The following is a 57,671-nucleotide window of genomic DNA, read 5'->3' on the forward strand; positions in this document are numbered from 1 at the left end:
CGCTCGGCGCGGCCATATCGTTCGGTGCCGTCGCGGGATGGCTCGCCTATGGCGAAGCGATCTTCATGAACGCCGTCGCCGAGGGCTGGGCGCTCTGCTTCTAACCCCGGCCGTGATGGATCGAAAGAATCTCGTACAAGGGACGTCATGAAGGCATTTCGAATTGCGCTTTGGGTCGCCGCCGCTCTGCTCGCCGGCGCGACGCTCGCCGTGTTCTGGTCGATGCAGGGGGCAAACCAGAATGCGATTGCCAACGAGCCGTACGGCTCACCCTTCCAGCTGGTCGACCAGAACGGCGATCCGGTGACGGAACAGGCTCTGCGCGGCCGGCCGTCCGCGGTCTTCTTCGGATTCACCCACTGTCCGGAAGTCTGCCCGACCACGCTCTACGAACTCTCCGGCTTCCAGAAGGAGATCGCCGCTGAGGGTGCCGAGCCGTTTCAGATCGTCTTCGTCACCGTCGACCCCGAGCGCGACAGGCCGGAGACGCTGAAGAGCTACGTCGAATCCGTAAGCGACGATGTCCTCGCCATCACCGGCGAACCGCAAGCTGTGGCCGAGATGCTCAAGGGCTGGGGCGTGATAGCCGAAAGAGACGGCGAAGGCGAGAACTACAACGTGAACCACACCGCGACGACCTTCCTGATCGACGAGGAAGGCCGGCTCGACGGCACGATCGGATACGGTGAAGATCCGGAGATGGCGCGCGGAAAACTGGAACGCTTGTCCGGCGTCTGAACCCTTTTCGCATAAAGGGCGGCAGCCGTCGGTCCGGCGGTCCCGCGGCGCCCATGGGCCGGTTGCGTCTTGCCGCCATATGAGGCAGGGCTGCGCCTTCGCCTGGCCGGCTCGGTCTTTTCCGCGCCGCAACACGGACTATTCTAAAGTCCTCGTCACCTCACGGATCGGACCTGAATGAGCGATCTCGCCTTCCAACTTGCGCTGATCGGCCTGGCCGGCATCGCCGCCCAATGGGTTGCCTGGAAGGTTCAACTCCCGGCGATCGTGCTGCTCCTCGCCGTCGGCCTTCTCTTCGGTCCGCTGCTGAACGTGATGAACCCGGCTGTCGATTTCGGCGAGCTCTATACGCCCCTCGTCTCGACGGCTGTGGCGATCATCCTTTTCGAGGGCGGCCTGACCCTGAACTTTCGGGAGATCAAGGAGACGTCGAGGGCGGTCAGGCGTATCGTCTTCTTCTCCGGCCCACTTGTCTGGATGCTGACGGCGCTTGCCGCCCATTATGTCGGCGGCCTTTCCTGGACGACCTCGATGGTGCTCGGCGCGCTCCTCGTCGTCACCGGACCGACCGTCATCATGCCGCTCCTCAGGAACGCAAAGCTGAAGAGCCGGCCGGCCTCGATCCTCAGATGGGAAGCGATCGTCAACGATCCTCTCGGCGCGCTCTTCGCGGTCATTGCCTTCGAGGGTTATCTCGTCCTGCACGGCAGCCACGAGGCGGAGGGGCTCGCCTTTTCGCTCGTGATGGCGCTTCTCCTTGCGATCGGCGGCGGCATTGCCGCCGGCCGGGCGCTCGGCTGGCTGTTCGCGCGCGGCCAGTCGCCGGAATATCTGAAAGCCCCGATCCTTTTTGCCGCCGTCGTCGGCATGAACGCGGTGACGAATCTCGTTCTGGAAGAGGCCGGACTTCTGACGGTCACCGTCATGGGCATCACCATGGCCAACGCGAAGATTTCGTCTCTTGGGGAACTGCGCCGCTTCAAGGAGACGATCACCATCCTTCTCGTCTCCGGTCTCTTCATCGCGCTCACCGCCTCGCTTCGCATGGAGACGCTCTATAGCCTCAGCTGGCAGGCACTGGGCTTTATCTTTCTGGTTCTCTTCGTCATCCGGCCGATCGCCATCGGCCTGTCGACCATCGGCGTCGGGCTGGACTGGAAGGAACGGCTCTTCGTCGGCTGGATCGCGCCGCGCGGTATCGTCGCCGTCGCGGTGGCGGGCCTCTTCGGTCAGACCCTCACCCAGATGGGCGTCGCCGACGGCCAGGACATGATTGCCTACACCTTCGCGGTTGTGGCCGTGACCATCTTGCTGCACGGCTTCACGCTTGGGCCGCTGTCGAAGCTGCTCAATCTGAAGGCGGCGGTCCGCCCCGGCATTCTGCTTGTCGGTGCTTCGCCCTTCACGATCGCTTTCGCCAAGCGCCTCAAGACGGACGAAGTGCCGGTGCTGATCGCCGACGACAACTGGACGCATATTTCGGATGCCCGCTATGCCGAGATCGAGACCTGGTACGGCGAGATCCTGTCGGAAGCCGCCCACCACAACCTCAATCTCGCGCGGTTCGACCACATGATCGCGGCGACCGACAACGATGCCTACAATGCGTTGATCACCACGGACTTCGCGCCCGAGATCGGCCGCTCCGACGTCTTTCAGATCGGCCGCAACGGCAATTCGGAGCGGCGATCGATGAACTTCACCATCGGCGGGCTGCCGCTGTTCCAGCCAGGCAAGACCTATAACGAACTCAACGAGATGATCGAAAAAGGTTGGGTCTTCCAGTCGACACGACTCACCGAAGAGTTCGACTATGCCGACTTCCGCGACGCGCGTCCGCCTGAAACCCAGATGATCCTCTGGATCAAGCCGTCCGGTGCGATCGTGTTCTCGACGCTCGAAGGCATCAGCGACCCGGTGAGCGGCGACCGGATCATCTCCTTCGTGCCGCCCCGGCTCGCCCGCGAGAAGGAGAAGATCGAGAAGGCGAGCACCGAGCGGGAGAAGCGTCAGGAGCGCGCCCGCCAGACCATCGAAATCGTGACAAACAAGGCCTGAGCGAGACCGAAGTGCAGATCCGTTATTTTGCGCAGGGGCCCAAATCCGAGGCAGAACGGTGGTATTCGGCGCTGGAACAGGCCTTCGAAGACGAGGGCGCGCCGCTCGCGATCACCGAAATCGACGAGGCGAGGCAGATCTTCGAGGCGGCGGCCTATCTCGACGTCGAAGAGGGCGAAGACCGAGCGGATGAGTTTGCGGCCGCCACCGGGATTCCTTCAAGCAAGGTCGGACGCGAGGAACTTCCCGACAAGGACTGGATGGCCGAAGTGCTGGCGGGGCTCAAGCCGGTCCGCGCGGGGCGCTTTCTTGTGCATGGACGGCACGACCGCGCGAAGGTACAGCCGAACGACATCGCCATCGAGATCGAGGCCGGCATGGCCTTCGGAACAGGCCATCACGGCACGACGGCGGGATGCCTCCAGCTGATCGGCGAGGAGATTCGCCGCAAGCGGCCGAAGGCGGTGCTCGATCTCGGCACTGGCAGTGCCGTGCTCGCCATCGGCGCCGCGAAGCTCGGGCGTTTGCCGGTGCTCGCGACCGATATCGACCCGGTCGCCGTCGACGTCGCGCGGCAGAATGCGGGCGCGAACGGTGTTTCACGTCTCGTCGATGTCGCGATCGCGACGGGCTTCCGCTCGCCGAAGATCCGCGAGCGCGGGCCCTTCGATCTCATCGTGGCGAACGTGCTGGCGGGACCGCTGAAGGCGATGTCCCCCGATTTCGCCCGCCATCTGGCCCCGAGGGGCCGGATCATCCTCTCCGGAATCCTCACCCACCAACGCCGCTCGGTCCTGGCGGCTTTCAGCAACCAAGGCCTCTACCACCGCCGCACGGTGACGATGGGAGAATGGGTGACGTTGCTGCTGGGCCGCTGAATGGCTGGAATGGGTGGTTTGCGGTCATTCACAAGACCGCTCACCAATGGCAGCTTTTCGTGACGAAGCACCAGCTTGGTGTTGTTGCTTTGCTATGTAAAACGATCGTTTTATATATGGGTCTATGATTGAACCGAAAGGCCTATCATGGACACGACCAACAAGCTCATTGCGGCAGCCGAGCGGCTCTTCGATCGCCACGGTTTCGTGGCGACCGGAATGGACAGACTGACCGAAGCCGCAGGCATGTCGAGCCGGACGCTCTACAAGCATGCCGGCAGCAAGACACAACTGATGGCGTGCATACTCGGCGAACGCGACCGAAGGTTCATGGCAAGACTTGACGTTGGAACGGTGGAGGCGCTCTTCAAAGTCCTCGATGACTGGATTCGCATCGAGGGAACACGCGGATGCCTGTTTCTGAGATCGAATGCGGAAACCGGCGGCGACACGCCGGAAATCGCCGAGGCCGTCAGGATGCATAAGACGGCGTTTCAGAACCAGGTCGCCCGGATCGTTGCAACGGACCTCGGTCATGAAGATCCGGAGATTGCCGAACAGATTCTCGTCCTCTTCGAGGGTGCGACCCATGCGGCGATCTATCGAGGCGAGGGAGCGGTGCGCGCTGCACAGTCCGCCGCAGCGACCCTCATCGAACGGGCAAGGTCATGAGCCCCGCCCTTCGCATCGGTGCCGTCGGCTTCGCTCTCATCGCCGTCTGCTACGGCTTCGCCCGCTTCGCCTTCGGATTGTTCCTGCCGCAGATCGACGGCGATCTCACCCTCGGCCCCTCGCTCGCCGGTATCATTTCCGGCGGCTCTTTTGCCGGCTATTGCATCGCCATCATCGTTTCGGCGATTTTGACCGAGCGGATCGGGGCACGTGCGGTCGCAACGGCCGCGGCGATCGTAGCCGCGATAGGAATGGCGGTGATCGCGCTCGCATCGACACCCTTCTTTCTCGCCGTCGCCGTTCTCGTCGCCGGATCGAGCACCGGGCTCGCGTCTCCGCCTATGGCCGCGGCGGTCGCCGTTGCGGTGCGCGAGCGCCGGCAGGATGTGACCAACACCGTCATCAATGCCGGAACGAGTGCGGGCGTCGCTCTAACAGGGCCGGTCGCCCTTCTCATGGCCGGACAGTGGCGCCTCGCCTTTGCAGCGTTCGCTGCGGTCGCGGTCGTTCTTGCCCTCGCCGCCGCCTTTGCACTGCCGAACGCAGGAAGCAACAAGAACTTGAGCGGCTTTCCTCCGATGAACGGTCCGGTCCTTCGGCTCGTGGCCGCTTCGTTCCTGATGGGTGCTGCGAGCACCGCTCTCTGGTCCTTTGGAGGGCAGATCGTCTCGGAACGTCTCGGCTGGGGGCCGACAGGGACCGGCATGATCTGGAGCGCGATCGGCGCAGGCGGCATTGCCGGGGCATGGGCGGGGAGCCTTGTCAAACGCTTCGGCCTCGACACCGTCCATTGGACATTCCTGGGATTGATGTCGACAGGCATCCTTGCGGTCGGCCTTGGCCCGGCGATATCCGCAATCGTGTTGGCAGGCGGCGCATTCTTCGGAGCCGCCTATGTCATACTGACGGGGGTCTATCTGATCTGGGGTGTCCGCGCCTTGTCGGAGCGTCCTGCGACGGGGCTCATGATCGGATTTCTCACCATCGCCATCGGTCAGACGGCTGGTTCGCCGGTGTTCGGGCTCGTTTTAGAGAAAGCGGATCTCAAAGCGGCAGTCACTGGCTTTGCCATCATTGCGCTTATTGCCGGCGTTTTCCGCGCCCGGCCCGCAACGGCGGTCGCTTCCGTATAGCCCCTGTCGAGGTTCAGGCCACAATTTCCCGAAGCGGACATTCGCTGCGCGATCGTCGCATGTCTTCTTCGGGTCGGAAGCCGCCGCTTGAATTCGACATCGTAACGAGAAAGCCCGCGCTGTTCCCAGCACGGGCTTTCGTTTGTCGTATCTGGCTTAAATTATCCGCAAATCCTCAGCGCCGTGGGCTCGCGGGATCGTGCGGAGCGCTGCGGCTCATTTCGTCGATGTCGCGGCCGTAGAGCGCGAGGTTATTGCGGACATAGGCGCGAGCCTGACGCTCGCGTGCTTCGATCATGCGGTCGAGCGCAGTGCGAAAAACGCCTTTGGACGGCGATGCCTTGCGCATGGACAGATCCGTGTAGCTGTTCGTTGCCATGCTAGTCTTCCCCTTCTTGGTGTAGCGTTGGCTGTCTGTCTCCCTGCCATGCAATATGGAGAATGCCGACGCGGTCGGGCAGGCGCCGGGATGCATAGCTCCTTCGCACTTGTTGCAATGCGAAAAGAACCAGCATCAAGCTTTCGGTAAGCCTCTTCTGATCCGCGGAGAGCAGGCTCCCTTGCCGCGTTGTTCTCGCGCAGACTGTTCGGGCGCGATAAGAGCGAGCTCATAACGGCGGGAAACGTGGAAGGGGAAGGCGAGGATGTTTCAGAGTTTTGACGAGGTGAGTGAGTGCTCGCACAGTGCGGAGCGTGTGGCGCGTCTGCGTGAGCGCCTTGAAACGCTCGGTGTCGACGGGTTCGTCGTTCCGCGTGCCGACCGCCATCAAAACGAATATATTCCCGAGCGCGACGCGCGTTTGAAATGGCTGACCGGCTTTACCGGTTCGGCCGGCACCGCCGTGGTGCTGGCGGATCGAGCTGCCGTCTTGTCCGACGGTCGTTACACGATCCAGCTGCGCGAGCAGATCGACCTGGAGGTTTTCGATCCAGTCAACTCCGTTGAGACTTCGCTCGACGACTATCTGAAAACGAATGCCAAGGGTCTTGCCATCGGGATCGATCCCTGGCTGACGACGATCGCAGGCGCCGAACGCCTGAAAGGCGTGATGGAAGCCGATGGCGGCCGTCTGGTGACCCTTGACGCGAACCCGATAGACGAACTTTGGAGCTACAAGCCCGCTGCATCACAGGCGCCGGTCGTACTCCATCCGATCGAATTCGCGGGCAAGTCGGCTGCCGACAAGATTTCCGAGGTCGCCGAGGCCGTGTGCAAGGCAGACTGCGATCTGACGGTGCTGACCGACCCGGCTTCGGTCTCCTGGCTCTTCAATATCCGCGGCAAGGATGTTGAGCACACTCCACTCGTGCTCTCCTTTGCAACGGTCTCGAAAGAAGGCCATGCGGTCCTCTTCGTCGATCCAGGCAAGCTCGACGACGGGACTCGTAGGGTTCTCGAAACAGTTGCCGCGATCGAGGCCTATGACGATTTTTCCAATCGATTGCGAGCCCTCTCGGCCGGGGCGAAGATCGGTCTGGACCGAGGCCTTGCGGCCGCCGCCATCGGCGAGATCGTCGGTGTGGCGGGAGGTACGGTCGTCAAGCTCGAAGATCCTGTCAAGGCGCTGAGGTCGCGCAAGAACGAAGCGGAGATCGCCGGCACGCGCGCCGCGCATCGGCGGGACGGGGCGGCGATGGCGGCCTTCCTCGCCTGGCTCGACCGGCAGGCACCGGGCTCCGTTACCGAGATCGAGGCCGCGAAAGCGCTGGAGGACAGCCGCCGGCGTTTCGGCGAAGAGGACGGGCAGCCGCTTCAGGATATTTCGTTCGACACGATCTCCGGTTCCGGTCCCCACGGCGCGATCGTTCACTACCGTGTCACCACGGGGAGCGACCGCTCGCTTCAGGCCGGCGAACTCTTCCTGGTCGATTCGGGCGGCCAGTATCGCGACGGGACGACCGACATCACCCGCACGATCCCGATCGGCGGGCCGAGCGGCGAGATGCGCCGCATGTTTACGCTGGTCCTGAAGGGCATGATCGGCATCTCGCTTGCGCGTTTTCCCAAGGGCTCGCGCGGCGTCGATATCGACGTTCTCGCCCGGGCCGCGCTCTGGAAAGCCGGTGCCGACTATGCGCACGGCACGGGCCACGGCGTCGGCGCCTTCCTGGCGGTCCACGAGGGACCGCAGTCGATCTCGCGGCGCGGCATGGTGGCGTTGGAGCCTGGCATGATAGTCTCCAACGAGCCGGGCTACTATAAGGAAGGCGCATACGGTATCCGCATCGAGAACCTCGTGCTGGTGACGCCCGAAGCGGAGATTGCCGGCGGCGACAAGCCGATGCTCGGCTTCGAGACCCTGACGCTCTGCCCGATCGATCGCCGGCTGATCGATCCCTCTCTGCTGGTGCCGGAGGAACGGGCCTGGCTCGACGCCTATCACGCGCGGGTGCGGGAAGAGATCGCGCCGTTCCTCGACCCGGACGATGCCGCCTGGCTTGCCGAAGCGACAGCCCGGCTCATATCAGAAAGTGACTGACCCTTAGGACGACGAGGCTGCGCATCGCATCGAAACGGCTGGAGGAGTACAGCGAAGATGGACATTCAACGCGGCGAAGACCGGTCGATTCACCCGGCACCCACCGAACATTTTACCGGAGACGTTCAGATCGAGTGGCTGTTCGCAGCGCCTGATCCGGCTCGCGTCAACGGCGTTCGTGTCACCTTCCAGCCGGGCGCGCGCACGGCGTGGCATACCCATCCGCTCGGCCAGACCCTCTACATCACTGAAGGGAAAGGCCGCGTCCAGCGCGATTGCGGCGCGGTCGAAGAGGTCGGTGTCGGCGACGTCGTGATGTTCGCACCGGGCGAAAAGCACTGGCACGGCGCAACGAGCGACAGCACGATGACCCATATCGCAGTTCAGGAGCGACTCGACGGCAGCCATATCGACTGGCTCGACAAGGTGACCGACGCCGAATACGAGGGCGAGGCTTAAGCCTCGGTTTGCCGCCTTCGGACGAACGGACGGCTTTACCGGCATTTCCCGCGTGACTATCTCTCGGGAAACGATGGAACGGATCTCTCGAGGCAATTGACCATGAAGCTCAGTTATTTCGCCTGGGTGCGCGAGCGTATCGGGGTCGCGGACGAAGAGGTCGCCCTGCCGGCGGGCGTCGCGACGGTCGCCGATCTTCTCGGCTGGCTGAAGGGCCGCGGCGAGAACTACGAGTTCGCGCTTCAGGCGCCCGAGATCATCCGCGTTGCGATCGACCAGGAACATGTCGATCATTCCGAACCGCTGGCTGGCGCCAAGGAAGTCGCTCTCTTCCCGCCCATGACCGGCGGCTGAACGATGGGCGCCGACGACAAGACCCCGCGCGACATTCATCGCGACATGGCCACCACCATGTACGACCGTAGTGAAGGTGCCGCGACCGTTCGGCCTGAAGGGCTGGCGCCTGCCGAGGCGCGACAGTCAGGGCCTCAGGCGACGATCGCGCCGAAGGTGACCGTCTCGGCCGAGCGTATCGACATCGCGGCGGAAACAATGGCGCTGTCCGGCGAGCCGGGCGCCGGCGCGCTCGTGACCTTCTCGGGCTTCTGCCGCGACGAGGACGGCCGGCTTTCGGCGCTCGAACTCGAACACTATCCCGGTATGGCCGAACAGGAGATCGGTAAGATCGCCGAAGAGGCGGCCCAGCGCTGGCCGCTGATCGCAGTGCGCGCGGCCCATCGCTACGGCAAGATCGCGCCAGGCGAAGAGATCGTCTTCGTCGCCTGCTCCTCGAGACACCGCGGCGCGGCCTTCGAGGCAGCGTCCTTCATCATGGACTTCATGAAGACCAAGGCGCCCTTCTGGAAGCGCGAGCATCTGAAGGACGGGTCGGTCGGTGGCTGGGTAGAATCGAAGGCGACGGACGAGGCCGCTGAGGACCGCTGGCACAGGATATAAGGAAGCAGGAGGCTTTCAGCCCCCGACGAAGTCGTCTGCCTTGTAGCCCTGCATGTAGAGAAGCGCGGTGAGATCGCCGAAGTCGATCCGGTGTTCGGCGCTCGCGGCCACCGAGGGCTTTGCGTGCAGCGCAACGCCCGCGCCCGCGAGGCGGATCATGCCGAGATCGTTCGCGCCATCACCGACCGCCACCGCGTCCCGGACGTCGACGCCACGCATCTGCGCGATCTCGATGAGCGCGGCGACTTTAGCGTCCGATCCGAGGATGGGCTCGGCCACCGTGCCGGTGAGCGTGCCGTTTTCTTCCAGCAGCGTGTTGGCGCGGGTCTCGTCGAAGCCGAGCTTTGCCGCGATGACTTCTGTAAAGGCGGTGAAGCCGCCTGAGACGAGGGCCGTGTAGCCGTTGTTCGCCCGCATGGTCGCGACCAACGTCTCGCCGCCGGGGGCGAGCGTGATGCGCTCTTCAATCACTTTGGCGATGACGCTGGTCCGCAGGCCTTTCAGCAACGCCACACGCTCGCGGAGGGCGGATTCGAATTCGATTTCGCCGTTCATCGCCCGCGCGGTGATCTCAGAGACCGCTTCCTTCGCGCCGATCTCAGCGGCGAGCTCGTCGATGCATTCCTCACCAATCATGGTGGAGTCCATGTCGGCGATCAAAATCGACTTGCGTCGCTCCGCGCTCGGCTGGAGCACTGCATCGATCCGCTGGCTTGCCGCGAGACGCCTTGCGGCGTCCCATGCGCCGGGCAACGGCTCGCGGTCGAGGTTAAGGTCGGATGTGTGGGTCGGGTGCAGCTTGTCTTCGCTCGTGACATAACCGAGGACGTCGCCGATCTTCGCTATCAGCTCCCTCTCCAGGCCAGTCGAGCGGGGTGGGGCGATCAGCGTTGCGACGAACATGAAGAGGCGAAGATCCTGACCAAAAAGGTTCCAGAAGCCGTTCTGATAGCCGGGCCAACTGCGAGCGGCAAGTCGCGGTTGGCGATGGAGATCGCTCAGGCGACCGGCGGGTGGATCGTCAACACCGACGCGCTTCAGGTCTATCGCGATCTGCCGATCCTGACGGCGCGGCCGACCGCAAAGGACGAAGCGACAGTGTCGCACCGGCTCTACGGTATTCTCGCGGCAGACGACCCCATGTCGGCGGGGCGCTACATCCGTGCGGTGTCCGAGATCATGGATGAGTGTCGCCGACAAGGGCGCTTGCCGATCTTCTGCGGCGGGACGGGCCTGTATTTCAAGGCATTGCTCGGCTTGCTCGATGCGATGCCGCAGGTGCCGGATACGGTACGGCAAAAGTGGCGGTTGCGCCTCGCCGAGTCCGGCCCGAAGACGCTTCATTGCGAACTTCAGGCCGTCGATCCGGTCGCGGCCGGGCGCATCGAGCCCCAGGACGGCCAGCGGATCGTCCGCGCGCTCGAAATTCAGGAGGCGACCGGAACGCCGCTCAGCCGGCTTCAGGCCCGCAAGGGCGAGGGCATTCTCGATGAAGACGAAACGCTGAAGATCGTGCTGACCCCCGATCGTGCGGTTCTGCGCGAGCGGATCGCCAAGCGTTTCGACCGGATGCTCGAGGCCGGCGCGATGGACGAAGTGCGGGAGTACCTCTCTCGGCGGCCTGACGCGGGACGTTTCGTGGAAAAAGCAATCGGTTTCACCGAACTTTCTCAAGTTCTTGCCGGCCAAGCGGCGGCGGCGGAAGCGAAAGAGCGGGCGATCACGCGGACCCGGCAATACGCCAAGCGGCAGGAGACCTGGTTCCGCCACCAGTTCGACGAGAGCTGGCTGCGCTGCGCGGATGTCGAGGATGCACGCGCGCGCGTCCTGCCAGTTCTAGAGGGGCGTGAGCTCTAACCGTCGAACAGGCTGCCTTGCGCCCTTTCGGCCTCCGGGGGCGTCGCCTTCTTTCGCTTTCGCGGTGCGGCTGGGCGCGTGCTGCCCGGTGCCGCCTCTCCGCTGGCGAGTGCGCCGATCCTATTGTTGCCGGCGAATTCGACGGCGAAAGCCGTTCCGGGCGGAAGGAGCGCCGGATCGGTGATCGGCACATCGCCCTCTCCGCGAATGATCGTGTAGCCCCGCTCCAGAACCCGCTTTGGGCCGAGACCGGAGGCGACGCGCCAGGTCTGGCGGAGCCGTTCGCGTCGATCCTCCGTCAACCGCGTGCGGGCGCGATCGAAGCGTTCGCTCACCGTGTCGAGCTTCAGACGCGCCGCCTCGCTTCGCGCCTTGAGGCCGATCGGCTGGAGGTTCGCGGTAATCCGCTGAAAAAGCTGGCGCTGGCGCGATAGGCGGCCAGCCATCGCCTGTTCCGCTTCGAGGGCGGCATGCCGCAGGCTGCCCCGCTTCTCGCGGATCGCGCCTTCGAGGGTGGAGAGCGAGAGCCGCGCCGCAACGCCGCCAAATGTCTGTCGGCTTTCGGAAACCACGAGCAGAAACTGCGAGCCGAGCCCAGAGGCGGCGTCGTCCAGTCGTCTGCGAGGAAGCGCCAGCAGCATGTCCGGCGAAGGAAGCGCCCGTGCGGTCTGGACGACCTGCCGACGATCGTGGTCGAGTCGGCGGGAAATTGCGTTGCCCTGCCTTGCATGAAAGGCTGCGACGTCGGCGAGCAACTCCGCGCGCACCGGAACTGCGATCTCCGCAGCGCCCGTCGGGGTGGGTGCCCGGCGGTCGGCGACATGATCGATCAGCGTCCAGTCGGTCTCGTGGCCGACGGCTGAGATCAACGGGATATCGGAATCAGCCGCGGCCCGGACGACTGCCTCGTCGTTGAAGCCCCAAAGGTCTTCGAGACTCCCGCCGCCACGCGCGACGATGAGGACGTCCGGACGTGGGATCGGTCCATCAGGCTCGAATGCGTTGAAGCCCGTGATCGCCCGCGCCACCGCATCGCCCGACCCCTCGCCCTGCACCTTCACCGGCCAGACGAGCACATGGACCGGGAACCGGTCGGTAATGCGGTGCCGGATGTCGCGGATGACGGCGCCGGTCGGCGAGGTCACGACGCCGATGACGCGCGGCAGGAAAGGAAGGCGCTTCTTTCGCTCCGGCGCGAACAGGCCCTCGGCTTCCAGCTTGCGCCGGCGCTCATCCAGAAGCGCCATCAGGGCGCCGGCACCCGCCGGCTTAATGTCTTCGATGACGATCTGGTATTTCGACGAGCCGGGATAGGTCGTCAGCCGACCGGTCGCAATGATCTCGAGCCCCTCCTGAGGTTTGAATGCGAGGTTCGAGAAGCTACCGCGCCAGATCACGGCATCGATCCGCGCCTTGTCGTCCTTCAACGCAAAATAGGCATGGCCTGAGGAATGGGGCCCGCGATAGCCGGACACCTCCCCGCGCACGCGGACATGGCCGAAGGCATCCTCGACAGTGCGTTTCAGCGAGATCGAGATCTCTGAAACGGTAAACTCTGCGACGTTGGATGGGGGATCGTTGTCGAGGAGGCTCATGAAACGAACCGAGCCATTTCCACGAAGAACAGTCAAGCGCACTGCGCGCCGCGGCAAGGATCACCCATGGTGTTCCTAGAGCGCGCAGCCCGCAGAAAATCGGCGCCGGTCTCCGACATTCCCGCGTCGATAAGGGAGGATATCGGATGAAGCCTTCGACGCTTGCAATCATCGCTCTTGCCGTTTCGGGCATGGTCTTCACCGTGCCATCCGCTCTCTCGCAAGGAATGATGAGCGGCCTTGACCTCACCTCCGACCGGATGACCAAGGCGGCCATGACCCGCGAAGAGGTGATGGCACTCTTGTCGGCGTCGAGTTCCGAAAAGCCTGCGAACTTGCGGTCTGCCGAGCTCAATGGCCTCGACCTTTCGGGTCTCGAGTTCAAAGGCGCGGACATGACCAGCGCGTACCTCAACGACGCCAATCTTTCGGGCGCGAAACTTGCTGGCGCCAAGCTCGATCAGGCCTGGGCGATGCGAGCGGATTTCTCGGGCGCCGATCTGTCCGGTGCGAATCTGTTCCAGGCACAGCTGCGAGATACGAATTTCACCGGCGCGAACCTTAAAGACTCCCGTCTTGCCGCCGACCTTACCAATGCGACCCTAGTCGATGCCGATCTCTCCGGTGCCAATCTCTCGGCCGACATGGAGAATCAGTCCATGGGCATGATGCGCGGCGTCATGAACTCCGCCGACCTTACCAATGCGCGTCTCGTCGGCACGGACCTTTCGCGCGCGGCGGCCGAATTCGCAAATTTTGAGAATGCCGACCTGACGGGCGCCAATTTGCTGCGCGCCGAGATTGCCGGCGCGAAGTTCACCGGTAGCAATCTCGAAGGTGCTGACTTCGAGAAAGCGGACCTGCGCTCGACGAAGTTCGTCGACGTGAAGGGGAAGGCGAAGAATCTGGATCGGTGACCTGCGAAAGGCTCTTCTCGCGCATCAGGACGCGGCTACGAGTTGGACTTCGATGCCCCAGGGATCGGTGGCGGCGGCGCCCATTTCGCTCTCTTGCACTTCGAAACCAGCTTGCAAGCATCGTTCGACGGCAGACGACAGTCCCTCTTCGTCGGCATAGGTCACCGTGTAGGACCTAAGCCCCGCCGAGCCCTCCGGCGCGGGTGCGCCGCTGCGCGAGGCCCAGATATTTGCGCCCACATGATGGTGATAGCCGCCAGAGCCGAAGAAGCCGGCGCCGGGATAATCGACCTGCTTGGCAAAGCCGAGGACCCCACTGATATAGCTTTCCGCGGCGGCGAGGTCCGCAACCTTCAGATGAATGTGACCGAGCCGCGTGCCAGCCGGCAGTCGAGCTTCGCCTTCCGGCGGCATCGCGATCATTAGCGATTCGAGATCAAGCGGATCAGTCGCCATACGGATATCGCCTGCGAGGCCAAGCGGCCAGTCCTTTCGCGGCCTGTCCCAGTAGACCTCGATGCCGTTGCCGTCCGGATCGTCGAGATAGATCGCCTCGGTGACGAGGTGATCCGAGGCACCAGTCAGTTGCACGCCGATTGTCTGGGCATGGCCGAGAAAGGCGGCGAGATCGGCCCGGCGCGGCAGGACGTAGGCATTATGAAAGAGACCTGTCGCCGAGCGCGGCGCCGACTTGGCGTCCGGGTCATGAACGAGGCTGAGGAGCGCGGTGCCCCCGAGACCCAGCACGGTCCGCGAGCTAGTTTCGTCGATCACTTCGAAGCCGAGCGTCCTGCCGTACCAGTCGGACAGACGCTTCAAATCAGACGTTGCGAGTTCACTGGACGCGACATGGATCGGCATGTCGGAGGGATGTTCGCTGGCGGCCATGTCCGTGCTCCGCTGTTACCATCCGGCAGCGACGGAGCCCGGCTTGCCGCGCTGCGCGCGGATGATCCGGGTTTCCGGAAGATGGTGGATCTGTGCAATCGGCTGGGCCGCTGGCGCATTGGCCGGCACGAGGTTCGCGAGACTGTCGCGGATATGGTCGACCAATGCTGTGACGATAGCCCCGGAAGCATTGGCTGAGCGTAGCACGCCGATCGCCGTATGATTGAGCTTGGGAAAGCCGTCGCGCTCGCCGAGAATGCGCATACCGGGCCGGAGCGCACATTCCGGCAGCACGCCGATCGCAAGCCCGGCGAGGACGGCGGAGATCAGCACCTGCGCCGACCAAGAGCTGAAGAGGACGTTGTATCGCCGTCCCGCCCGCTCCAGCGCCTCGATGCCCTCGCGGCGCCATTTGCAGTCCGCACGACCGACCGCGAGCGGCACGATGTCCTTCAGATGCGCCTCGTGCGCGCTCGAAGCCACGAAATGCAGTGGCTCGTGGCGCACGATGTCGAGTTTCGCGCCGTCCGTACCGCAATCGGAGACGAGCGCAACGTCCAGCCGGCCCTTGGCAATCGCGTCGGCGAGATTGGAGGACGGCTCGCAGGCGATGGACAGTTCGACCAGCGGGTTCGAGCGCGAGAAGCGCGCCAAGATTTCAGGCAAAAAACGTTCTGCGTAATCGTCCGGCAGGCCGATGCGGACCGCGCCTTGCATGGCATTCTCGTCGAAAGCCGAGAGCGTTTCCTGGCTGAGCGTCAGCATCCGCCGCGCATAGGAAAGAAGCCGCTGGCCGCTGTCGGTCACCTCGATCGCCCGGCCATTGCGCTCGAAGAGTCTGGTTCCGAGCCGTTCCTCCAGCCGTCGAATCTGCATGGAGACCGCCGACTGGGTCTTGAAGACGTCCTCCGCTGCCTTGGTGAAGCTTCCTGCATCGACGATGGCCACGAAGGTGCGAAGCTGTTCAAGATCGACAGGGGATGTCATGGGAATGCTCCATCAGCAAAATCGATGTTAGAGATTACAAACATTCGTTGGATCGATCAATAGCCGATGGTTATCTGTCGTTTCGTCAGGAAGAAACTTTGAAGCGTTCGCAGCCATTCCGGCTCGGCGCTTCTCTTTTTCCTCACGCCCGACGGCTTTCGAGAAAGGATACAAAGCCATGGCGATCTTCCAGAAGACCACGACCGGCGATTTCACCCATTCGATCGGCGAAGGCATCCGCCTCGCAGGCGCCGCCCTACGCGCCATCGCCACAACTATGGTCAATCGCCGCGCAGCCCGCCAACTCTCCGATCTGCCGGACTATCTTCTGAGCGATGTCGGTTTGAAACGCGATGACGTCTACGAGGCACTCAACCGCGACTGGCGTTGCGACCCGACCTACCTCCTGTCGATGAAGGCCGCCGAGAACACGACGAGAGTTCGCCAGCATTGAGCGGGTCTGGCGCATGCCATGCCGTTGACTTGATATGAAAGGGCCGGGAGTGTTGATGTCCCGGCCCAATCCATAATGGCCACAGGGCCCGTCCGAGGTCAGGCGCCGGATGTCTGGGCGGGACCGGTCACTTCGAAATTACCCGGGGCGGCCGCTTTCTCGGTGAACAACAGTTTGTCGATACGCTGGCCGTCGAGGTCCACCACCTCGACCCGAAAGTTCTCCCATTCGAAGATTTCGCCTACGCCCGGGATATGGCCGATCTGTTCCAGCACGAAACCGGCGACGGTCTCGTAGTCGCGATCTTCTGGAAATTCGATGGTCTTCAGCTTGTAGGCGAAAGCGTCTACCGGCATGGCACCGTCGACCAGCCAGGAGCCGTCTTGGCGACGGAAAGCGGACACGTCCTCTTCAGCACCCTCGGGGAGCGAGCCGGCAATGGCCGTGAGGATGTCCTGCGGCGTCGCAATACCTTCGAATGAGCCGTATTCGTCGAGCACCACGGCGATGTGCAGGTTGGCCTTCCGGAACGCTTCGAGCAGTTTCAGGATCGGCATTGCCTCGTTGACGTAGAGCGGTTTGCGCATTGCCGTCTTGAGGTCCATCCGACCCTCACGTCGCTGCAGTTCGAAGAGATCCTTCGTCTGTACGATGCCGACGATAGCGTCCTCCTCCGTATCCAGCACGGGGAAGCGTGAATGGCCCGCCCTGATGATCTCCTCGAAGTTCTCGTCTTCACTATCGTGCACGCTGAGCCAGTCGACGTCCGGCCGCGGCACCATGATCGAGCGGACGTTTCGGTCGGCGATGCGGATGACGCCTTCCAGCATCTCCCGCTCCTTTTCCTTGAAGACTCCGAGTTGCGTCCCCTCCTTGATCATCGAGCGCACGTCTTCTTCCGTAACCTCCTCCTCCTTGTCGTCTTCGCTGACGAATGGTTTCGTCACGACCTTCGTCGAGAATTCCAGAAGCCAGACGATCGGCGCACCGATCCGCGCCATCATCCGCATGGTCGGCGCGACGAAGGAGGCGACGGCTTCGGACCGCGAAAGCGCAAGGCGCTTCGGAGCGAGCTCGCCGAAGATCAGCGAAAGATAGGTGATGACCACGACGACCGAGACGAAGGCGAGATCGTAGGCTACCGCCTCGAGACCAGGCAACTCCCGCAGCACCTGCGCCAGAGGTTCGGCGAAGACCGAACCGCCATAGGCGCCGGCGAAGATGCCGACAAGCGTAATCCCGATCTGCACCGTCGAGAGAAAAGTCGTCGGATTTTCCGATAGCTTCAGCGCCGCGTTAGCGCCGCGTTTTCGCTGCTTCGCCCGCTGTTCGAGCCGAGACCGCTTGGCCGAGACAACGGCGAGCTCGGACATGGCGAAGAAGCCGTTGAGAAGGATCAGTCCGAAGACGATCAAAGCATTGAAGATGAGCACGGCGCGGCGACCTAAGGGCTGACGGAGCGGTTCTGCGGTCTCCCGCGGCGACTGGGATCAACGCGGAGAACGATCGAGCGTTGCGATCGAAATATTTGGGACCGCCGAGCTCACTAGCAGCCTCAGCCCTTCTTTGTCTCTCCATCCTTGAGGGGATTGGCCTCGAAGAGCTCGGTCATGCGCTTCAGATAATCGGCCTGCATTTCCGCGCTCGCATCCATCAGGCGGCCGAAGCCGGCTGGGTCCGGCACAAGTGGCGGGGGTTCGGTGGTCTTGGTCACCTCCTCCGGGAGGGACCGTTCCCGATCGTCATCGTCCTCGGTCGCCTCATTTGCAGGGGTTGCGGAAGTCTTCGCCGAGAGTCCTTTGGAGAACCCTTCGAAGATGGCGAAGAATGGCAAGGTTGGTGGCTCTCCACCGCCTGTCTCCGAAGATCGGGTACGCTCCTCCTCCTTCGGCGCGATGGCGTTCTTGGCGGCCATGAAGGGCATGGGCGGGAGCCACGGAAGCGGGCCTTGGAAGGCATCCGCGAATACGTTGCTCAATCCCTCAGAGCCCGTGCGGCGTGAGCCGGCCTCGCCTGGTGTTCGCGCGAAGGCTTCGATCGCATTGGCGCTACGGCGCATCAGGTCGGCGACGTTGGCCGGAACGTCGGTCGGATCAAATTCACCGTTTTGCGGTCCGCGCAAGAAGGTGGTTCCGACCATCTGCATCATCGTCTGCATCGCCATCAACGTCAGATTGCGCATGAGGGGACGAACCGTGTCGGGCGCGGTTCCGGTGACCGACGAGACTTGCCGCGACACCGCATCGACGAGCGTGTTCGAGCCGAACAGGCTGTCGGTCAGGGACTTCACCTCCGGCATGCTCGCGGCTTTGCGGGAGGTCGGATCCATCGAACCGAAGAAGGGCGCGAACTGCTGTGAGATATTGGCCGCTGTGACCGGGTTCGACATCGCGCGCATCATGGCGAGCGAGAAGGCCGGCGCAAGGGCCTGCGCGGTGTCCTGCAGCTCGCTTGGACTGAGATTGTAGGCGCTGGCGAGACGATCTGCAGCCAGCCCTGAGTCGGACGCAGTGAGCCAGTCGAAAAAATCGGTCATCGTTACGCCTCCCGCGCGGTCACGTCTTTTCGCCTATCCCGTCATAGGAAATTGGTTCTGTCAAAGAAGCTGCAAGGTCGTTTCGAGCAATAATCCTGGCAGAGCGATCGTTGAGGCGGTTTCATCAGACGAGCGACGTTGAATGGACTCGCCCGACGCCCTCAAATCCAGGGCACCCAGCATTGTCCGCCCTCGATCCTTTGCTCAGATCGAAAACTCAGTAGGCAAGGTTCTTGAAGACCTGCTGCATCGACCGCTCCCATTGGTCTTCGTATAGTCGGACCAGTTCTTCCGCCGAGGTGGTGCCGCGGGCGACGACTTCCTCGAGCGGAGCAAGGAAAAAGCTCTCGTCATTGCCTTCGTCATTCTTGTTGGCCCTGTCGATCAGGCCTTCCCGAGCGATGCGGACGCACTCGCGCGCGACATCGAGCACGGTCCCGTCGCGGAACGGGGTTCGGAAGCCCTCCTTCGGCACCCGTCGGCGAAGCTCGGAGATCTCTTCGAAGGTGAAGTCGGCCGTCATCTCCTCGACCTTGTCGAGTGCGCCCGGCGCGTAAAGGAGGCCCACCCAAAAGGCCGGGAGTGCGCAGATGCGCCGCCATGGACCGCCGTCAGCCCCGCGCATTTCGATGAACCGCTTCAGGCGCACATCAGGGAATAGGGTGGAGAGATGGTTGGTCCAGTCGCCCATATTGGGCTCGGCGTCGGCGAACCGTCCATTCAGCGCGCCGTCGAGGAATTGGCGGAATGTGACATCGGTCGCGCGGTTATAGTGGCCGCCGCGTGAGACGAAGTACATCGGCACGTCGAGCGCCCATTCGACATAGTCTCGATAGGTAAAACCGTCCTCGAAAACGAAGGGCAGGAGGCCGGAGCGATCGTTGTCGACATCGTGCCAGACTTCCGAGCGCCAGGAGACAAGTCCGTTAGGCTTGCCCTCCGTAAAGGGCGAATTGGCGAAGAGGGCGGAGGCGACCGGCTGGAGCTTCATCCCTATCTGCATCTTCCGACGCATGTCGGCTTCGTCGGAAAAGTCGAGATTGACCTGGATCGTCGTCGTGCGCAGCATCATGTCGAGGCCGCGCGTGCCGACTTCCGGCATATAGGCGCGCATGATGTCGTAGCGCGATTTCGGCATGATTGGGGTTTCGTCGAGCGTCCATGTCGGCGAGGAACCGATGCCGAGAAAGCCGATGCCGAGTTCCTTGGCGATCGAGCGCACCTCGGCGAGATGCTTGTTCGATTCCCGGCAGGTCTCGTGAATCGTCTTCAACGGGGCGCCGGACAGCTCGAACTGGCCGCCCGGTTCCAGCGAAATCGCGCCACCTTCCTCGTCGTTGAAGAGGCCGATGATCCGGCCGTCGTCCTCGATCGCCTCCCAGCCCGAAAGTGCCTTGAGGCCTTCGAGAATCTTGGCGATACCCCGATCCCCCTCGTAGGGAACCGGCGAAAGGTCGTCGAGATAGAAAGCGAACTTCTCGTGCTCTGTGCCGATTCGGAAGTCGCTGGCAGGCTTTTCGCCACTTTTGAGGTAAGCAGTCAGATCGTCGATCGAGCCGATCGGCGTCGCGTTGCTCGTGTCGCGGGCCATGGGAGTCCTCTCCAGTCTGAGGCGGGCGTCGGTGTTCTCCCGATTTTGCCCGGTACCGTTCTTGCGCCCGTCAGGCTGCGCGGCAAGACGCTGTTCGATGCGACACGCCGTTCATAGCTCTAGGAAATCACGTGGCAGGTTTCCAGTCGCCGCACACTGCCTGTACCATCGTCAGTGCCGCGACGGCTGCGGTATCCGCGCGCAGGATGCGTGGCCCTAGGGAGATCGCGGTGGTGAATTCGGCCCCGAGAAGGCTCACACGTTCGTCCTGCGAAAAACCCCCCTCCGGACCGATGATAAGGCCCTTGCGGCCGTCACCAAGTTCCCGAAGGGCGTCGATTGGGCTCGCCGCATCCATTTTTTCGTCGCAGAAGACGAGGGGAATGGAGGAAGACCAATTGCTAAGCAAGTCGTCGAACTTCACCGGTTCGCGGCATTCGGGGATAGCGAGTATGCCGCACTGCTCGGCCGCCTCGATCGCGTTTGCTCTTATTTTATCGGTTCGGACGCGATGATTCTGCGTGCGGTGGGTGAGAACGGGCTGGAGGATCCCGGCGCCCATCTCGACCGCCTTCTGGACCATATAGTCAAGTCGACCGACCTTAAGCGGAGCGAAACAATAGATGAGATCGTAAGGTGGCTGCTGCACACGAACCTTTGCGACCGGAAAGAGATCAAGCTTCTTCTTGCTAGCCTTCCGAAGCTCCGCGCGCCATTCGCCGTCCTGCCCATTGAACAGGAGGACGCTGTCGCCTTCGTCCTTGCGCAGCACATTGAGAAGGTAGTTCGCCTGAGGCGATGTCGCCGCGATCGGCGTATCGGCAGTGATGCGTTCCTCGACGAAGAGACGTGGGCTTTTGAAATCGTAGTCGGGCATGATTTGACGCAGTGTTCGGAGCCTCTTGCGGCGCAACTTAAGCCGGCAGGCGCCGTTGTCACCGCAATCTGATCGACGGATATCGCACAGGACGAAGGCAATCATGGACTTGAAAATTCGCGACCGCGTCGCGCTCATCACCGGCGCGACCGGTGGCATCGGCTACGAGACGGCGAAGATCCTCGCCGATGAGGGCGTAAAGCTTGTGCTTTCGGATCTTCAGATCGAGGACCTGGAGAAGGAAGCGAAGAGCCTCCCGACCGAAACGATCTGTCTGAAGGCCGACTGTACGGACCAGGGCAGCATCGATGCCATGGTCGAACTGGCCTATCAGAAGTTCGGCACGATCGACATCGTCGTCCATACCGCCGGCATCACCGGCGCCAAGGGCCATCCGCTTGAGATGAAGGACGCGGACTACCGCGAGGCTTGGGACATCGACTTTCTCTCGGCCGTCCAGATCGCGCGCGCCACCTTCCCGAAGATGCGCGAGAACGGCTGGGGCCGCTATGTGACGATCACTTCTGAAAACGCGGTCCAGCCCTACTGGGACGAGGCGACCTATAACACCGCGAAGGCAGCGCTCGCGGCATTCATGAAGAACCTCTCTTATCAGGAGGCAGCGCACGGCATTCTCTGCAATTCGGTTGCACCAGCCTTCATCGAGACGGCGATGACCGACGGCATGATGGAGAAGCGGGCAAAGGAGATGGGCGTTTCATTCGATAAGGCCGTCGAATCCTTCCTCGACGAAGAGCGCCCCGGTATCGTTCAGAAGCGGCGCGGCCGGCCCGAAGAGGTCGCGGCGGCCATCGCGCTTCTGGTTTCAGAGCGCGGCTCTTTCATCAATGGATCAAACCTCCGAGTCGACGGTGGTGCGGTTCAGTCGGTCCAGAACTGACGGCTGCATTTTCTGACCCTACTAATCGAAGAAAAAGAAGCGGCACCGGCTCGGTTGCCGCTTCTTGATTGTCCGTGTTGTATCGGCTCTTCCTAATTTCGCGGACCGTCGATCCGGCTTGGCGCGATCGGATCGGAAGCGGGGAAAGTCTCATCGAGAGCCTCGTCGATCTCGCTTTCACTGTAGTCTTTACCGCGCTTTCGGGCGGCGCGCTTATCTTCGGCCTTCCCGAATTTCCTCTCGCGCGGGGGCGGGTTCATGGCGTCGTCGAATGCGGAGTCATCTTTGGCTCGCATCGGAAACCTCCTTTCGAGCTCGAAACACTTGCGCCCTCGCTGTCGGCGAAGGCAGCCGAACGAGGCGCAAGTGTATGACCGTTTTGCGAAAAATCCCGCAGGCTGTGTTCGGTTCCGGCTTGGCGGCGCGCAGTTATATGTGCGGATCGCGGTGATCCCGGCGTTGAACCCGCGATATCGCGCGTTTAGGCTCAAGCGAGCCGAAAGAAGTCCGAGCCGCTATCGGAGTCTCACCTTGCCGACACGCCGCATCGTCCTCTCCGCAGCCTTCGCTTTCTGCGCCATGGTAATGATCGCGAAAGAGGCAACGGCGCAGGGAGTGACCGGCGACAGTTTCGTCGCCTCCGAAAGCTGCCCCGCCTTCCAGTCGATCCGCAAGGGCACCAATCCAGGCGAGGTCTCGACGGTGCAGGGCATTCAATACGAGATAATCGACGTCAACGGAAACGATCCGACCCACTACCGCATTCGCATGCCAGAAGCTCGACCGCAGGAGCGATGGGTCGCGATGGAATGCGGCAGTCTGGCCAGTGCCTCTTCGGTTCAATTAAGCGAAAGTCCCTATGGTGATCCGCGTGGTGCAAATGCGCTCGCGGAAGCGCTTGGTGGTCCGTCTGGCAAAGCGGCGGCTACCGCACCAAGCGAAGCCACCGATCAGCAATCGCCTTCCGGCACCTATGTGCTTGCGGCCAACTGGCACCCTGCTTTCTGCGAACTGCGCCCGCGTAGCCGCGATTGCCGCTCCGGCGGCATGGAGGACGGGTTCAAGCTGCACGGCCTCTGGCCGCAGCCAAGGAACAATGAATATTGCGACGTTTCACGACGCGACATCGCCGCTGATCAGCGGGGCCAGTGGCGCGATCTTCCTGAACCCCAGATCACGATGGCGACGGAGCAGGCGCTCGCCAAAGCGATGCCGGGCATGGTCGCTGACCTTCATAAGCATGAATGGATCAAGCACGGCACCTGCTACGAGGCGGATGCGGAAGAGTATTTTACGGATTCGCTCGCCCTCGTCGAGAAGCTCAACGCCTCGCCGGTCGGCAAGCTCTTCCGCAGCAATCGCGGGCGCGAGTTGACCAGTGAAGAGGTCCGCGCCGTATTCGACGATGCGTTCGGACGAGGCGCCGGCAAGCGCGTGCTGGTTGATTGTAACGATGATGACGGACGCAGCATCATCAACGAACTACAGGTTAATCTGGAGGGCGAAATTACGCCCGAAAGCGATCTTGGCGACCTCATCTTGAACGCCTCGACATCGCCACCGGGCTGCCGTTCAGGCATCGTCGATCGCAGCGGCAGTCAGTAGGTAGGGCCGGCATCACTGGTTTGGTGAGAATTGTTTCAAGCTGCAAATTTAACGTGACAATCCGCATCGGAAGCTATATGGACGACGCTCACTGACCGACGGCTGTTTCAAAAAATGCCGGCCAAGCGACGGCACGAAAAAAAGCCGGGTACAAGACCCGGCCTGAAAAAGTAGGGTTCGCTGAACCCTTGGGAGGAAACAGTCGGTCCGATCGGATTGGGAGGAGGTAATCGTTTCGTCCCGACTGAACGGAAACTAGACATTGCTGCACTGCAGCGCCATCCTCAATCTTGAAAAGCAGCCATGCGTCTTTTGCATAGCTCAATGCGATGATAGGGCTTTTCTATCGTGCGGGCGTCGCGCACGGCATCAATGTGCAAACTGATACTCTGATTCTTTAAAATTGCAGCTGCTCGTCGACGGATCGATACTTGCTAACCCTAATTGTCGGAACCATGCGCGATAAGGCATCGCGCGTTGTTTCAGTCCATGCGAAGGTCTTAATCTTCGGTTACGGCTTGTCGGGATCCCGATGTCTCTCGGCAAGAGAGGACAGACGGAGTCGAAGAAAGTTGTAGCGCGCGCGATATCAGGGCGCGCCGCAAGTGGTCCAGACATCGCTTCCTGCGGTGGTCGGTACAAGGATGTTGCCAGCGTATGAGCGTATCGCAGTCCTACACACTTCGCGGGCAGCAGACGCGCCTCGACACAACCACCAAGATCACGCTGGCCGTTCTGGCTCTTGCCTCCGGCGTCTACACCTATCTCGGTGTGCGCGAATTGCTCGACGGCAGCGCGACGGCGGTCTTTCTCGGCGCCATCGTCTATTCCTCGGCAGTCTCCGTCGCGATCTATGCCTTCTGGTCCTATCTCATGCGGTTCATGCCGCATGTGCGCCAGCCCGGCAGCCGGCGCATGCTCTATCTCGCCATGGCGATCGGCTCCATGATGATCATTGCCATGTCGTCCTGGCTCAACGCGTCCGCACTGGCGGGCTCGGCAGCCTTGGAACAGCATCTTTCGGTGACCACCGAGGAATATCAGCTAAAGCTCAACGAGGCGCACGAGAACGCCCTCGCGGCGCAATCCCTGCTTCCCGATATCCAGCTTGCGGCCCAACGTTTTGATACGCTCGCCGGGCAGGAAGCTCGCTCCGGCTCGCTTACGGGCACCTCCGGCTCGGGCACCGTCGTCCAGCTCCTCCGGCAAATGTCGAACCAGCTCACCGGCCTCCAGAGCGAGATCCAGGCGAGCCGCACCCAGGTCGCGACGATATTCGACGAGGGCGGGGCGCGGCTCGCGGCCATGCGCCAGCTGGTGTCGAGCCAGGGGCCGGTCGCCGATCGTGCGAACGCCTTCGCCGAGGAGGCGGTCCAGCTTTCCGGGATCATCACCGGCCTCCAACAGAATTCCGTCGCACCGGCGGTCAAGCGCGCCGCCGAAGATCTTGGCCGCTCCTTCATCGCGCCGGTTGCTGATGGGGGCGACGAAGGTCTGCGCGCCCGCCAGAGCCAGGTGGTGAGCCGGGTCGAGGACGCTGTCAGAGCCCAAAGCGCACTGCTCGTCGCGGCGTCCGAGGAGATCCTCGCGCGGCCGGACGTCGAGCCATTCCGGTTCACGCCGCTGTCGGCGCCGGAGGCCGTCATTCGCTACGCCGTCGATTTTCTCCCATCTTGGGCGGGTGCGATCTCTATAGATCTCCTCCCGGCGGTTCTCATTTTCATCCTCTGCATCGTGCAGGACGTCATACGGCGCGAGGACGGTGAGGAGATGGAGACCGGAGACATGTCGGCCGCCGATCTGATGCGCGCGATCCGCATCCAGAAACGTATTCGTACGGCAGAAGACGACTGGCAGCAGGACGCCGAGATAGAGCGGCCGCGCGAGCCCGAGCGAGCCTCCGAGCCGCGTTCCGACATGCCCGAGCCGAGAGTCGCCGGCGAAAATCGCGAAATCGTGCAGCGTAACGACCCGGCCGGGCCGACCCCTTTCCCGAAGACCGCGTCACGCTGAAAGGAAGCGCGAAGAAGCAACGATGATCGGCGAGGAATCCAGCCCCGGACGGCTCGAACGACTTATTCAGAAGATCCCGGAGGGCGCGGTCCTCAGATCGGTCTTCGTAACGCTGCTCGCCGTCAGCTGCGGCATCGTCTATCTAGACTGGCAGGAATTTTCCGAGGCCGAACTCGATAATGCCCGCATCGAGCGCACCGAGCCAATGCCGGTCAGACGGCCCGAGCCGGGCGATCAGGTGCGACCCTATCTTCCGAAGACCATCCCAGTTGGCCCCGATCGCGGCCAGCCGGTTCTGCCGGGCTATGACGGCCCGGTTGATTCCGAGGCCATGACGCGACCGATGACGTTCTTCGATGCCGGTGAGGGCATCGTCTCCGGCGTCGGGCGGATCGAGATCGGCACGGCCAGCGACTTGCGCGAATTCCTTGCCGAAAGGGACCGGGTCGGGGGCGAGGTTCGCCGCCTCTTCCTCCATTCGCCCGGCGGATCGGTAGAGGACGCCCTGCAGATGGCACGTGATCTCCGGGCGGACGGCATCTCGACAGAAGTGCCCGCCGACGGATATTGCGCCTCGGCCTGTCCGCTCGTCTTCGCGGGCGGCCTGACGCGCCTTGCAGGAGCATCCTCGTGGGTAGGTCTCCATCAGGTCTATGCTGCCGAAATCCCAGGCATGCCGAACGCTCGTGACCTCGACCGCTCGATCTCGGACATTCAGCAGACGATCGCGCGCGCCCAGCAGCTTCTCGCCGATATGGGAGTCGATCCGGCGATCTGGATCAACGCGATGGAGACGCCGCCGGCGGACCTCTACGTGCTGACGGAAGAGGAATTGATCACTTCGCGCTATGTCCGGCCATTCCCGGACGGGCCGGAATTCGTCGGCCCGCGCAGGCCGGCTGATTTCGTCCTCGAGGGCGACCAGATTGCCTCGACCGAAGACGAGGAGACCGCAGTCCCGGACGGAAATCCGGCGCATGAGACCGCGGTCACTCCACCTTCTTCAACAGGCGAAGGATGATGAGCGTGAGGATGACCGCGATGAGTGCGAGGCCGTATTCGCCGAGCCCGCAGGCGAGGCCGAGCGCCCCGACGATCCAAAGTGAGGCGCCCGTCGTCAACCCCTTCACCTGACCCCGTGCCTGAATGATTGCGCCCGCGGCGAGAAAGGCGATCGCCGACGTGATGGCCTCGACGATACGGATCGGATCGGAGCGGACACCCTCCCCAAGGTCGTCGAAGCGGTCGACCAGCGAAATCATGAGGATCGTGAAAAGGCAGGCTCCGATGCCCACCATCATGTGGGTACGCAGACCGGCTTCCCGGTCGCGGCGCTCCCGTTCGAAACCGACGGCGCCGGCAAAAAGCGCGGCGACCAGCATCTGTCCCGATCGTTCGATGAAGGTCCAGTCGGGAATAAGGCCCTCGATCATATCCATTATCGCCGCCTTGCCGCTGCGTTCGTCCCGTTGACGGATAAGCGACGAGCCCGCATCGCGTTCCGGTCGGGCGACGTACGCTTTTCTGCTTGGTGACGGTCAGGACACTTAAGGGGCCGCAACCTCTTCGACCAGCACGAAGACCGAACGCGCCTTCACCACGAGACCTTCGCCGGCTTTCAGTATGCGCGGCTCCAGATCCGGCCAGTCCGACTGGAGAGCAAGCCTCAACAGATGGCCTGGACGCGGCGAGGGAAGGGTTGTTTCGACATCATCCGTGGAGGCGTTGAGATAGACAATCGCCCGCTCGCTCTCGTGACCGTCCGCCGCCTTGGGTTCGTAGACGCTCATGCCGAGGAACCGGCGGGACGGATCGCTCCAGTCCTGGTCGTACATGCGCTGACCGTCCTCGCGCAGCCAGATGACGTCCTCCATCTGTCCGCCGGCGTTCTCGCCGGTGAGGAATGAATCGACGCAAAGTGCCGGGTGCTCGCGGCGCAGCTGTGCGAGCTGGCCAGTAAGTGCGATCAGGTTCTTGTCGGCCTTCGACCAGTCGAGCCAGGTGATCTCGTTGTCTTGGCAATAGGCATTGTTGTTGCCCCGTTGGGTCCGGCCGAACTCGTCACCGGCGACGATCATCGGTGTGCCACGGGACACGAAGAGTGTCGTCAGCAACGCGCGCAGATCGCGCCTGCGTGCAGAAAGGATCGCTTCGTCCTCGGTCTCGCCCTCGACGCCGCTGTTCCAGGAGAAATTATCGCCATGCCCGTCGCGATTGTGTTCGCCGTTTGCCTGGTTGTGCTTGAGCTTGTAGGCGGTGAGATCGGCGAGAGCGTAGCCGTCATGGGCGGCGACGAAGTTGACGCTGGACGACGGCCTGCGGCCGAACTGGTTGAAAATATCGGCCGAACCGGCAAGCCGCGTCGCAAGATCGGCGACCGCGCCGGCATCGCCCCGCCAGAACCGGCGGACGCCGTCGCGGAACCTGTCCTGCCACTCGAACCAGTGCGATGGAAATTGCCCCACCTGGTAGCCGCCGGGGCCAATATCCCAGCTTTCCGCCACGTGAATGCGGTCCTTCAGCACCGGATCGATGGCGACCTCCTGGAGGAAGGGCGCGTTGACGTCGAATCCGGTCGGCAAGCGGCCGAGGACGGGCGCGAGATCGTAGCGAAAGCCGTCGATGCCGGCAGCCTCAACGAAGGTGCGAAGCGTGTCGATGCTGAGCTTCATCACCGGATCGCGCCAGACGGCGAACATGTTGCCGCAGCCCGTATGATTGACGAGCTTCCCCGGGTCGTCGGTTTCGTGGGCGTAATACAGCTTGTTGTCGAGCCCGCGATAGGAAAGCGTCGGTCCGTTCTCGTCGCCTTCGCCGGAATGGTTGAGGACAACGTCGAGAATGACGCGGATGCCTCGCCGGTGTAGCGCGTCGACGACTCGGCGAAGCTCCGGAAATCCGCCCGGAACGATGCGCGGGTCAAGCGCCATATGGGTGATCGGGTTGTAACCCCACGCATTGGTGAGGCCGAGCCGGACGAGGTGCTCTTCATCGATCCAGGCTGCGAGGGGCATCAGTTCGACTGTTTCGATGCCAATCCGCTCCAGGTGGTCCAGCAACGGCTTTTCGGCGAGTGCAGAGACGGTACCGCGAAACTGATCCGGAATCTCCGGATGGAGTTGCGAGAAGGCGCGGACTAGAATTTCGTAGGTAAAACCAGGCGCCCTGAAGGCCATCGGCTCGCCGTCGCGGAAAAGATCCGTGACGATCGCTTTCGGCATCAGCGGTGCGGTGTCATAGCGATGAGCGGGCGGCGCCTTCAGAACCGGATGGAACTGGAACGGTCGATCAAGCTGGACGGCATACGGGTCGACCAAGAGCTTCGAGGGATCGAAGCGGTGGCCTTCGTGGGGGGCGTAGGGCCCGTGGGCGCGAAACCCGTAGCGAGTGCCCGCATTAAGGCCTCGCACGAAGCCGTAGCGCACGATGCCCTCGGCGCCCGGAAGCGTCAGGCGCGCAACTTCCCGTGTGCCGAATTCGTCGAACAACGAGAGCTCGATCGCATCGGCGTTTTCCGAGACAACGGCAAAATGAGTCCCATCGCCAGTCGGTGTCGCGCCGAGGCGCTCGGGACACCCGTATTCTGCGGTGATCTTAATCATGAACCGGGATTTATCGTGCCCGTTTTAGGAAATCCAATCCCCATCGCGCGAAGTCGCCCGGTCCCAAGGTTAGGAGATCGCCTTGCCTGGCCGCAGGCTGGAGGTCGGGCAATCAAGAAAATGCACACCATTCAGGCTCGCGGTGTGACGCTGGTCACTGAGCGCGGGCCTCGCACCCAATAGCCTTCTCTCATCGGCGCAAGAAACGAGCCGCTGCAACCAAGAGAAGGAATAGACCAATGATCCGCAAAGCAGTCTTCACCCTCGCCGCTCTCACGACTCTCGGCATGGCACCCGCCTCGGCCTCCGACTACGGCCAGCCGGTCGAACCGGTCCAGCAGTCCAGGGGTTATACTGCAGGCTACCACGCCTGGGTCGTCAACGTTGCAAGCACCGATGTTCTCAATGTTCGCGCCTGGCCGGCCGCTCATTCCCGCAAGGTCGGCCATCTCGGACCTTATGACGAGAATATCTATGTCGAGCGCTGCATCGCGCGGCCCGGCATTGCCGACTGGTGCAAGGTCTACCGCGGCGAATTGAGCGGCTGGGTCAACGCGAACTACATTCAGCGCATGTTTTGAAGCGCGAACTTGAGGGAAAGAGAAGCGCCCGACGCCAGCATACCGGGCGCTTCTGATGTACAAGCACGAGGGGTGGTCGTCGTCCTATGACGCTCCGGCCTGCCATTCACGCACCGCATCAAGCGGGTAGAGCAGCATCAGGACGTTGAGCGTGAGATTGTCACGGATCACGACGGCGGTGAGGATCTCAAAACTGACGGCGAGAAACACTGTCACGGCGACGGGCAGCCGCGCAGCGAGGAGGAAGCCGACGATCATAAAGCCGGCATCGGACATCGAGTTGAGGACGCTGTCGCCGAAGTAGTCGAGCGAGATCGTCGCCTCTCGGTAGCGCTGGATGACCGTTTCCGTGTTCTCGGCAACCTCCCAGGTGCATTCGAGGACCGTCGAAAGGATGAGCCGAAAGCCGAGGGACCGCTTCCGCGCGATCCAATGAAAGAGCGCGTAGAACAGGAAGCCGTGGATGACGTGCGAAGGAGTGTACCAGTCCGACAGGTGCTGGGAATTGCCCGGCCCATAGGCGTTCCCGTACCAGAGCGAGACGTAACCGCATTCGCAGATGGGTACGCGACCCATGACGAGAAGCGTGGCGGCGGTGGCTGCGAGGATCGCGAAGACCACGAGCCATGACCGCAGTTCGACGCCGAAGAGCCGCCCATCGCTCAAGCCCGTCATGTCAGGGTCGGTTCTGCAGCGTCTCTCAGGTGATCACATCCGGCTCGCTGCGGCCCGTTCGCTTCTTGATCTCACCGACCGAATCCGCGATCGAGATGAGCTCGGCCAGCGCCTCGCCGGGGTCCTGTGTGTGCTTGGCCGGATCGCTTTCGTAGCGCTCGATATAGACGCGGAGCGTCGCGCCTGCGGTGCCTGTGCCAGAGAGGCGGTAGACGATGCGGGCACCGCCGGAAAAGACGATGCGGACGCCCTGACCGGTTGCGACCGAACCGTCGACCGGATCCTTGTAGGAGAAGTCGTCCGCTTCGGAGACGACGAGCGAGCCGAAGCGTTGGCCGGCCATGGAGGCGAGACGGTCGCGGAGGGATTCCATCAGCCCCTCGGCCTTGTCCGTGTCGATCTCCTCGAAATCGTGGCGCTGGTAGAAGGTGCGGCCGAATTCCGACCAGTGGCTTTCGATGATCGCCTTTACGCTCTCGTGGCGCTCGGCGAGGATGTTGAGCCAAAGGAGAACGGCCCAGACGCCGTCCTTCTCGCGCACGTGGTCCGAGCCGGTGCCAGCTGATTCCTCGCCGCAGATCGTCACCTTGCCTGCGTCAAGAAGATTGCCGAAATACTTCCAGCCCGTCGGGGTCTCGTAGGCACCGATGCCGAGTTTCTTCGCGACCCGGTCGACCGCCTGGCTCGTCGGCATCGACCGCGCGACTCCCGCGATGCCCTTCTTGTAGGCCGGCGCGAGATGGGCATTGGCCGCGAGGACTGCGAGTGAGTCCGACGGCGTCACGACGATGCCGCGCCCGACGATGAGATTGCGGTCTCCGTCCCCGTCGGATGCGGCGCCGAAATCCGGACCGTCGTCCCGCATCAGTTCTTCGATGAGATCGGCGGCATAGACCGCGTTCGGGTCCGGATGCCCACCGCCGAAATCCTCCTTCGGCTCGCCGTTGACGACGCTGCCCTCCGCCGCGCCGAGGCGGTTCTCCAGAATTTCGGTCGCGTAAGGGCCCGTGACCGCGTGCATGGCGTCGAACCGGACCTTGAAGCCCGAAGCGATCAGGTCGCGGATCTTGCCGAAGTCGAACAGCTCTTCCATCAGGTCGGCATAGTCGGCGACGGGATCGATCACCTCGACCGTCATGTCGCCGAGGGAGCGTTCGCCGACCGTCAGAAACTCCGGGGCCGGCGCGGAATAGATGCGATACTCCCCGATCGCCTTGGTCTTCTTGTAGATCGCCGAGGTGATGCGCTCGGGGGCGGGACCGCCGTTCTCGATATTGTACTTGATCCCGAAATCACCCTTCGGCCCACCCGGATTGTGGCTCGCCGACAGAACGATGCCGCCGGCCGCTCCGCGCTTGCGAATGAGATTCGAAGCCGCCGGTGTCGACAGGATTCCGCCCTGGCCGACGATCACCCGCCCGTAGCCGTTCGCCGCCGCCATGCGGATCGCGATCGCCACGACGTCCCGGTTGAAGAAACGACCGTCGCCGCCGATCACCAGCGTTTCGCGCTCGCCCTTGCCGACGGTGTCGAAGATCGCCTGCAGGAAGTTCTGGACGTAATTTTCCTGCTTGAAATGCGGGACCTTCTTGCGGAGGCCCGACGTGCCCGGCTTCTGGTCGTCATAGGGTTTTGTGGCGATCCTCTCGATCATCGGCCCTCATCCTTCATCACATCACGGTAGAGATCGGCATAGAGCTTCGCACTCGTCGTCCACGACACGTCGTTCGCCATCGCCGCCTCCTGCATCCTCCGCCATTCCTTCGGGTTCCGATAGATCTCGATCAGCCGGTCGACGGCTGTCAGGATGGAGTCAGGCTCCGCATCCTCGAAGATCACCCCGTTGGCGCAGCCTGCATGACGTGCGGCATAATTGGCGTCGATCACCGTATCGGCGAGGCCGCCGACCCGCGAAACCATCGGGATGCAGCCGTATCTCAGGCCATAGAGCTGGGTCAGGCCGCAGGGCTCGAAACGCGAGGGGATGAGGATCGCGTCAGCGCCGGCCTGCACACGGTGGGAGAGGCCCTCGTCGTAAGCGATGCGGACCCCGATTTTCTTGCGGTGGTCCACCGAAAGCTTCTGGAAGGCGCCCTCGATCTGGGCATCGCCCGTGCCGACGACAACAAGGCTCGCGCCCTTCTCGACGATCGCCTCGGCGACTTCGGCAACGACATCGAGGCCCTTCTGCCACGTAAGACGACTGACGATCGCGATCATCGGGTCGTCGGTCGGTGCAAGGCCCATCTCCTTCAGCAATGCGTCGCGATTGGTTGCACGTCGGTCAATGGTCGAACGGTCGTAAGTCCTCGCCAGCATGGCGTCGTGCTCGGGATCCCACGCTTTCGTATCGATGCCGTTGACGATGCCGCAGACGGCATCGCCCCGCTGGCGCAACAGGCCGCCGAGCCCCATCCCACCCTCTTCAGTCAGGATCTCGCGGGCGTAAGTCGGGCTGACCGTCGTTACGCGGTCGCTTGCGAAGATTCCGCCCTTCAAGAAGCCCACATTCCCAAAGAACTCGACGCCATCGATCGAGAAGGCTTTCGCCGGCAGGCCGAGTTTTTCGAAGATCGTCGGTGGAAAATTGCCCTGAAAAGCGAGGTTATGAATGGTCAAAACGGTGCGGACCGTTTTCTTGCGCGAGAAGGCGAGATAGACCGGCGCGAGCGCCGCCTGCCAATCATGGGCATGGAGTATGTCCGGCCTGTAGCCCTTGATTGCCCCTTGCGCGATCTTCGCGCCGGCGAGCGAAAGGGCGGCGAAGCGCAGCCAGTTGTCGGCGTAGTCGTAGCCGTATGACGTGAGATAAGGACCTCCGTCGCGGTCGTACAGCGAAGGCGCACAAAGGACGAGCAGTTCCAGACCATCGACCTCGACCGCGCGTACGTCCGCCTCGACCCCCAGAAGATCGCGAAAGCTGCAGACGATCTCGCCCTCGCCGACAGTCTTCATGACGCCCGGATAGCCTGGCATGAGCGTCTTCATCGAGACGTCTGCCGATTTCAGCGCTCCGGGTAGGGCGCCCGCCACGTCGGCGAGTCCGCCTGTCTTGACGATCGGATAGACCTCGGAGGCCACCGACAGGACTTGTAGGCTCATGGCCATTGGCTTTCGGGTTTGTCCGGCCGGGTGGCGGCGGAGAGAGAGAGCCCCGGCTCACCCCTCCGATGCGCCGGCACGCCTTTGTTCCAACCAAGCGTCTACTGTTCAAGTCTAAGTTTATCGATCATCGGCCTGGTGACGAGGCAAATGCCCTGATCGGTCCGCCGGAAGCGCTTGGCGTCGAGCAGCGGATCCTCGCCGATGACGAGACCGTCCGGGATCTCGACGCCGCGATCGAGGATCGCGTTCTTGATTCGCGCGTGACGACCGATCCGGCATTTAGGCAGAACAACCGCGTGGTCGAGCTGCGAATAGGAACGCTGGCGCACGCCCGTGAAGAGGAGGGAACGGTTGAGCGAGCCGCCGGAAATGATGCAGTCGCCCGAGACCAGCGAGGACGTGGCGACGCCGCGTCGGCCGTCGACATCATGAACGAACTTTGCCGGCGGCACGATCTCCGCATAGGTCCAGATCGGCCAGTTCCGGTCGTAGATGTCGAGCGGCGGGACGACATCTGTCAGGTCGATATTGGCCTGCCAGTAGGCGTCGATCGTCCCGACGTCGCGCCAATAGGCTTCATGGGTCGGCTCGTTGTCAGAGCGGATCACCGAGCGGTTGAAGCGATGGGCGTAGGCGCCGCCGTTCTTCACGATCTTCGGGACAATGTCCTTGCCGAAATCGCGCGATGAACTCGGGTCTTTAGCGTCCTCGCGCAAGGCATCAATCAGGAACTTCGTCTCGAAGACATAGATACCCATGGAAGCGAGCGCGGTATCAGGCCGGCCCGGCATGGCAGGCGGGTCTTTCGGTTTTTCCACGAAGTCGGTGATCTTGAAGCTCTCGTCCACATGCATCACGCCGAAGCCGGTCGCCTCCATGCGCGGCACCTCCAGGCAGCCGACCGTCACATCGGCGCCAGAGTCCACATGGCTCTGGAGCATGATTTCGTAGTCCATCTTGTAGATGTGATCGCCGGCGAGAATGACCATGTGTTTCGGCGCGTGGTCCTCGATGATCTCTATGTTCTGATAGACTGCGTCAGCGGTGCCGGCATACCATTGGTCCTCCGAGACGCGCTGGGACGCGGGCAGGATGTCGAAGCTCTCGTTCCGGCCCGGCCGAAAGAAGTTCCAGCCATTCTGCAGATGCCGGATCAGGCTGTGTGCCTTATACTGGGTCGCGACGCCGATGCGGCGGATGCCCGAATTGATGGCGTTCGATAACGCGAAATCGATGATGCGTGTCTTGCCGCCGAAATAGACTGCGGGCTTGGCACGTGTGTCAGTCAGTTCCTTCAGCCGGGAGCCTCGTCCGCCGGCCAGGACATAGGCCATGGTATCGCGCGAGAGCGGAGCGGGTCGCCTCTGATCCGTCATGGAATGGTCTCCTCCCTTTTTCAGCGGATAGACCCGGAGGGTCGCCCCGTGTTCCGCCCAATCCCACCGGAACGGGCTTTGATAGCCCTCACGGCGATATCCGCCCGGTTTTTGATGATGGTAGCGCGAAAACGACCGCGAGCGATAGGACGCGGCTTCGAAACGGGTTACTCCGCGCCTCGACTGTCAACAGAAGTCGATTGGAGGGGCAGCAATGATAAAGTTAAACGACACATTCTCGAGCGCAGGCACCCAGGCAGTGCTTCGCTGGGCTCCGGATGGGTCACCCGCGCTAAAGCGACCGGAAGATCGTGGTCATTGGTGAGCGCAGCAAAAGCGGTAACCATGTCGCGGATTGCGTCGGGTTCGAAGTCTTTCACCGCTAAAGGTGACGTTCTTCTTCAGTTATGACGATGGTCGTCTATCGAGACCATATCGATAAGAGCGTCGATCCCAATTCAGTCGAAATCTGTCGTTGGTATCGACTCTTGAAAGTCAGCAGCCCTTAATTGTTCCTTCGTTGCGACGCTCGCCGGATACGCCGCCTAAGTCAGCAAAGATATTACCGGCGCGTCGCCGTTCGGACGGTGCCAGAATTGCGCACGTCAGACAGCTCCCGGTCCCGCCTGCCAAATATCCTTGGCATATTCGCGGATCGAGCGATCGGAGGAGAACCAGCTCATCCGGGCCGTGTTGTGAACCGCCTTCGCCTGCCACTCTTTCGGCCGGCGGTAGAGATCGTCAAGATGGCGCTGCATGTCCCAATAGGCCTGGAAATCGGCGCAGATCATCCACCAGTCATTGTTGTAGAGGTTGGAAATGAGGCCGTGATAGCGCGCTGGCTCCTCCGGCGAGAAGAGGCCGGACGAGATCGCGTGCAGCGCCTCGCGCAGGATCGGCGTCTCCTCGATGATCGAGCGGCCTGAATGGGTCTGTGCCCGACGCTCGGCGACTTCCGGTGCTGTCAGGCCGAAGATGAAGATGTTGTCGTCGCCGATATGATCCTTCATCTCGACGTTCGCGCCGTCGAGCGTGCCGATGGTGAGTGCGCCGTTGAGGGCGAACTTCATGTTGCCCGTGCCGGACGCTTCGAGACCGGCAGTCGAGATCTGCTCCGACAGGTCCGCCGCCGGCATGATGATCTCGGCGAGCGAGACGTTGTAGTTCGGGATGAAGACGACCTTCAGGAGGTCGCGCACCACCGGATCGGAATTGATCAGCCGGGCGACGTCGTTGGCAAGATGGATGATCTCCTTCGCTTGGGCATAGCTCGGCGCCGCCTTGCCGGCGAAGATTTTGACGCGCGGCGTCCAGTTGCGCTCTGGGTGAGAGCGGATCTGGTCGTAGAGCGCCACCGCCTCGATGATGTTGAGGAGCTGGCGCTTGTATTCGTGGATGCGCTTCACCTGGATGTCGAAGATCGCGTCGGGATCGACCTGCAGCGCCATGCGCTCGGAGATGAGGTGCGCGAGCTGCGCTTTCTTCGTTCGCTTGACCGCGCCGAACTTCTCGACGAATGCGGCATCGTTCGCGAGCTTGTCGATAGCGCGAATCTTGTCGATGTCGTCGAGGAAACCCGGCCCGATCGCATCGGTGATGAGTTCGGTGAGCTCCGGGTTACACTCCATCAGCCAGCGCCGGGGCGCGACCCCGTTGGTCTTGTTCTGGATCCGGTCCGGATACAGCTTGTGAAGGCTATGGAACACCGTCTCCTTCATCAGGTCGGTGTGGAGCGCCGAAACGCCGTTGACGGCGTGGGAGCCTACGAACGCGAGTTGGCCCATACGCACGCGCCGGCCATTGCCCTCATCGATCAGAGAGATCGCGGAAATTTCGAACCCCTCGAAGCCCTTTTCCTGCGCTGCATGGCGTATCACTTCGGCGTTGATCGTGTAGATGATCTGCATTTGGCGCGGCAGCAGGCGTTCGAAGAGATGGATCGGCCAATGCTCCAGCGCCTCGGGCAGCAGCGTGTGGTTGGTGTAGCCGCAGGTGGCGCGGGTGATCTCCCAGGCCCTTGCCCACGGCACGCCGTGGATGTCGACGAGAAGGCGCATCAACTCGGCGATGGAGACTGCCGGGTGGGTGTCGTTCAGCTGTACGGCGACCTTGTCGGCCAGGGTCTCGACGGTTCCATGGCGCCTGACATGCCGCTTGATCATGTCCTGCAGCGATGCCGAGGAGAAGAAGTATTCCTGCCGGAGCCGCAGTTCCTGGCCGGCCTGATGGGAGTCGGCCGGGTAGAGAACGCGCGTGATCGCTTCGGCCTTGTTCGACTCCACGAGGGCTCCGATATGATCGCCCTGGTTGAAGGCGTCGAGCAGGATGGGGTCGACCGCCTGAGCGCTCCACAGACGAAGCGTGTTGATCTGCTCGCCGCGCCAGCCGACCATCGGCGTGTCGAAGGCAACGGCCATCACGCGTTCTCCAGGACGCCAGACCTGCCTGGGCGGCCTGCCGGTCTCATGGATGGTGTTGACCGTGCCGCCGAAGCCGATCTCGTAGGAAGCGTCGCGCCGCTCGAATTCCCATGGATTGCCATGGACGAGCCAGGTTTCGGGGAGTTCGACCTGCGCGCCTTCGGAAATCTCCTGCCGGAAGAAGCCGTGGACATAGCGGATGCCGTAGCCGTAGCCGGGCACGCCGGTCGAGGCCATGGATTCCATAAAGCAGGCGGCGAGGCGGCCGAGACCACCATTGCCGAGCGCGGCGTCGGGTTCGAGGAGTTCGACCATGTCGAGCTCAACGCCGTATTTGGCCAGCGCCTCGGTGATCGGCTGAGTCAGCTGGAGATTGTTGATCGCATCGCGCAGGAGACGCCCGATGAGAAACTCCATCGAAAGATAGCAGACTTCCTTGCCGCCGGTCTCCTCGATCCGGTTGCCCGAGGCGAACCAGCGGTCGATGATCCGGTCGCGCACGACGAGGGTGGTCGCGCGCAGCCAGTCGTATTTGCGCGCCTGATCGGGATGCTTGCCGATCGAATAGGTCATCTTTTCGAGGATCTGCCGGGCAAGCTCCTCGGTATCATTGGAGCGCGGCTCGTGGACTGGGGCGTCGATTTCTTTCGTCGCTGACATTGAGGCTTTACGTCCTTCTCATGGTCTGGATCGCCGCGACGAGGCCACGCGTCGAGCCGTCGCGACTCCCGGCGTCCTGTTCTCCGGTCACGACGGGAACGAGATTCTTGGCAAGCTCCTTGCCGAGTTCGACGCCCCATTGATCGAATGCGTTGATACCGAAAAGCTGCGCTTCGACGAAGACACGATGTTCATAGAGCGCGATCAGCCGGCCAAGGGTGCGAGGGTCGAGCTGTGCATAAAGCATCGTCACCGAGGGCCGCTCTCCCGGAAACACCCTGTGAGGCGCGATCCGCTGGGCTTCGTCCGGTGTCGCGCCGCCATCGAGAAGCTGCCGACGCGCCTCTTCCAGAGTGCGCCCAATCATCAGCGCTTCCGACTGGGCAATGCAATTTGCAAGGAGGAGGTCCTGGTGGACCGTCATCTTCTCGCTTTCATGCGCGTTCGCCGCAGCGAGAAACTCGACGGGAACGACGTCCGTCCCTTGGTGAATCAGCTGGAAGAAGGCGTGCTGGCCGTTGGTGCCGGGTTCACCCCAGGCAACCGGGCCCGAGACTGCGACGGGCTCTCCGTCGAGTCCGACGCGCTTGCCGTTCGACTCCATATCGAGTTGCTGGAGATAGGCTGGAAAGCGCGAGAGCCGCTGGTCGTAGGGTATGATCGCCCGTGTCGGGCAGTCCATCGCAACCCGGTGCCACCAACCGACGAGTCCGAGGAGAATGGGCAAGTTCTCGCCGAGCGGCGCCGAGCGGAAATGCTCGTCCATCTCGTGCCCGCCAGCGAGAAACTCCCGGAACTTCTCCGGCCCGATCGCAATCATCAGCGGCAGGCCAATGGCCGACCAGATCGAGTATCGTCCGCCAACCCAATCCCAAAAGCCGAAGGTGCGGTCTTCGGAAATGCCGAACGCCTCGACCTGATCGAGCGCCGTCGAGACCGCCGAAAAATGGGTCTCGACCGCATCCTCGCCGAGTTTCGCGACGATCCAGTCTCGTGCCGTTCGGGCATTGGTCATCGTTTCGACGGTCGTAAACGTTTTCGAAGCGACGATAAAAAGTGTCGTCTCGGGATCGAGGCCAGTGATCGTGTCGGCAATGTGTGCGCCGTCGACATTCGAGACATAATGAACATTCGGCCCGTTGTGGTAGGGAGCGAGTGCCAGCGTCGCCATGGCCGGGCCGAGATCAGATCCGCCGATGCCGATGTTGACGACGTCTGTGAAAGCCTTGCCGGTCGCGCCATGGGCCGCACCGCTGCGGATGGCGTCGGCAAAAAGCGTCATTTCCCATCGGACTGCCTGCACCGCGTCGCCGACTGGTTCGCCATCAGCCTTGAAGCCGTCGCCCGGTTTGGCGCGGAGGGCCACATGGAGAACGCTCCGCCCCTCGGTTTCATTGATCTTCGCCCCGGCGAACATGGCGTCGCGTTTGGCTTCAACCTTCCTTTCACGGGCGAAATCGATCAGTGCAGAGAGCGCTTCGGGATCGATCGCGGTCTTGGAAAGATCGAGCAGAAGATCGTCCTGGCGAAAGGACATCGCCTCGAACCGTTTCGGATCGGCCTTGAAGAGGGATTGTATGCCGATTTTCTCGGCACGGGCTGCGGCGGTCGCGATCGCGTCGGGATACAAGGCTCACTCCCTCATTTGGCTGCGCGTCATGGTCCGACGAAGTATCACGCGCGATGATCCAATCCTACCCGATCGTGGAGCGGTTCATGAAATGCGACAAAGCCGAAGCGGTCGTCGAGACGCCCATCTAAGCCGTGAACATCGTTGCCGTCGATGCGATCAGCTGCGTCATATGCTACTTTTTTCAGCGGGAGAGTTCGCACGACAAAACGCCAATATTACTGCTGCGCCTCGAGTCGTTTCTGGAAAGGACACGAGATCAAGCACTTGTCGGAAGTCTTTGGCGATGAGAGGCCGGGCACAGGAGCCCGGTCTTGAAAGCGTTCAGGCTCAATCGCGTGTGACGGTTTTGGCGTTCATGAACGCCCTGATGCCCTCGTGTGACAGTTCGCGTCCATAACCCGATCGTTTGACGCCGCCGAAGGGCAGTGCGGGATGAGATGCCGTCATGCGGTTGATGTGGGTGCCGCCGGTGTCGAGATCGCGGATAAACCGCTCCTGCTCGGCCTTGTCTCGTGTGAAAACCGAACCGCCGAGGCCGAAATCCGAATCGTTCGCGAGTTCAATCGCCGCGTCGATCGAGCCGACCTTGAACATGATGGCGCAAGGGCCGAACAGCTCGTCGCGATAGGCCGGGGCGTTTTCCGGGACTTCGGCGATGATGGAAGGCTGAAAGAAGAAGCCCGGACCTTCCGGCGCCTTGCCGCCCGTGACGAGCTTGGCGCCCGCCGCGACCGATTGTTCGACCTGGGACTTCAGGTCCTCGACGCCCTGTTTCTGGGCAAGCGGGCCCATATCGGTTCCGGTCTCCATCGGATCGCCGAGCTTCATCGCTTCCACCTTGGCCTTGTAGCCTTCGAGATAGCGGTCGTAGACGTCCTCGTGGACGATGAAGCGCTTGGCCGCGATGCAGCTCTGGCCGTTGTTCTGCATGCGGGCGGTGATGCCGACTTCGATCGCCTTGTCGATATCGGCAGACGGCATGACGATGAACGGATCGGAGCCGCCGAGTTCGAGAACCGTCGTCTTGATCTCGTGCCCGCTGGTCGCGGCGACAGCGGAGCCCGCGCCTTCCGAACCGGTCAGTGTCGCGGCGCGGATGCGGGGATCCTTCAGAATGCCGTCGACCTTCTTCGAGGAGACGAGCATTGTCTGGAACAGTCCCTGCGGTCCGCCGGCATCGAGGATGACGCGCTCGATCTCCAACGCGCAGCGCGAAACGTTGGAGGCGTGTTTCAACAGCCCGACATTGCCCGCCATGATCGCGGGGGCCGCGAATCGCAGGCACTGCCAGTAGGGGAAATTCCAGGGCATGATCGCGAGGATCGGCCCGATCGGCAGATAGGCGACGAAGTTCTCCGAGGCCGGGCCGCCGGGCCGATCTTCGTTGGCGATCATCGCCGGGCCGTGCTCGGCGTAATACCGGCAGGCCATGGCGCATTTCTCGACCTCGGCGACCGCTTCCTTCAGCCGCTTCCCCATCTCCTGAGTCGCGATCCCGGCAAGTTCCTCTTTCCGGGTTTCAAGTTGGTCGGCGATCCGGTTGAGGAGGGCGGAGCGGTCGTCGAGGTTCGAGGTGCGCCAGTCGCGATAGCAGAGATCGGCATTGGCGATCGCCCGATCGATGTCGGCATCGGAATGCTCGGCATACTCCTCGATGATCTCGCCGGTTGCAGGATTGATGCTTGTCGGCATAGCGCGCCTCGCTTGAACTCTTGTCTCAAGTTAGGGATCGGCCGGGCCGATCCAGGTCGATGTTCCCGGAAACAGTCCGACCCCGACAATCCGTCCAGCAGATCAGAGCGTGCCTTCCGCCGCATCGATCTGGGCTCGCGTATCCTTCGCACCCTCGGCATGGGGATCGTCTTTCAGGACCTGTTCGAGCGACTGCTTCCATTCGTGGAGAATGGTCTTTTTCTCGGCGACGGAAAGGTTTGCATCGGCCGTGACCGCCGCCGGATTGCTGTAAGTGCCGTGTTCGGGGTGTTCGAAACGGATGGTCTCGCTCATCGGGAGCGCTCCTTCTTCTGTCGTCCCGTCGGCTCAAACCGCACGGGTCATTTTTGTCTGAAGGCCCAACGCGAGGGATCGGGAAAGGGTTCGAAGCCGAGACGGCAGCCAGCCAATGGCGCGCGGCAGTGCGCAGGCAGAACCGGTCGCGGTCGCCGCGTTTCGGTTTCCACCGTGTTTGGAGAAGGTGCCGTCAGACGATGAAGTTGAAGCTGCCGCGGCCGGCGCTCGGATCGAAGGCGACGAGCAGTTCGCTGCTGAAGATCCCGTCCCGCCGGTTTTGGGGCACGCGCGGGAAATAGAGCTGGGTGGTCAGGATCCGGCCTCCGCGCGGCTGGACGCGGACATGGATGTGCCGGGTTCGGCCGGGATAGAGGCCCGGCAGGATTGTTGCCAGACGCCAGCGGCCATTGGCGTCCGAGAACTGGTGCCCGCGCAGGCGAAAACCGGAATTGTCGTAATTGCCGTTGGCGTCGGCCTGCCAGAAGTCGAGCTTTACACCGGCGACCGGCCGGCAGTCCTGCCCGAGAACCTGGCCGTAGAGGAGGATCGGCTGACCGCCCGCAGTGTCGCGCGTCATGTCCGACTTTCGCGGCGAGCCGGAAGAGAAGAACGGTCCCTGCGTCTGAACCGGCGTCAGCGTATCGCCGCCGCAGGAGGGCGTCTGGGCGAGATAGAGATTGTCGGCGTGGGCGCGGCGCACCACGGCGGGCATCGCGATGGCGGTAACGAGGCCGGCCGTAAACAGGCGGCGATTGAGGTCGCGTGGTGCCATTTTGGGTCGCGCTCCGTGACGGTATCGGGGTCGCGGGCTGACACGATCAGTCCGGTCAGCCCTCGTCCTCGATGATAACACAGATACGCGCGGACCCGCCGGTGGATGCGTCGACGCGCCGCCGCAAGGCGAAGCGCTAGAACTCGCCCTCGTAGAAGACGCCGACTTCACCACTGCCCTCGGCATTCACCGAGCCGCGCGCCTTGAGACCCGCGCCGAGATCGAGGTCGACCGAAACGCGGCCCGTCGAATCGACGCCGAGATAGATATTGTCGTTGATGTATTTGCCGGCGCCCACGGCCGTCTCGCCATCCGCCGTCGTCGTGATGTCGAGATCGTCGACGCCGAGCTGCGAGCGGAGGTTCTCGAGGAGGCCCGTCGATCCACCAACGCCAGCGAGCGAGGCGGCCGCCTCGGCGAGCTGGGCGATCTGCAGCGGCGAGAGATCGCTGGTGCCCTGCTGGAAGATCAGCCGCGCCAGCACCTCGTCCTGCGGCAGGACGGGATTGGAGGAGAAGGTGAAGCTCGGATCGTCCGCCGGGCCGGTGACCGAGATGAAGACGGTCACCTCGCCGGCATCGGAGCGAGCGAGAAGATCGAGCGTCGGCACCAGATTGCCCGTGAAGGTGAGGGTACCTTCTTCGAAATCGAGCCGCCGGCCGAGAATGCCGAAGCGGCCTCGGATCAGATCGAAACCGCCGGTGATCTGCGGATCGGCGGAACTGCCAGTGATTTCGATCGTGCCACCGAGTTCGAGGTCGAGGCCGCGGCCGCGTACGAAGACCTGGTTCGGCGCGCTGAAGGTGATGTCGAGATTGACGCCCCCGCCGCCGGAGGAGCCCTCTGCCGCTTCCGGATTGATCTCCCGCTGCTGCTGGTAGACCGCTGGCCGCGCGTTGACATGGGTGACGTCGATCCGCGCGAGCGAGCTCGGCAGGTTCTCCGGAACGAGGATGTTGATCTCCTCTGCCGTGATATCGCCGGCGATCGTAGGTCCGTCCGTGAGCGGGCCGGTGATCGAGAGATCGGCCGATAAACTTGCGGTCACGATTTCGCCGTCGGTGTAGCGGCCCTGGTTGAGGACCACCGAGATGTCCGCGTTGAACGGCGGCGTCAGGCCGACCGTGCCGCCGACCTGTATCGTGCCGCCCTGGCCGAGGCTTGCGGAAAACGCGCTGATCGTCGCCGTCTGGCCGTTCAGGGTGATCGTGGTCGTGATGTTCTGGACGATGAGATTGGCCGTCGCGTCGACGAAGCGCGCGCCGGAGGTGGAGATCGTGCCGGTTACGTTTGGCTGGGTCGCCGGTCCGGAGACGATCGCGTCGATCGCGACCGTGCCGGTGATCGAGCGTCCTCCCTCGGCGAGCGTGCGATTGGCGAGTTCGAGCGGCGCGGTACCGTCGATGGCGATGTTCAGCGTCGGCCCGCCGGAAAGGTTGACCGTGCCGTTGGCGTTAAGCGCGATGCCCGAACCGGTGACGCTGGTATCCGTCGTCACCGTATTGTTGGCGAAGGTCCCGCTGGTATCGATGGCGAGCGCGCCGACGCCGGCGCTTCGGGTCTGGGCGACGGAGACGCCGGTCGCGCTGATGTCGTACTGGACAGACGGTGCGCTCGGCGAGCCTGCGACCACGACGGACCCGTTGATCGTGCCCTGCGGATCGACGCCGGCCGCCGCAGCGCTGGCGATGGAGGCCGGCAGGTTCGCGATATCCACGTCGAGATCGAGATTGCCGGCGCTTGCCGAGCCCGCGACCGTGATCGTGCCGGAGCCAACATTGAACACCGCCTGGCTGAGATCGACCGCCTGTGCGGCATAACTGCCCGCGATGTCGGCGTCGATCGGCGGCGCGCCGGCCGAGCGGCTCTGGGCGACCGAGACATTGTCGAGGGTGATGTCGAAATTGGCGTTCGGATCGGAAACCGAGCCCGTCGCCTGGGCGGAACCCGAGAGCGTGCCCTGTGCGCCGAGCCCGTCGACGAAACCGTTGGCGAGGCCGACCGGCAGCTGGTTGATGTCGACGGAAACGTCGAGGGTCTCGCCTACCGTGCCGGACGCGCTGAGCGAGCCGGCGCCGACATCCACTTGAGCGGTCTCGATCTGGACGGTGCCGCCGGCATAGGAGCCGGCCGCGTCGAAGGAGAGCGGCGCCGTTCCGGAGCGCGCGATTTGCGTCGTCGTGATGCCCGAGCCCTGAAGATCGAAAGTCGCATTCGGATCGGAGACCGGGCCGGTCGCCTGCGCGGTCCCGGAGATCGTCCCTTGCGCGCCGAGGCCGTCGACGAAGCCGTTGGCGAGACCGACGGGCAGCGCGTTCAGCTGGGCCGAGATATCGAGGGTCTCGCCGACCGTGCCGGAGGCTGTCAGCGAGCCCGAGCCGATGTCGAGCTGGGCGTTGGCGAGCGTCAGCGTGCCACCGGCATAACTGCCCGAGGCGTCGAGCGTCAGCGGGTCGACATTGCCGTCGCGCAGTTGGCGTGTGGTGATGCCCGTTCCGGAAAGGTCGAACTCCGCGTTCGGATCGGACAACGAGCCGGTGGCGGAGGCCGAGCCGGAGATCGTGCCCTCCGCGCCAAGTCCCTCGACAAAGCCGTTGGCGAGGCCAACGGGCAACTGGTTGATATCGACGTCGATATCGAGATTCTCTCCTACCGTCCCGGAGGCGGTCAGCGAGCCCGAGCCGACTTCGAGTTCTGCGGTCTCAAGCGTCAGCGTATTTCCCGCATAGGAGCCGGCCGCATCGAGCGTCAGCGGTGCGATGCCCGAGCGGGCGATGTCGGCGGTCGTGATGCCGCGACCTTGGAGCGAGAACTCGGCGTTGGGATCGGACAGCGAGCCAGTCGCCGTTCCGGTGCCTGAGATCGTGCCTTCGGCGCCGAGCCCGTCGACGAAGCCGTTGGCGAGCCCGACCGGCAACTGGTTGATTGCCAGATCGAGATCGAGGGTCTCTCCCGCCGTACCCGAAGCCGTGAGCGAGCCGGTGCCGACATCGAGTTCAGCCTGGTTCAGCTGCAGGGTCTGGTTCGCATAGGAGCCTGCGACATCGAGTGTGAGCGGCTCGATGCCGCCTTCCGCAAGTGCTGCGGTGGTGATCTGCCGGCCTTCGAGTGAGAACTCCGCCGTCGGATCGGAGATCGAGCCGGTGGCGCGTGCTTGACCAGAGATCGTGCCCGAGGCGTCAAGATTCTCGACGAAGCCGTTGGCGAGCCCGACCGGCAGGCGGTTGATGGAAAGATCGACGTCGAGCGCCTGACCCACGGTGCCCGACAGGTTCAGCGAGCCGTCGCCAACATTGACGACGCCGGTCTCGATCGTCGCGGTTCCCTCGCCGTAGGAGCCGGCAAGGCGCAGGCTGAGCGGCTGGATTCCGGACTGGACGATCTCGCTTGTGGTGATCCCGGCGCCCTGGATGTCGAAGGTCGCATTCGGATCGCCGAGCGGACCCGTCGCCTGCGCCGTGCCGGACAGGGTGCCGGTCGCGTTCAAGTTCTCGACGAAGGCGTTGGCGATGCCGACCGGAAACTGGTCGAGCCGGGCTTCCAGATCGAGCGTCTCGCCGACGGTACCCGAGGCGAAGAGCGATGCTGGTCCCGCGGCGATCTCGGCCCGTTCGATGGTCGCCGTGCCCTCCGCATAATCGCCGGAGACATCGAGGGTCAGCGGCTGGATGTCTGCACGCGCGATCTCCGGCGTCGTGATCCCGGTGCCGGTGAGGTTGAAGCTGGCGTTCGGATCGTTGCTGGGTCCGGTCACCCGGGCATTGCCGGAGATGTCGCCGCTGGCGTTGAGCCCGTCGACGAAGCCGTTGGCGAGACCGACGGGAAGCGAGTCGAGATTGACCGTCAGGTCGTAGCTTTCCCCGATCGAGCCTGAGGCGGTGAGTGAGCCGTCGCCGAAGGTGGTGTTGGCCTGCGTCAGCGAGAGAACCGCGTCCGCGTAGCGCCCGCTGGCGCGAAGATCGACCGGCGGCACGTCGGTGTCGATCAACTGCTGCGTGGCGAGTTGGCTCGCCAGGATGTCGAAGGCGGCAGTCGGATTTGACGAGGCGCCGCGCACCTGCGCCGTGCCGGAAATCGTGCCGGACGGATCGACGCCTTCGACGAAGGGCCCAGCGACGGCGGCGGGAACGGCACTCATGGCGAAGTCGAGATCAAGGGTCTCGCCGGCGCTGCCCTGGAGGCTGAGCGAGCCCTCGCCGGCGGTGAGCGTGAAACCGTCGAGGCTTGTCACGCCGTCGGCGATGGTGACGCTGGCCGTGTCCTCCAGCTGAACGCGCGCCTGCGGGATGTCCGCCACAAGCCGCGTGATCGCGAGGGCGGTCTCTTCCGGCGCGAAGCGCGCCCGCGCGCCGAGATCGATCGGCACGCCGTTCGCCTGGGCAGTGGCGGCGAGAGCGTTGAATTCCCCCTCGCGGCTGAGATCGACGTCGAGATTGGTGACGGCGACTGCGCCGGTATCGATCGTGTTGGCCGTGACCGAGCCCGTGGCGAAGGGCGTACCGAGATAATCGAGGACATCGAGATCGATATCCGCGCCCTGAAGCGTCGTGCCGGCAACGGAGAGGCTGTTCGCGGTGATGTCGGGCCGGGCGACAGGCGTATCGTCTGCGTCGAGATCGAGGCCGATGGTGCCGCTGATGTCGCCAGCCGCTTCGAGACCGCCGAGGGCCGCGAGCGGACCGATATCCTCGATCGCGACGTTGAGAGCGCCGACCGGCGCGAAGGCTTCCGTGAGACGCAGATCGCCGGTGACCCGGTTCTCGCCCTGGCGGATGAGAAGATCGACGATCTCGCGGTCGCCGTTCGCCAGCGTGCGCAATTCGGCGCGACCTTCGAGCGGCGCGCCGTCGAGGGTGCCGCCGATCTCGACCGTCCCCGTCGGGGCGTCCGAGGCGAGCGTGCCGCGGGCGCGGACCGTCAGATCGGCGAGTTCCTGTCCGTTGATCGAGAGCTGGTTGCCGTCGACTGAAAGGTCGATATTCGGCTGGTCGACCGAACCGCTCGCCTGAAAGGCGAATTCGGCCGTCCCGGACAACGAGGCGTTGACGTTGGAGGCTTCGCTCAAGCGGCCAGTGATGTCGGCCGAGACCGTTTCGTTTTCGAGCGCCGCATTGCCAGCCACCGAGAGCCCGGTGGAATCGAGCGCGAGGTTCGAGACCCGGAAGCCGCCGGTCTCGGTGCGCGCGACCTGGCCGTCGAGTCCGAGCTCCTCGCCGGCGATCGGCAGGAGAGCAGCAGAGATGGCGGAAGTCTGGAAGGTCGAGTCAAGCGTCAGGTCGAAGGTCGAGAAGTTGAGCGCGGCGGTGCCCTGAACGTTCAACCGGGCCGTCTCGGTCGTTGCGGTCGAGGAATCGAAGCGCAGCCCGTTCTCTGTGAGCGCGCCGGCGACCTCGATCCGGAGGGGGGCGGTGAGGACCCGATCCTGAATACCCTCCGGTGCCGAGAAGTCGTCCGCAGTCGCGACGATCTCAACGGGGCCTTGAAGCCCGATCAGGTTGAAGCCGGGGCTTTCGACGGACGCGTTCACGCCCTCGGCCTGATAGTCGCCATAGCCGCCCGCGGGCAGCGTCGCCGAGATGTCGAGCCGGGCATCGGAGAGTGCGCCCTCGATGGCCGCGTTGAGCTCGGCGATGGTAAGGTTCGCGTCGCCGAAGGTGAGGTCGAGCGCGCCTTGGCCTGCCGAGGCGATGGCGATGTCCAGATCGTTGCCGGCGCCGCTCGGATCGACCGCTCCCTGCGCACTGAGCCGGATCACGTCGGAGGCGACTTCGGCCTGTTCGATGCCATAAGTGCCGTCGTTGTAGAGAACGACCTGTGCGTCGATGTTGGCGCCGCCCTCGACATAGCGGGCATAGTCCTCCGGCACGAAGCGCGCCGCGGCGACCGAGAGCGAGAGGTTCACCCGCCGTCCGGTGTCGATCTCGTTCACGCGCGCTGTGAGCGAGGCGGCTTGTTCGCCGCCGACAGTAAGGGCGCCGTTGGCCATGAAGTCCGAGAGGGGACCCGATCCATTGACGGCAAGTTCGACGGCCGGCCGGTCCGGTATGTCCAGCAGACTCGCGACGAGGCCGCCCTGCGGTTCGCTCGCCTGGATGTCGACGGTCAGTTGGTTTTCGTCGGGCGCGAAGCCGAGATCGAGGACGATCTGTCCTGGTTGGTCGAGCCGCTGGATATTGGCGTCTACCGCAAGATTGACCGGGTCGTCCGAAAGCGACAGGGAGGCACTGGCCGAAAGTCGGGCCCGCGTACCCGCGATTGCCTCGCCGATGACGAATTCCTCGATGGCGAAATTGCCGATATCCGCGGTAATCGAGGGGAAGGAAAAGCCGCCTTCCGACTCTTCCTCTTCCACTGCCGGTGGCTGACCGACCGGCAGACGCTCGAGTACGATCTGGCCGGCAGTAAGGTTCTCGATATTGACGTTCGAGCGGACCAAGGACAAGGGCGACCAGTCCATGGCGAGATCGCTCGCTGACAGGAAAACGCCCTGCGGATCGGACACAGTCACGTTCTCAATCCGGATATTGCCCGTCAGCGCGCCCGACAATCCGTCGATCTCGACGGTCATCGTTTCGGAATTGATCAGTCCCTCGATCTGGCTCGCGAGAAACTCCTGTGCGGAGGCAGGTCGCGGTACGAGGAGAGCAGCCGCTACGAGAAGGCCGGCGGCGATCGAGAGGAAGCGGGCGACTACGGTCATGTCTTAAAAAGCCTGTCCGATGCCTGCGTAGAACTGGAAGTCGGCATCGCGCGGGCCCGGATCGAGTGGCACTGCGACGTCGACGCGGATCGGACCGAAATTGGTGAGATATCGAGCGCCGATGCCGGTGCCGATCTTCACGTCGCCGAAGTCCGGGACGAGGTCTTCCGAAGCGACGCCGAAATCGACAAAGGGCACGATCTGGATGTTTTCGGTCACGCCGATGCGCGCCTCTGCGGAGCCGTCGAACAGCGAAAGCCCGCCTTGGGGCGTATCCTCGAAGATCTCGTTCTGCCCTGGCCCAGCATTCGACGGAAAATACGGACTGATCGACTGGAATTCGTAGCCGCGCACCGAGCCGCCGCCGCCAGCATAGAAGCGCCGATCGTTCGGTACGTCCTGAAGATCAGCGCCGAAGACCGTGCCGTAGCCGAGCCGGCCGGCCAGCACGAGACGATCGCTTTCGAGCGGCGAATAATATGTCCGACCGTCGAGCCGCGAGGTCAGGAAGAAGGTCGAGGTGTTGATGCCGTAGGAGGGCTCCAGCCGCGCCTCGGCGAAGAAGCCCTCTGTCGGATTGAGCTCATTGTCGCGATTGTCGAAGGTATAGACCGTCGGCACTGAACCGATCAGATATTCGCGCGTATCGAGGAAATCGGTGATCTCCTCGTATTCGCCCTTCACGCTGACCTTCAGCGTCTGGTTCTCGTCGATCTCGTATTCGACGCCGCTGGTGGCGTTGACGAAGAGCCGATCATAGGCGAGGGGCTGCTCGCGCCCGGCGGAGATCGAACCGATATAGACCGAATCCGGGCCGAGGACGCCGGGCTTTTCGAACACCAGCGAAGTCGAGAAGTCGATGCCTTCAAGGTCCCGCGCCGTACCGGAAACGGCGGTTGCACCGATCCGTGAGACCGAGGCGTCAAGGCGGATATTCTCGGCCCGGCCGAAGAGGTTTCGGTAGCCGACATAGCCCGATGCACCAGCACCTTGCGTGTTCGAATAGGTGGCGCCGAGGCCGTAGAAGCCGAAATTCTGACGCTCGGCGACGGTCACTTGAACAGGCAGGCTGCCGTCGGGCGCCTGGCCTTTCGCTTCCTTGACGACCACGGAGGAGAAGACGCCGAGATCAACGAGGCGCTGGCGAGCCTGTTCGAGCTCTTCCGGCGAAAAGACTTCGCCGGCATAGATGCCTGTCATGTAGGCGACGAAGCCCGGATCGACCGTTTCGGGGCCCGAAACCCAGGTCTCGCCGAACGGCACCCTCGGGCCGGGCGAGATTTCGGTCAGATAGTCGAGCGTGTCGGTGGCAGCGTCCGCCAGAATGTCGCGCCGGGTGACGGCGACGAAGGGCCGGCCGTCTTCTCGAAGTTCCCGATAGATATTCGATTCGGCTTCCAGAACGTCGACGGACGAAGCCGAACCGCCCCGTTCGAGGCCATACTCGGATGGATTGACAGGAATGCCGCCGGTGTTCACCGAAACGCGGCCGAGTTCGTATTTCGGCCCCGGCAGGACGCGGATCAGTACCGGGACAGGCCCGTTGAACTTGGTGTCCGGTTCGATGTCCGAAATGTTCTGGCCGTTGAGGAAGATGTAGACGAGGCCGTCGTAGCGCGCGTTCTCGAACAACGCAGCGACGAGCCGTTTGCGATCGGTTCGCGCCTTGGCGATCAGACCGAGGGAGCCTGCGACCGGCTCGCCTTCGTCGGCCGCGAGCACCGAGGCGTCCTCGATGGTCGAGGCGATGTCGGCGTCGCCGTCCGGCGTCTGCGTGACCTCAATGCGGACCGTGTACTGGAGCGGATTGATGACGTCGAGGTCGCTGTCGTCCTCGCTTTCGAAGAACTTGATTCCGAACAGCTCGAAGGCCGATGCCTCGTGAGTCAGCGCGGCGAATCCCAGCATCGACCAAACGAACACATGACTGGCCTGGCTGCGCCAAATCCACAAAACGCGGTTACCCCCTCAGCGCCTTCATAACGCTTCCCGCCGATCACCAGCCGTATCCCCGCGGCGATAATGTGTCATACGGACGGCGGCGATCTTCCACGCAGCCATCCCGGCGAACTTTTATAGTCACCTTCAAAAAGGAACGATTCCGTTAAAGATAACAACCGGTGCCGGCATCAATTTGCGGCGATTCGACCCGATCGGCTTCGCTTCCGTTTAGGCTTGTGCCGAACCAGTCACAGGGTGGTCCGGCGAATGCTCGAACCAACCGGATCGCGTCCGGCCTGTTCTTCATCGGCCATGGGTCGAAGCTTTGAATCGTTCCATGCTGCACGAAGGTCCAATACCCAAGTTTGTGTTCCCCACGCAGGATGTCCGCGACCGGACCGGACGCACGCGGCGATTTGCTTGTCTTGCATGATTCTAAGAAAGACGGCACGCTCGCCTGCGGACAGCCGCGCTACGACCGCGGCGGGAAAGAATTTGATGCAGGACGGTAGAATTGACCCGCCTGCGCCATTCAGTGGGAGGAACAAGTGAGCCAAGTTTCAATGACGGTGAACGGGCGCAAGGTGTCCGGCGAGTGCGAGGACCGCACGCTGCTGGTCCATTTCCTGCGTGACAATCTTCACCTCACCGGCACGCATGTGGGTTGTGACACGTCGCAATGCGGCGCCTGTGTGGTCCATCTCGACGGGAAAGCGATCAAGTCGTGCACGATGCTGGCTGTCCAGGCGTCCGGGTCAGACGTAACGACGATCGAAGGCATCGCCAATGGGCAGGATCTCAACCCGGTCCAAACCGCCTTCAAGGAACATCACGGCCTGCAGTGCGGTTTTTGCACGCCCGGCATGATCATGACGATCACCGACATGATCAACCGGCATGGATCAGATCTCGACGAGGAGACCGTTCGCGAGGAGCTCGACGGCAATATCTGCCGCTGCACCGGCTATCATAACATCGTCAAGGCCGCTCTCGATGCGGCGTCCAAGATGGGGACACCCCAGCAGGTCGCGGCCGAGTGATCGGCGGGCAACGCCGAAACGGGCGTCGCCGAACTGCACGAAATTCGGTCGAACGCCGCGCTCCGATGATGTCGCGGCTTTCCTGCTATAAATCCTAGGGAGGTACACCAATGGGTGTCGAAGGTATCGGCGCAAAGGTTCTGCGCAAGGAAGATCGTCGGTTCATCACCGGCCAGGGACGCTACACCGACGACATGTCGGTTCCCGGCATGAAATACGCTGCGTTCGTGCGCTCTCCGCACGCCCACGCCAAGATCACCTCGATCGACGCGTCCGCCGCGCGGGAAATGCCCGGATTCATCGAATTCCTCGATGGTCAGCAACTGAAGGCCGACGGGATCGGCAACATCATCTGCGGCTGGGCGGTTACCTCCAAGGACGGCTCACCGATGAAGATGGGCGCCTATCCGGCGCTTGCCGACGGGATCGTTCGCTATGTCGGCCAGCCTATCGGCATCGTCATCGCCGAGACCCAGGCCCAGGCTCGTGACGCCGCCGAAGGCGTGATGATCGAGTACGAGGAGTTGCCCGTGGTCGTGAACGGCCCGGACGCCATGAAGGCCGGTGCGCCGCAGCTTCATCCGGAAGCGGAAAACAACATCTGCTTCGACTGGGAACTCGGCGATGCCGATGCGACGGCTAAGGCTTTCGAGAACCCGGCGAAGGTCATCAAGCTCGACATCGTCAACAACCGTCTCTCGCCGAACCCGATCGAACCGCGCGCTGCGCTCGGGCACTACAACTCGGCCGAAGACCACTACACCTGCTACACGACGTCCCAGAACCCGCATGTCGCGCGTCTCGTCATGAGCGCGTTCTACAATGTCGCCCCCGAGCACAAGCTGCGCGTCATCGCGCCGGATGTCGGTGGCGGCTTCGGCGCCAAGATCTACATCTATCCCGAAGAGATCGTCTGCCTCTGGGCCTCCAAGCGCACCCATGTGCCGGTCAAGTGGACGTCCGACCGCACCGAAGCCTTCCTCACCGACGCGCACGGCCGTGACCATGTCTCGGACGTCGAGATGGCGCTTGATGCGAACAACAAGATCCTCGGGCTTCGGGTCAACACCGTCGCCAATCTCGGCGCCTACATGTCGCTGTTCTCCTCCGCGACGCCAACCTATCTCTACGCGACGCTGCTGTCGGGCCAGTACAACATCCCGGCGATCTACGCGAACGTGAAGGGGGTCTACACCAACACTGCGCCGGTCGACGCCTATCGCGGGGCCGGCCGTCCCGAGGCGACGTATGTTATCGAGCGGACCATGGAGACGGCGGCGCGCGAACTCGGCATGTCGCCGGCTGAATTCCGCCGCATCAACTTCATCCGCGAATTCCCGCACCAGACACCGGTGATCATGAACTACGACACCGGCGATTTCGAAGCGACGATGGAAGCGGCGATGAAGACCGCCGATGTCGCCGGTTTCGAGGGACGCAGGCAGGAGGCAAAGTCTCGCGGCAAGCTGCGCGGCCTCGGCATGAGCTGCTATATCGAAGCCTGCGGCATCGCGCCGTCCAAGGCCGTTGGTTCTCTTGGTGCCGGCGTCGGGCTCTGGGAATCGGCCGAAGTCCGCGTCAATCCGGTCGGCACGATCGAGATCCTCACCGGTTCGCACAGCCATGGCCAGGGCCACGAGACGACCTTCGCCCAGGTCGTCTCCCAACGCTTCGGCGTACCGGTCGACAATGTTCAGATCGTCCATGGCGACACCGACAAGGTGCAGTTCGGCATGGGCACCTACGGCTCGCGCTCGGGCGCGGTCGGCTGCTCGGCGATCTCCAAGGCGCTCGACAAGGTCGAGGCGAAGGCCAAGAAGATCGGTGCTCATCTCCTCGAAGCCGACGAAGGTGACATCGTCATCGAGAACGGCGAGGTGAAGGTCGCTGGCACCGACAAGAAGCTCGCCTGGCATGAAGTCTGCCTTGGCGCTTACACCGGCCACAACCTCCCCGACGGCATGGAGCCAGGTCTGAAGGAAGGCGCGTTCTACGATCCGCAGAACTTCACCTTCCCGGCCGGCTGCTACATCTGCGAGGTCGAAGTGGATCCGGACACCGGTGTCACCGAGATCGTCCAGTTCGTCGCGGCCGACGACTTCGGCAACATCATCAATCCGATGATCGTCGAGGGCCAGGTCCATGGGGGTCTAGCCCAAGGGATCGGCCAGGCACTTCTGGAAGGCGTCAACTACGACGAGACCGGTCAGTTGGTAACGGCGTCCTACATGGACTACGCCATGCCGCGCGCCTGGGACCTTCCGATGTTCAAGGTCGAGACGCTCGTCACGCCCTGCACCACCAACCCGCTCGGACTTAAGGGTTGCGGGGAAGCCGGTGCAATTGGCTCGCCGCCGGCGGTCATGAACGCAATCACCGATGCGATCGGCAACAACGATCTGACCATGCCGGCGACCCCGGAAAAGGTCTGGAACGCGATCAACGCCGTGAACTGACGATCAAAAGTGGCGGCGGGTTTCGAACCCGCCGCAATCATGCTTCGGTTTTTGAACCAGCGTTCCGCGCCGAGTGCTCCATCTCCGCCACAAGGGAACAACGGAGCCGGCCGGGACACCAAGGGAGGCCAATTGCAATGTACGAAACATCCTATCAACGGCCGACGAGCATCGACGAAGCAGTCAAGCTGCTTGGCGATAGCGACGGCGAAGGCAAGCTGATGTCGGGCGGCATGACGCTGATCCCGACCATGAAGGCACGGCTCGCCATGCCGACCTCGCTGATCGATCTGCGCCACGTTGCGGAACTGAAGGGCATCAGCTTCGAAAACGGGCGCCTGAAGATCGGCGGCGGCACGACCCACGCCGAGATCAAGGCGGATGCGACCGTCAAGCAGCACGCTCCGACGCTCTCCTATCTCGCTGGCCTGATCGGCGATCCGGCCGTGCGCCACATGGGGACGATCGGAGGATCGGTCGCCAACCACGATCCAGCGGCGGACTATCCTGCTGCGCTCCTCGCCATGGGCGCGACGATCCACACCAATACCCGTGAAGTCGTGGCCGACGACTTCTTCACAGGCATGTTCGAGACGGCGCTCGAAGAGAACGAGATCGTGACGGCGGTCTCCTTCGAACCGCCTCAAGCTGCTGGTTGGGAGAAATTCCGCAATCCCGCCTCGCGCTACGCAATGGCAGGTGTCTTCGTCGCAAAGCGCGCCGATGGTTCGGTCGGCGTCGGCGTGACAGGTGCAGGCAATGCCGGAGTCTTCCGCTGGAAGGAGGCCGAAAGCGCCCTCGGTAGCAACTTCGACGGCTCGGCACTCGATGGGCTTTCATTATCGGCAAACGACATGATGGGCGACATGCACGGCTCGGCCGGTTATCGCGCCAATCTCGTCAAGGTCGTTACAAAACGCGCCGTTGCGTCCGCAAAGCGCTGATCAGAAAAACGGCATGGCTCAGACATCGAAGCCAACCTGGGCCATGCTGATCTCCGACTTGCGAATTTCTAACCCTCGGTAAGCCGGCGTCTCGCTCTCGAGTGATGGCGCGACTGCCAGATTGTGGCCCGGGACTTTACTTCTCGCCGGGCCGCATGGTTTCGGCACGTTTGGTCGCAGCATCGAGTGCACTGCCAATGGCTTTTCCGAGGCCGGCCAGGCGAGCCGCTTCGATTCCAGCGGCAGTCGGCCCGCGATAACCCTCTAGAGTTTCGAGCATATGGCTGGCCTCGGCGGGCGACCCGCGTAAGAGGCTGGGCGCATCGCAGACGACAGAGGTGACGGCCCGCCATACGACCTCCGGCGTGATGCCTTCGGCGACCCCGCGATCATACATCGCCTTTGCCATCAATGCTGGATAGGCGGCGCCCGATCCGGAGAGGGCCGTGAGGAATGCCAGTTCGTGTTCGTTCGCGACACGATCCACCGTCCCGATGACAGAGAGCAGCCGCTCGACTAGGTCGAGATCGGCATCCGCGATCCCGTCAGCAGCACAGATCGGCACATGCGCGTTACCTTCGCGTGCCCCGCCGCCCGGCATCGCACGGACAATGCGTGCGTCCGGCCAGTTCCGTTCAAGATGTGCCAGGGGCACACCTGCCATGAAGGAGACGACGATGCCTGCAAAAGCCGGCGCCTTCTGAGCCGCGTAATCCTCCGGCCGAACCGAAAGGACGACGATATCCGATCGTTCGGCAAGTTCACCTAGATTTCGTGCCCAGGTAACACCCGGCCAGGCATCGTAATCGCTCGTGGGGCCGCGTCGGTTCGCAACGACCAACTGCCCGGCCGTCACAACACCCTGCGTCAGGGAGCGTAGTCCAAGGGCAAGGCCGAGCCAGCCCGTTCCGCCGAGAATGCCGATCGTTTCTTGCATGGTCTCGACCTCGTTGGCGGTGCTGGCGGCTTTCTGCCAGTGATCGCTGAAAGCGGGCGAAGGTTACGGGCCGCCGCGCGCGAGGTCCAGCCACGCCAAAGTGTTCTCCGAATGTCACCCATTCATGTGAAGATTTTCGCTCGGTCTTTAAAAGATGTGTCGATCGCTGAGGGTTGTCGGCGTGGCCTTTTTGCAGGTGCCTCTCCATCTGCTCCATCCGCTCCAGCGTGACGAGGTGTCGAACAGAAAGCGAAGTTTCGGCTCCTTCCAACGCAAAACGGGCCGAGGCGTTTTCGCCCCGGCCCTTCTTGGTTTCTCGATTGCGGAAGCGCCGATTACTCGGCAGCCACCTGCGCCTGGTCCTTTCCAGCGCCACCACCCGTCACCTGCGGCGTGTCGTCGGTTACCGGATGCGAGTTCGGCTGGTACTCGTCGCTGGCCCGAGCTTCCTGCATCGCCTTGCGAACGCCCGCCTCGTAGTCCGGATGCACCTGCTTCAGATGACCGAGCCAGCGCTCGACGATCGCATCGCTGGTGACGCCCGCGACTGCGCCGCCCATGTTCTGGTAGAGGCGCTGGCGCTGCTCCTCGTTCATCACCTTCATCACGAGATCGCGGCACTGGCCGTAATCGTCGTAGATCTTGTGATCGTAGCGATCGGCATCGCCGAAGAGCGCGAGCGGCGGTTCCTGCGCAGAGCGATCCTCGACGGCCGCGCCCTGATCGGAAAACGAATTCGGCTCGTAATAGGCGTTCTCGTTGCCCGTGCGCACGCCGCCGAACATGTTCATCTCACCGTCCTTATGGTAATTGTGAACGGGGATTTTGGGCGCGTTCACCGGGATCGTCTCGTAGTGGGTTCCGAGGCGGTAGCGGTGCGCGTCCGCATAGGAGAAGATACGAGCCTGCAGCATCTTGTCTGGCGACCACGAGATGCCGGGGACAATATTCGACGGCGAAAACGCGGCGTTCTCGATCTCAGCGAAGTAGTTGTCCGCATTCCGGTTCAGTTCGAAGAAGCCGACGTCGATCATTGGATAGTCGGCATGCGGCCACACCTTGGTGAGGTCGAACGGATTGAACGCGCACTCACGGGCTTCTTCTTCCGTCATCACCTGGATCTGGAACTTCCAGCGCGGATACTTGCCTTCCTCGATCGTGTTGAAGAGGCGTTCCTGATAGCCCTCGCGCGTACGACCGATGATCTTCTCGGCTTCTGCATT

The 57,671-nt window shown here is 62.9% G+C and carries 46 protein-coding genes (2 of these 46 running past the window's edge); 21 read left to right on the forward strand and 25 right to left on the reverse strand.

Translation table 11 applies throughout. The features are described 5' to 3' along the window. The 6 genes from FP2506_RS19375 to FP2506_RS14370 all read left to right on the forward strand — a co-directional run. On the forward strand, positions 1-104 hold the 3' portion of the coding sequence (locus tag FP2506_RS19375; protein WP_007068259.1) for a hypothetical protein. It extends 28 nt beyond the left edge of the window; the window shows 104 of its 132 coding nt (coding positions 29-132); its start codon lies off the left edge, out of view; its stop codon occupies positions 102-104. A gap of 43 nt (positions 105-147) precedes the next feature. Next, positions 148-738: an SCO family protein gene (locus FP2506_RS14350; RefSeq protein ID WP_007068260.1), complete on the forward strand. Its 591-nt coding sequence runs from the start codon at positions 148-150 to the stop codon at positions 736-738. A 177-nt stretch (positions 739-915) separates the two neighbouring features. Then, entirely contained in the window at positions 916-2,796 is a 1,881-nt protein-coding gene (locus FP2506_RS14355; protein WP_007068261.1) for a cation:proton antiporter, read from the forward strand. A gap of 11 nt (positions 2,797-2,807) precedes the next feature. Continuing rightward, complete coding sequence (locus tag FP2506_RS14360; RefSeq protein WP_007068262.1) at positions 2,808-3,674, forward strand: 50S ribosomal protein L11 methyltransferase; 867 nt, start codon at positions 2,808-2,810, stop codon at positions 3,672-3,674. Positions 3,675-3,821: 147 nt separating this feature from the next. Continuing rightward, positions 3,822-4,346 (forward strand): TetR/AcrR family transcriptional regulator, encoded by a 525-nt coding sequence (locus FP2506_RS14365; protein WP_007068263.1) that lies wholly within the window; start codon positions 3,822-3,824, stop codon positions 4,344-4,346. Further along, a complete protein-coding gene (locus FP2506_RS14370) occupies positions 4,343-5,479 on the forward strand; it encodes an MFS transporter (protein WP_007068264.1) in 1,137 nt (378 codons plus the stop codon). The genes FP2506_RS14365 and FP2506_RS14370 overlap by 4 nt, the downstream gene beginning before the upstream one ends. Before the next feature lie 175 nt (positions 5,480-5,654). Here the strand turns inward: FP2506_RS14370 and FP2506_RS14375 are convergent, their stop codons facing one another. Further along, positions 5,655-5,858 carry a hypothetical protein gene (locus FP2506_RS14375; RefSeq protein ID WP_040489161.1) on the reverse strand — a complete coding sequence of 68 codons (204 nt, stop codon included), beginning with the start codon at positions 5,856-5,858 and terminating at the stop codon, positions 5,655-5,657. A 265-nt stretch (positions 5,859-6,123) separates the two neighbouring features. On the opposite strand from FP2506_RS14375, the gene FP2506_RS14380 reads away from it, so the two are divergent. The 4 genes from FP2506_RS14380 (at position 6,124) to FP2506_RS14395 (ending at position 9,375) form a co-directional block, all read left to right on the forward strand. Beyond that, on the forward strand, positions 6,124-7,959 hold the full coding sequence (locus tag FP2506_RS14380; protein ID WP_040489162.1) for an aminopeptidase P family protein: 1,836 nt from the start codon (positions 6,124-6,126) through the stop codon (positions 7,957-7,959). 57 nt (positions 7,960-8,016) lie between these two features. Beyond that, entirely contained in the window at positions 8,017-8,418 is a 402-nt protein-coding gene (locus FP2506_RS14385) for a (R)-mandelonitrile lyase (RefSeq protein WP_007068267.1), read from the forward strand. A 102-nt stretch (positions 8,419-8,520) separates the two neighbouring features. Continuing rightward, complete coding sequence (moaD, locus tag FP2506_RS14390; protein ID WP_007068268.1) at positions 8,521-8,772, forward strand: molybdopterin converting factor subunit 1; 252 nt, start codon at positions 8,521-8,523, stop codon at positions 8,770-8,772. A 144-nt stretch (positions 8,773-8,916) separates the two neighbouring features. Next, complete coding sequence (locus tag FP2506_RS14395) at positions 8,917-9,375, forward strand: molybdenum cofactor biosynthesis protein MoaE (RefSeq protein WP_040489996.1); 459 nt, start codon at positions 8,917-8,919, stop codon at positions 9,373-9,375. A gap of 15 nt (positions 9,376-9,390) precedes the next feature. Here the strand turns inward: FP2506_RS14395 and serB are convergent, their stop codons facing one another. After that, the gene (serB, locus tag FP2506_RS14400) at positions 9,391-10,278 is read right to left on the reverse strand and encodes a phosphoserine phosphatase SerB (RefSeq protein ID WP_007068270.1); all 888 of its coding nucleotides are present in this window, start codon (positions 10,276-10,278) and stop codon (positions 9,391-9,393) included. Positions 10,279-10,320: 42 nt separating this feature from the next. On the opposite strand from serB, the gene miaA reads away from it, so the two are divergent. After that, a complete protein-coding gene (gene miaA, locus FP2506_RS14405; RefSeq protein WP_425277090.1) occupies positions 10,321-11,232 on the forward strand; it encodes a tRNA (adenosine(37)-N6)-dimethylallyltransferase MiaA in 912 nt (303 codons plus the stop codon). Here the strand turns inward: miaA and xseA are convergent. Further along, positions 11,229-12,827: an exodeoxyribonuclease VII large subunit gene (gene xseA / locus FP2506_RS14410; protein WP_007068272.1), complete on the reverse strand. Its 1,599-nt coding sequence runs from the start codon at positions 12,825-12,827 to the stop codon at positions 11,229-11,231. The genes miaA and xseA overlap by 4 nt on opposite strands. Positions 12,828-12,973: 146 nt before the next feature. Here xseA and FP2506_RS14415 point away from each other — a divergent pair, with 146 nt between their 5' ends. Next, positions 12,974-13,744, forward strand: coding sequence for a pentapeptide repeat-containing protein (locus tag FP2506_RS14415; protein ID WP_007068273.1), 771 nt, complete (start codon positions 12,974-12,976; stop codon positions 13,742-13,744). Between the two features lie 24 nt (positions 13,745-13,768). Here the strand turns inward: FP2506_RS14415 and FP2506_RS14420 are convergent, their stop codons facing one another. Together FP2506_RS14420 and FP2506_RS14425 are read right to left on the reverse strand one after the other, a co-directional pair. After that, positions 13,769-14,632: a VOC family protein gene (locus FP2506_RS14420; RefSeq protein ID WP_007068274.1), complete on the reverse strand. Its 864-nt coding sequence runs from the start codon at positions 14,630-14,632 to the stop codon at positions 13,769-13,771. A gap of 15 nt (positions 14,633-14,647) precedes the next feature. Beyond that, the gene (locus FP2506_RS14425) at positions 14,648-15,619 is read right to left on the reverse strand and encodes a LysR family transcriptional regulator (protein WP_007068275.1); all 972 of its coding nucleotides are present in this window, start codon (positions 15,617-15,619) and stop codon (positions 14,648-14,650) included. A 178-nt stretch (positions 15,620-15,797) separates the two neighbouring features. On the opposite strand from FP2506_RS14425, the gene FP2506_RS14430 reads away from it, so the two are divergent. Further along, positions 15,798-16,073, forward strand: coding sequence for a DUF1127 domain-containing protein (locus tag FP2506_RS14430; RefSeq protein WP_007068277.1), 276 nt, complete (start codon positions 15,798-15,800; stop codon positions 16,071-16,073). Positions 16,074-16,171: 98 nt separating this feature from the next. Here FP2506_RS14430 and FP2506_RS14435 read toward each other — a convergent pair whose 3' ends face one another. The 4 genes from FP2506_RS14435 to FP2506_RS14450 all read right to left on the reverse strand — a co-directional run bounded on the left by FP2506_RS14435 (position 16,172) and on the right by FP2506_RS14450 (position 21,077). Next, entirely contained in the window at positions 16,172-17,506 is a 1,335-nt protein-coding gene (locus FP2506_RS14435; RefSeq protein WP_007068278.1) for a hemolysin family protein, read from the reverse strand. A 122-nt stretch (positions 17,507-17,628) separates the two neighbouring features. Beyond that, a complete protein-coding gene (locus FP2506_RS18990; protein WP_007068279.1) occupies positions 17,629-18,609 on the reverse strand; it encodes a hypothetical protein in 981 nt (326 codons plus the stop codon). Between the two features lie 217 nt (positions 18,610-18,826). Further along, positions 18,827-20,200 carry a glutamate--cysteine ligase gene (locus FP2506_RS14445; protein ID WP_007068280.1) on the reverse strand — a complete coding sequence of 458 codons (1,374 nt, stop codon included), beginning with the start codon at positions 20,198-20,200 and terminating at the stop codon, positions 18,827-18,829. Positions 20,201-20,327: 127 nt separating this feature from the next. Then, positions 20,328-21,077, reverse strand: a complete 750-nt coding sequence (locus FP2506_RS14450; protein ID WP_040489164.1) for a 16S rRNA (uracil(1498)-N(3))-methyltransferase — start codon at positions 21,075-21,077, stop codon at positions 20,328-20,330. A 103-nt stretch (positions 21,078-21,180) separates the two neighbouring features. Here FP2506_RS14450 and FP2506_RS14455 point away from each other — a divergent pair, with 103 nt between their 5' ends. Continuing rightward, positions 21,181-21,978, forward strand: a complete 798-nt coding sequence (locus FP2506_RS14455) for an SDR family NAD(P)-dependent oxidoreductase (protein ID WP_007068282.1) — start codon at positions 21,181-21,183, stop codon at positions 21,976-21,978. A 92-nt stretch (positions 21,979-22,070) separates the two neighbouring features. Here FP2506_RS14455 and FP2506_RS18995 read toward each other — a convergent pair whose 3' ends face one another. Then, positions 22,071-22,274, reverse strand: a complete 204-nt coding sequence (locus FP2506_RS18995; RefSeq protein WP_187289090.1) for a hypothetical protein — start codon at positions 22,272-22,274, stop codon at positions 22,071-22,073. A 235-nt stretch (positions 22,275-22,509) separates the two neighbouring features. Here FP2506_RS18995 and FP2506_RS14465 point away from each other — a divergent pair, with 235 nt between their 5' ends. The 3 genes from FP2506_RS14465 to FP2506_RS14475 all read left to right on the forward strand — a co-directional run bounded on the left by FP2506_RS14465 (position 22,510) and on the right by FP2506_RS14475 (position 26,617). Continuing rightward, entirely contained in the window at positions 22,510-23,583 is a 1,074-nt protein-coding gene (locus FP2506_RS14465; RefSeq protein ID WP_050765084.1) for a ribonuclease T2 family protein, read from the forward strand. 657 nt (positions 23,584-24,240) lie between these two features. Further along, positions 24,241-25,596, forward strand: a complete 1,356-nt coding sequence (locus tag FP2506_RS14470; protein WP_007068285.1) for a hypothetical protein — start codon at positions 24,241-24,243, stop codon at positions 25,594-25,596. Between the two features lie 22 nt (positions 25,597-25,618). Continuing rightward, positions 25,619-26,617 carry a COG3904 family protein gene (locus FP2506_RS14475; protein ID WP_007068286.1) on the forward strand — a complete coding sequence of 333 codons (999 nt, stop codon included), beginning with the start codon at positions 25,619-25,621 and terminating at the stop codon, positions 26,615-26,617. Here the strand turns inward: FP2506_RS14475 and FP2506_RS14480 are convergent. Both FP2506_RS14480 and glgX read right to left on the reverse strand, forming a co-directional pair. Continuing rightward, positions 26,586-27,035, reverse strand: coding sequence for an MgtC/SapB family protein (locus FP2506_RS14480; protein ID WP_007068287.1), 450 nt, complete (start codon positions 27,033-27,035; stop codon positions 26,586-26,588). The two genes, FP2506_RS14475 and FP2506_RS14480, sit on opposite strands and share 32 nt — an antisense overlap. A gap of 108 nt (positions 27,036-27,143) precedes the next feature. Beyond that, the gene (gene glgX, locus FP2506_RS14485; protein WP_007068288.1) at positions 27,144-29,198 is read right to left on the reverse strand and encodes a glycogen debranching protein GlgX; all 2,055 of its coding nucleotides are present in this window, start codon (positions 29,196-29,198) and stop codon (positions 27,144-27,146) included. A gap of 239 nt (positions 29,199-29,437) precedes the next feature. On the opposite strand from glgX, the gene FP2506_RS14490 reads away from it, so the two are divergent. Next, positions 29,438-29,779 carry an SH3 domain-containing protein gene (locus FP2506_RS14490; RefSeq protein ID WP_007068289.1) on the forward strand — a complete coding sequence of 114 codons (342 nt, stop codon included), beginning with the start codon at positions 29,438-29,440 and terminating at the stop codon, positions 29,777-29,779. 84 nt (positions 29,780-29,863) lie between these two features. Here FP2506_RS14490 and FP2506_RS14495 read toward each other — a convergent pair whose 3' ends face one another. From FP2506_RS14495 to FP2506_RS14545, 11 genes are all read right to left on the reverse strand, one after another. After that, positions 29,864-30,454 (reverse strand): DUF2585 domain-containing protein, encoded by a 591-nt coding sequence (locus tag FP2506_RS14495; protein WP_007068290.1) that lies wholly within the window; start codon positions 30,452-30,454, stop codon positions 29,864-29,866. 25 nt (positions 30,455-30,479) lie between these two features. Then, positions 30,480-32,108 (reverse strand): alpha-D-glucose phosphate-specific phosphoglucomutase, encoded by a 1,629-nt coding sequence (locus FP2506_RS14500; protein WP_007068291.1) that lies wholly within the window; start codon positions 32,106-32,108, stop codon positions 30,480-30,482. After that, complete coding sequence (glgA, locus tag FP2506_RS14505) at positions 32,105-33,562, reverse strand: glycogen synthase GlgA (RefSeq protein WP_007068292.1); 1,458 nt, start codon at positions 33,560-33,562, stop codon at positions 32,105-32,107. Before glgA ends, FP2506_RS14500 begins: the two co-directional genes overlap by 4 nt. Before the next feature lie 95 nt (positions 33,563-33,657). Further along, positions 33,658-34,935, reverse strand: a complete 1,278-nt coding sequence (glgC, locus tag FP2506_RS14510) for a glucose-1-phosphate adenylyltransferase (RefSeq protein ID WP_040489166.1) — start codon at positions 34,933-34,935, stop codon at positions 33,658-33,660. A gap of 605 nt (positions 34,936-35,540) precedes the next feature. Beyond that, positions 35,541-38,015, reverse strand: a complete 2,475-nt coding sequence (locus tag FP2506_RS14515; RefSeq protein ID WP_007068294.1) for a glycogen/starch/alpha-glucan phosphorylase — start codon at positions 38,013-38,015, stop codon at positions 35,541-35,543. A 7-nt stretch (positions 38,016-38,022) separates the two neighbouring features. Beyond that, positions 38,023-39,645, reverse strand: a complete 1,623-nt coding sequence (gene pgi / locus FP2506_RS14520; protein ID WP_007068295.1) for a glucose-6-phosphate isomerase — start codon at positions 39,643-39,645, stop codon at positions 38,023-38,025. A gap of 330 nt (positions 39,646-39,975) precedes the next feature. Beyond that, positions 39,976-41,340 (reverse strand): NAD-dependent succinate-semialdehyde dehydrogenase, encoded by a 1,365-nt coding sequence (locus tag FP2506_RS14525; RefSeq protein ID WP_007068297.1) that lies wholly within the window; start codon positions 41,338-41,340, stop codon positions 39,976-39,978. 102 nt (positions 41,341-41,442) lie between these two features. Further along, positions 41,443-41,655, reverse strand: coding sequence for a hypothetical protein (locus FP2506_RS14530; protein WP_007068298.1), 213 nt, complete (start codon positions 41,653-41,655; stop codon positions 41,443-41,445). 193 nt (positions 41,656-41,848) lie between these two features. Further along, the gene (locus FP2506_RS14535; RefSeq protein ID WP_007068299.1) at positions 41,849-42,430 is read right to left on the reverse strand and encodes a dioxygenase family protein; all 582 of its coding nucleotides are present in this window, start codon (positions 42,428-42,430) and stop codon (positions 41,849-41,851) included. A 136-nt stretch (positions 42,431-42,566) separates the two neighbouring features. Then, positions 42,567-49,130 carry a translocation/assembly module TamB domain-containing protein gene (locus tag FP2506_RS14540; protein WP_007068300.1) on the reverse strand — a complete coding sequence of 2,188 codons (6,564 nt, stop codon included), beginning with the start codon at positions 49,128-49,130 and terminating at the stop codon, positions 42,567-42,569. Positions 49,131-49,133: 3 nt separating this feature from the next. Further along, positions 49,134-51,038, reverse strand: coding sequence for an autotransporter assembly complex protein TamA (locus FP2506_RS14545; protein WP_007068301.1), 1,905 nt, complete (start codon positions 51,036-51,038; stop codon positions 49,134-49,136). A gap of 581 nt (positions 51,039-51,619) precedes the next feature. Between FP2506_RS14545 and FP2506_RS14550 the strand changes: the two genes are divergently transcribed. The 3 genes from FP2506_RS14550 (at position 51,620) to FP2506_RS14560 (ending at position 55,511) form a co-directional block, all read left to right on the forward strand. Further along, on the forward strand, positions 51,620-52,111 hold the full coding sequence (locus FP2506_RS14550) for a (2Fe-2S)-binding protein (protein WP_040489167.1): 492 nt from the start codon (positions 51,620-51,622) through the stop codon (positions 52,109-52,111). Positions 52,112-52,221: 110 nt separating this feature from the next. After that, entirely contained in the window at positions 52,222-54,567 is a 2,346-nt protein-coding gene (locus tag FP2506_RS14555; protein WP_007068304.1) for a xanthine dehydrogenase family protein molybdopterin-binding subunit, read from the forward strand. Positions 54,568-54,704: 137 nt separating this feature from the next. Continuing rightward, the gene (locus FP2506_RS14560) at positions 54,705-55,511 is read left to right on the forward strand and encodes an FAD binding domain-containing protein (RefSeq protein WP_007068305.1); all 807 of its coding nucleotides are present in this window, start codon (positions 54,705-54,707) and stop codon (positions 55,509-55,511) included. Between the two features lie 136 nt (positions 55,512-55,647). Here FP2506_RS14560 and FP2506_RS14565 read toward each other — a convergent pair whose 3' ends face one another. Next, positions 55,648-56,448 carry a pyrroline-5-carboxylate reductase family protein gene (locus FP2506_RS14565; RefSeq protein ID WP_007068306.1) on the reverse strand — a complete coding sequence of 267 codons (801 nt, stop codon included), beginning with the start codon at positions 56,446-56,448 and terminating at the stop codon, positions 55,648-55,650. A 335-nt stretch (positions 56,449-56,783) separates the two neighbouring features. Next, positions 56,784-57,671: the 3' portion of a catalase gene (locus FP2506_RS14570; protein ID WP_007068307.1), read on the reverse strand. Its footprint extends 675 nt past the window's final position; only the last 888 of its 1,563 coding nucleotides appear in the window; its start codon lies off the right edge, out of view; its stop codon occupies positions 56,784-56,786.

It is taken from the genome of Fulvimarina pelagi HTCC2506 (genome assembly GCF_000153705.1).
Classification (GTDB): Bacteria; Pseudomonadota; Alphaproteobacteria; order Rhizobiales; family Rhizobiaceae; genus Fulvimarina; species Fulvimarina pelagi.

Coding starts and splice junctions, on each gene's coding strand:
- FP2506_RS14545 (WP_007068301.1), bottom strand. CDS start 51,038: ATGCTGGGATTCGCCGCGCTGACTCACGAGGCATCGGCCTTCGAGCTG.
- FP2506_RS14370 (WP_007068264.1), top strand. CDS start 4,343: ATGAGCCCCGCCCTTCGCATCGGTGCCGTCGGCTTCGCTCTCATCGCC.
- FP2506_RS14350 (WP_007068260.1), top strand. CDS start 148: ATGAAGGCATTTCGAATTGCGCTTTGGGTCGCCGCCGCTCTGCTCGCC.
- FP2506_RS14530 (WP_007068298.1), bottom strand. CDS start 41,655: ATGAGCGAGACCATCCGTTTCGAACACCCCGAACACGGCACTTACAGC.
- FP2506_RS14385 (WP_007068267.1), top strand. CDS start 8,017: ATGGACATTCAACGCGGCGAAGACCGGTCGATTCACCCGGCACCCACC.
- FP2506_RS18990 (WP_007068279.1), bottom strand. CDS start 18,609: ATGACCGATTTTTTCGACTGGCTCACTGCGTCCGACTCAGGGCTGGCT.
- glgX (WP_007068288.1), bottom strand. CDS start 29,198: ATGATTAAGATCACCGCAGAATACGGGTGTCCCGAGCGCCTCGGCGCG.
- FP2506_RS14480 (WP_007068287.1), bottom strand. CDS start 27,035: ATGGATATGATCGAGGGCCTTATTCCCGACTGGACCTTCATCGAACGA.
- FP2506_RS14515 (WP_007068294.1), bottom strand. CDS start 38,015: ATGTCAGCGACGAAAGAAATCGACGCCCCAGTCCACGAGCCGCGCTCC.
- xseA (WP_007068272.1), bottom strand. CDS start 12,827: ATGAGCCTCCTCGACAACGATCCCCCATCCAACGTCGCAGAGTTTACC.
- FP2506_RS14490 (WP_007068289.1), top strand. CDS start 29,438: ATGATCCGCAAAGCAGTCTTCACCCTCGCCGCTCTCACGACTCTCGGC.
- glgA (WP_007068292.1), bottom strand. CDS start 33,562: ATGGCCATGAGCCTACAAGTCCTGTCGGTGGCCTCCGAGGTCTATCCG.
- FP2506_RS14495 (WP_007068290.1), bottom strand. CDS start 30,454: ATGACGGGCTTGAGCGATGGGCGGCTCTTCGGCGTCGAACTGCGGTCA.
- FP2506_RS14555 (WP_007068304.1), top strand. CDS start 52,222: ATGGGTGTCGAAGGTATCGGCGCAAAGGTTCTGCGCAAGGAAGATCGT.
- FP2506_RS14355 (WP_007068261.1), top strand. CDS start 916: ATGAGCGATCTCGCCTTCCAACTTGCGCTGATCGGCCTGGCCGGCATC.
- FP2506_RS14375 (WP_040489161.1), bottom strand. CDS start 5,858: ATGGCAACGAACAGCTACACGGATCTGTCCATGCGCAAGGCATCGCCG.
- FP2506_RS14500 (WP_007068291.1), bottom strand. CDS start 32,108: ATGATCGAGAGGATCGCCACAAAACCCTATGACGACCAGAAGCCGGGC.
- FP2506_RS14445 (WP_007068280.1), bottom strand. CDS start 20,200: ATGGCCCGCGACACGAGCAACGCGACGCCGATCGGCTCGATCGACGAT.
- FP2506_RS14425 (WP_007068275.1), bottom strand. CDS start 15,619: ATGACATCCCCTGTCGATCTTGAACAGCTTCGCACCTTCGTGGCCATC.
- FP2506_RS14470 (WP_007068285.1), top strand. CDS start 24,241: ATGAGCGTATCGCAGTCCTACACACTTCGCGGGCAGCAGACGCGCCTC.
- FP2506_RS14525 (WP_007068297.1), bottom strand. CDS start 41,340: ATGCCGACAAGCATCAATCCTGCAACCGGCGAGATCATCGAGGAGTAT.
- FP2506_RS14380 (WP_040489162.1), top strand. CDS start 6,124: ATGTTTCAGAGTTTTGACGAGGTGAGTGAGTGCTCGCACAGTGCGGAG.
- glgC (WP_040489166.1), bottom strand. CDS start 34,935: ATGACGGATCAGAGGCGACCCGCTCCGCTCTCGCGCGATACCATGGCC.
- FP2506_RS14475 (WP_007068286.1), top strand. CDS start 25,619: ATGATCGGCGAGGAATCCAGCCCCGGACGGCTCGAACGACTTATTCAG.
- FP2506_RS18995 (WP_187289090.1), bottom strand. CDS start 22,274: ATGCGAGCCAAAGATGACTCCGCATTCGACGACGCCATGAACCCGCCC.
- serB (WP_007068270.1), bottom strand. CDS start 10,278: ATGTTCGTCGCAACGCTGATCGCCCCACCCCGCTCGACTGGCCTGGAG.
- FP2506_RS14430 (WP_007068277.1), top strand. CDS start 15,798: ATGGCGATCTTCCAGAAGACCACGACCGGCGATTTCACCCATTCGATC.
- FP2506_RS14535 (WP_007068299.1), bottom strand. CDS start 42,430: ATGGCACCACGCGACCTCAATCGCCGCCTGTTTACGGCCGGCCTCGTT.
- FP2506_RS14420 (WP_007068274.1), bottom strand. CDS start 14,632: ATGGCCGCCAGCGAACATCCCTCCGACATGCCGATCCATGTCGCGTCC.
- FP2506_RS14540 (WP_007068300.1), bottom strand. CDS start 49,130: ATGACCGTAGTCGCCCGCTTCCTCTCGATCGCCGCCGGCCTTCTCGTA.
- moaD (WP_007068268.1), top strand. CDS start 8,521: ATGAAGCTCAGTTATTTCGCCTGGGTGCGCGAGCGTATCGGGGTCGCG.
- FP2506_RS14365 (WP_007068263.1), top strand. CDS start 3,822: ATGGACACGACCAACAAGCTCATTGCGGCAGCCGAGCGGCTCTTCGAT.
- FP2506_RS14455 (WP_007068282.1), top strand. CDS start 21,181: ATGGACTTGAAAATTCGCGACCGCGTCGCGCTCATCACCGGCGCGACC.
- FP2506_RS14560 (WP_007068305.1), top strand. CDS start 54,705: ATGTACGAAACATCCTATCAACGGCCGACGAGCATCGACGAAGCAGTC.
- FP2506_RS14565 (WP_007068306.1), bottom strand. CDS start 56,448: ATGCAAGAAACGATCGGCATTCTCGGCGGAACGGGCTGGCTCGGCCTT.
- FP2506_RS14415 (WP_007068273.1), top strand. CDS start 12,974: ATGAAGCCTTCGACGCTTGCAATCATCGCTCTTGCCGTTTCGGGCATG.
- FP2506_RS14450 (WP_040489164.1), bottom strand. CDS start 21,077: ATGCCCGACTACGATTTCAAAAGCCCACGTCTCTTCGTCGAGGAACGC.